Source organism: Kitasatospora sp. NPDC048239, assembly GCF_043202015.1.
In the GTDB taxonomy this organism is placed as follows: domain Bacteria; phylum Actinomycetota; class Actinomycetes; order Streptomycetales; family Streptomycetaceae; genus Kitasatospora.
This window is the reverse complement of the sequence record NZ_JBICZP010000003.1, coordinates 612824-668247: the sequence shown is the minus strand read 5'-3', so window position 1 is coordinate 668247 and position 55424 is coordinate 612824. Positions and strand designations below refer to the sequence as shown.

At 72.6% G+C, this 55424-nt stretch carries 57 protein-coding genes, 2 tRNA genes and 1 other RNA gene (2 of these 60 running past the window's edge); 18 read left to right on the top strand and 42 right to left on the bottom strand.

Annotated elements, in window-relative coordinates; all coding sequences use genetic code 11:
• On the top strand, positions 1 to 436 hold the 3' end of the coding sequence (locus tag ACGFZP_RS10915) for an alpha/beta fold hydrolase (protein ID WP_392930846.1). It extends 668 nt beyond the left edge of the window; only the last 436 of its 1104 coding nucleotides appear in the window; the start codon falls outside the window, past its left edge; its stop codon occupies positions 434 to 436.
• A 144-nt stretch (positions 437 to 580) separates the two neighbouring features.
• On the top strand, positions 581 to 790 hold the full coding sequence (locus tag ACGFZP_RS10910) for a hypothetical protein (RefSeq protein ID WP_392930844.1): 210 nt from the start codon (positions 581 to 583) through the stop codon (positions 788 to 790).
• 67 nt (positions 791 to 857) lie between these two features.
• Here the strand turns inward: ACGFZP_RS10910 and ACGFZP_RS10905 are convergent, their stop codons facing one another.
• From ACGFZP_RS10905 to ACGFZP_RS10890, 4 genes are all read right to left on the bottom strand, one after another.
• A complete protein-coding gene (locus tag ACGFZP_RS10905; protein ID WP_392930842.1) occupies positions 858 to 2042 on the bottom strand; it encodes a MarP family serine protease in 1185 nt (394 codons plus the stop codon).
• A 46-nt stretch (positions 2043 to 2088) separates the two neighbouring features.
• Entirely contained in the window at positions 2089 to 2850 is a 762-nt protein-coding gene (locus ACGFZP_RS10900) for an NUDIX hydrolase (protein ID WP_392930841.1), read from the bottom strand.
• Positions 2847 to 3719 (bottom strand): endonuclease III, encoded by an 873-nt coding sequence (nth, locus tag ACGFZP_RS10895; RefSeq protein WP_392930839.1) that lies wholly within the window; start codon positions 3717 to 3719, stop codon positions 2847 to 2849. The genes ACGFZP_RS10900 and nth overlap by 4 nt, the downstream gene beginning before the upstream one ends.
• Positions 3720 to 3976: 257 nt before the next feature.
• Positions 3977 to 4813, bottom strand: coding sequence for an isocitrate lyase/phosphoenolpyruvate mutase family protein (locus ACGFZP_RS10890; protein WP_392930837.1), 837 nt, complete (start codon positions 4811 to 4813; stop codon positions 3977 to 3979).
• A gap of 165 nt (positions 4814 to 4978) precedes the next feature.
• Between ACGFZP_RS10890 and ACGFZP_RS10885 the strand changes: the two genes are divergently transcribed.
• Positions 4979 to 5989, top strand: coding sequence for a DUF5937 family protein (locus ACGFZP_RS10885; protein ID WP_392930835.1), 1011 nt, complete (start codon positions 4979 to 4981; stop codon positions 5987 to 5989).
• Positions 5990 to 6142: 153 nt separating this feature from the next.
• Complete coding sequence (locus ACGFZP_RS10880) at positions 6143 to 6817, top strand: Crp/Fnr family transcriptional regulator (RefSeq protein ID WP_030392646.1); 675 nt, start codon at positions 6143 to 6145, stop codon at positions 6815 to 6817.
• An 85-nt stretch (positions 6818 to 6902) separates the two neighbouring features.
• On the opposite strand, the gene ACGFZP_RS10875 is transcribed toward ACGFZP_RS10880, so the two are convergent.
• The 5 genes from ACGFZP_RS10875 to ACGFZP_RS10855 form a co-directional block, all read right to left on the bottom strand.
• Complete coding sequence (locus ACGFZP_RS10875) at positions 6903 to 7724, bottom strand: MBL fold metallo-hydrolase (protein ID WP_392930833.1); 822 nt, start codon at positions 7722 to 7724, stop codon at positions 6903 to 6905.
• A complete protein-coding gene (locus ACGFZP_RS10870; protein WP_392930831.1) occupies positions 7721 to 7897 on the bottom strand; it encodes a hypothetical protein in 177 nt (58 codons plus the stop codon). Before ACGFZP_RS10870 ends, ACGFZP_RS10875 begins: the two co-directional genes overlap by 4 nt.
• Positions 7898 to 7987: 90 nt before the next feature.
• Positions 7988 to 8854 (bottom strand): NUDIX hydrolase, encoded by an 867-nt coding sequence (locus tag ACGFZP_RS10865; RefSeq protein ID WP_392930830.1) that lies wholly within the window; start codon positions 8852 to 8854, stop codon positions 7988 to 7990.
• A gap of 101 nt (positions 8855 to 8955) precedes the next feature.
• A complete protein-coding gene (locus tag ACGFZP_RS10860) occupies positions 8956 to 9426 on the bottom strand; it encodes a RidA family protein (protein ID WP_392930828.1) in 471 nt (156 codons plus the stop codon).
• A complete protein-coding gene (locus ACGFZP_RS10855; protein WP_387949865.1) occupies positions 9423 to 9581 on the bottom strand; it encodes a DUF4177 domain-containing protein in 159 nt (52 codons plus the stop codon). Before ACGFZP_RS10855 ends, ACGFZP_RS10860 begins: the two co-directional genes overlap by 4 nt.
• Positions 9582 to 9803: 222 nt before the next feature.
• Here ACGFZP_RS10855 and ACGFZP_RS10850 point away from each other — a divergent pair, with 222 nt between their 5' ends.
• Together ACGFZP_RS10850 and ACGFZP_RS10845 are read left to right on the top strand one after the other, a co-directional pair.
• Entirely contained in the window at positions 9804 to 10919 is a 1116-nt protein-coding gene (locus ACGFZP_RS10850; RefSeq protein WP_392930827.1) for an ArsA-related P-loop ATPase, read from the top strand.
• A 26-nt stretch (positions 10920 to 10945) separates the two neighbouring features.
• Positions 10946 to 12100 (top strand): ArsA family ATPase, encoded by a 1155-nt coding sequence (locus ACGFZP_RS10845; RefSeq protein WP_392931035.1) that lies wholly within the window; start codon positions 10946 to 10948, stop codon positions 12098 to 12100.
• Between the two features lie 150 nt (positions 12101 to 12250).
• Here ACGFZP_RS10845 and ACGFZP_RS10840 read toward each other — a convergent pair whose 3' ends face one another.
• Entirely contained in the window at positions 12251 to 12574 is a 324-nt protein-coding gene (locus ACGFZP_RS10840; protein ID WP_033333275.1) for a WhiB family transcriptional regulator, read from the bottom strand.
• A 522-nt stretch (positions 12575 to 13096) separates the two neighbouring features.
• Here ACGFZP_RS10840 and ACGFZP_RS10835 point away from each other — a divergent pair.
• Positions 13097 to 15364 (top strand): transglycosylase domain-containing protein, encoded by a 2268-nt coding sequence (locus ACGFZP_RS10835; RefSeq protein WP_392930825.1) that lies wholly within the window; start codon positions 13097 to 13099, stop codon positions 15362 to 15364.
• A 107-nt stretch (positions 15365 to 15471) separates the two neighbouring features.
• Here the strand turns inward: ACGFZP_RS10835 and ACGFZP_RS10830 are convergent, their stop codons facing one another.
• Positions 15472 to 15924: a GatB/YqeY domain-containing protein gene (locus ACGFZP_RS10830; protein ID WP_392930824.1), complete on the bottom strand. Its 453-nt coding sequence runs from the start codon at positions 15922 to 15924 to the stop codon at positions 15472 to 15474.
• 90 nt (positions 15925 to 16014) lie between these two features.
• Between ACGFZP_RS10830 and ACGFZP_RS10825 the strand changes: the two genes are divergently transcribed.
• The 3 genes from ACGFZP_RS10825 to ACGFZP_RS10815 all read left to right on the top strand — a co-directional run bounded on the left by ACGFZP_RS10825 (position 16015) and on the right by ACGFZP_RS10815 (position 18058).
• On the top strand, positions 16015 to 16653 hold the full coding sequence (locus ACGFZP_RS10825; protein WP_392930822.1) for a CGNR zinc finger domain-containing protein: 639 nt from the start codon (positions 16015 to 16017) through the stop codon (positions 16651 to 16653).
• A gap of 289 nt (positions 16654 to 16942) precedes the next feature.
• The gene (locus tag ACGFZP_RS10820; RefSeq protein ID WP_392930820.1) at positions 16943 to 17884 is read left to right on the top strand and encodes a metallophosphoesterase; all 942 of its coding nucleotides are present in this window, start codon (positions 16943 to 16945) and stop codon (positions 17882 to 17884) included.
• Positions 17885 to 17984: 100 nt separating this feature from the next.
• A tRNA-Pro gene (locus ACGFZP_RS10815) sits at positions 17985 to 18058 on the top strand.
• A gap of 119 nt (positions 18059 to 18177) precedes the next feature.
• On the opposite strand, the gene ACGFZP_RS10810 is transcribed toward ACGFZP_RS10815, so the two are convergent.
• From ACGFZP_RS10810 to ACGFZP_RS10725, 18 genes are all read right to left on the bottom strand, one after another.
• Entirely contained in the window at positions 18178 to 19698 is a 1521-nt protein-coding gene (locus tag ACGFZP_RS10810; RefSeq protein WP_392930818.1) for a LacI family DNA-binding transcriptional regulator, read from the bottom strand.
• A 61-nt stretch (positions 19699 to 19759) separates the two neighbouring features.
• Positions 19760 to 20098, bottom strand: a complete 339-nt coding sequence (locus ACGFZP_RS10805) for a DNA-binding protein (RefSeq protein WP_392930817.1) — start codon at positions 20096 to 20098, stop codon at positions 19760 to 19762.
• 171 nt (positions 20099 to 20269) lie between these two features.
• Positions 20270 to 21517, bottom strand: coding sequence for a DUF3631 domain-containing protein (locus ACGFZP_RS10800; RefSeq protein WP_392930816.1), 1248 nt, complete (start codon positions 21515 to 21517; stop codon positions 20270 to 20272).
• Between the two features lie 81 nt (positions 21518 to 21598).
• Complete coding sequence (locus ACGFZP_RS10795; protein WP_392930814.1) at positions 21599 to 22489, bottom strand: bifunctional DNA primase/polymerase; 891 nt, start codon at positions 22487 to 22489, stop codon at positions 21599 to 21601.
• A gap of 331 nt (positions 22490 to 22820) precedes the next feature.
• Positions 22821 to 23417 carry a hypothetical protein gene (locus ACGFZP_RS10790; protein ID WP_392930812.1) on the bottom strand — a complete coding sequence of 199 codons (597 nt, stop codon included), beginning with the start codon at positions 23415 to 23417 and terminating at the stop codon, positions 22821 to 22823.
• Positions 23418 to 23560: 143 nt separating this feature from the next.
• Complete coding sequence (locus ACGFZP_RS10785; RefSeq protein WP_392930811.1) at positions 23561 to 23716, bottom strand: hypothetical protein; 156 nt, start codon at positions 23714 to 23716, stop codon at positions 23561 to 23563.
• A 1059-nt stretch (positions 23717 to 24775) separates the two neighbouring features.
• On the bottom strand, positions 24776 to 24913 hold the full coding sequence (locus ACGFZP_RS10780) for a hypothetical protein (RefSeq protein ID WP_392930809.1): 138 nt from the start codon (positions 24911 to 24913) through the stop codon (positions 24776 to 24778).
• 14 nt (positions 24914 to 24927) lie between these two features.
• Positions 24928 to 25359 (bottom strand): hypothetical protein, encoded by a 432-nt coding sequence (locus ACGFZP_RS10775; protein ID WP_392930807.1) that lies wholly within the window; start codon positions 25357 to 25359, stop codon positions 24928 to 24930.
• Positions 25360 to 25392: 33 nt separating this feature from the next.
• A complete protein-coding gene (locus ACGFZP_RS10770; RefSeq protein ID WP_392930806.1) occupies positions 25393 to 25584 on the bottom strand; it encodes a hypothetical protein in 192 nt (63 codons plus the stop codon).
• 200 nt (positions 25585 to 25784) lie between these two features.
• Positions 25785 to 27833: a plasmid transfer protein TraB gene (gene traB, locus ACGFZP_RS10765; RefSeq protein ID WP_392930805.1), complete on the bottom strand. Its 2049-nt coding sequence runs from the start codon at positions 27831 to 27833 to the stop codon at positions 25785 to 25787.
• A gap of 140 nt (positions 27834 to 27973) precedes the next feature.
• The gene (traA, locus tag ACGFZP_RS10760; RefSeq protein WP_392930803.1) at positions 27974 to 28636 is read right to left on the bottom strand and encodes a plasmid transfer protein TraA; all 663 of its coding nucleotides are present in this window, start codon (positions 28634 to 28636) and stop codon (positions 27974 to 27976) included.
• A gap of 22 nt (positions 28637 to 28658) precedes the next feature.
• A complete protein-coding gene (locus tag ACGFZP_RS10755) occupies positions 28659 to 29213 on the bottom strand; it encodes a hypothetical protein (protein WP_392930802.1) in 555 nt (184 codons plus the stop codon).
• An 18-nt stretch (positions 29214 to 29231) separates the two neighbouring features.
• Positions 29232 to 29471 (bottom strand): hypothetical protein, encoded by a 240-nt coding sequence (locus tag ACGFZP_RS10750; RefSeq protein WP_392930800.1) that lies wholly within the window; start codon positions 29469 to 29471, stop codon positions 29232 to 29234.
• A gap of 20 nt (positions 29472 to 29491) precedes the next feature.
• Positions 29492 to 29878, bottom strand: coding sequence for an ATPase (locus ACGFZP_RS10745; protein ID WP_392930798.1), 387 nt, complete (start codon positions 29876 to 29878; stop codon positions 29492 to 29494).
• Positions 29879 to 29923: 45 nt separating this feature from the next.
• Positions 29924 to 30298, bottom strand: coding sequence for an RRQRL motif-containing zinc-binding protein (locus ACGFZP_RS10740; RefSeq protein ID WP_392930796.1), 375 nt, complete (start codon positions 30296 to 30298; stop codon positions 29924 to 29926).
• Positions 30295 to 31221 carry a hypothetical protein gene (locus tag ACGFZP_RS10735; protein ID WP_392930794.1) on the bottom strand — a complete coding sequence of 309 codons (927 nt, stop codon included), beginning with the start codon at positions 31219 to 31221 and terminating at the stop codon, positions 30295 to 30297. The genes ACGFZP_RS10740 and ACGFZP_RS10735 overlap by 4 nt, the downstream gene beginning before the upstream one ends.
• Positions 31222 to 31340: 119 nt before the next feature.
• Positions 31341 to 31718 carry a WhiB family transcriptional regulator gene (locus ACGFZP_RS10730; RefSeq protein ID WP_392930792.1) on the bottom strand — a complete coding sequence of 126 codons (378 nt, stop codon included), beginning with the start codon at positions 31716 to 31718 and terminating at the stop codon, positions 31341 to 31343.
• Complete coding sequence (locus ACGFZP_RS10725) at positions 31718 to 31984, bottom strand: hypothetical protein (RefSeq protein ID WP_392930790.1); 267 nt, start codon at positions 31982 to 31984, stop codon at positions 31718 to 31720. The genes ACGFZP_RS10730 and ACGFZP_RS10725 overlap by 1 nt, the downstream gene beginning before the upstream one ends.
• 517 nt (positions 31985 to 32501) lie before the next feature.
• Here ACGFZP_RS10725 and ACGFZP_RS10720 point away from each other — a divergent pair.
• Both ACGFZP_RS10720 and ACGFZP_RS10715 read left to right on the top strand, forming a co-directional pair.
• Positions 32502 to 33347, top strand: coding sequence for a sigma-70 family RNA polymerase sigma factor (locus ACGFZP_RS10720; protein WP_392930788.1), 846 nt, complete (start codon positions 32502 to 32504; stop codon positions 33345 to 33347).
• Between the two features lies 1 nt (position 33348).
• Complete coding sequence (locus tag ACGFZP_RS10715) at positions 33349 to 34158, top strand: protein phosphatase 2C domain-containing protein (RefSeq protein ID WP_392930786.1); 810 nt, start codon at positions 33349 to 33351, stop codon at positions 34156 to 34158.
• Between the two features lie 200 nt (positions 34159 to 34358).
• On the opposite strand, the gene ACGFZP_RS10710 is transcribed toward ACGFZP_RS10715, so the two are convergent.
• Positions 34359 to 35198 carry an SLATT domain-containing protein gene (locus tag ACGFZP_RS10710; RefSeq protein WP_392930784.1) on the bottom strand — a complete coding sequence of 280 codons (840 nt, stop codon included), beginning with the start codon at positions 35196 to 35198 and terminating at the stop codon, positions 34359 to 34361.
• 791 nt (positions 35199 to 35989) lie between these two features.
• Between ACGFZP_RS10710 and ACGFZP_RS10705 the strand changes: the two genes are divergently transcribed.
• Positions 35990 to 36112, top strand: a complete 123-nt coding sequence (locus ACGFZP_RS10705) for a hypothetical protein (protein WP_392930782.1) — start codon at positions 35990 to 35992, stop codon at positions 36110 to 36112.
• 925 nt (positions 36113 to 37037) lie between these two features.
• On the opposite strand, the gene ACGFZP_RS10700 is transcribed toward ACGFZP_RS10705, so the two are convergent.
• Positions 37038 to 39812, bottom strand: coding sequence for an ATP-binding protein (locus ACGFZP_RS10700; protein WP_392930780.1), 2775 nt, complete (start codon positions 39810 to 39812; stop codon positions 37038 to 37040).
• 169 nt (positions 39813 to 39981) lie between these two features.
• On the opposite strand from ACGFZP_RS10700, the gene ACGFZP_RS10695 reads away from it, so the two are divergent.
• The 4 genes from ACGFZP_RS10695 (at position 39982) to ACGFZP_RS10680 (ending at position 44516) form a co-directional block, all read left to right on the top strand.
• The gene (locus ACGFZP_RS10695) at positions 39982 to 40359 is read left to right on the top strand and encodes a nuclear transport factor 2 family protein (RefSeq protein WP_392930778.1); all 378 of its coding nucleotides are present in this window, start codon (positions 39982 to 39984) and stop codon (positions 40357 to 40359) included.
• 106 nt (positions 40360 to 40465) lie between these two features.
• Positions 40466 to 41887: an MFS transporter gene (locus tag ACGFZP_RS10690; RefSeq protein WP_392930777.1), complete on the top strand. Its 1422-nt coding sequence runs from the start codon at positions 40466 to 40468 to the stop codon at positions 41885 to 41887.
• Positions 41888 to 41997: 110 nt separating this feature from the next.
• Complete coding sequence (locus ACGFZP_RS10685; protein ID WP_392930775.1) at positions 41998 to 43905, top strand: S9 family peptidase; 1908 nt, start codon at positions 41998 to 42000, stop codon at positions 43903 to 43905.
• A gap of 239 nt (positions 43906 to 44144) precedes the next feature.
• Positions 44145 to 44516, top strand: coding sequence for a hypothetical protein (locus tag ACGFZP_RS10680; RefSeq protein ID WP_392930773.1), 372 nt, complete (start codon positions 44145 to 44147; stop codon positions 44514 to 44516).
• Between the two features lie 49 nt (positions 44517 to 44565).
• On the opposite strand, the gene ACGFZP_RS10675 is transcribed toward ACGFZP_RS10680, so the two are convergent.
• The 10 genes from ACGFZP_RS10675 to ffs all read right to left on the bottom strand — a co-directional run bounded on the left by ACGFZP_RS10675 (position 44566) and on the right by ffs (position 54879).
• Entirely contained in the window at positions 44566 to 45372 is an 807-nt protein-coding gene (locus ACGFZP_RS10675) for an SURF1 family protein (protein WP_392930771.1), read from the bottom strand.
• A gap of 118 nt (positions 45373 to 45490) precedes the next feature.
• Positions 45491 to 46822 carry a hypothetical protein gene (locus tag ACGFZP_RS10670; protein WP_392930769.1) on the bottom strand — a complete coding sequence of 444 codons (1332 nt, stop codon included), beginning with the start codon at positions 46820 to 46822 and terminating at the stop codon, positions 45491 to 45493.
• Positions 46819 to 47361: a SigE family RNA polymerase sigma factor gene (locus ACGFZP_RS10665; RefSeq protein ID WP_392930768.1), complete on the bottom strand. Its 543-nt coding sequence runs from the start codon at positions 47359 to 47361 to the stop codon at positions 46819 to 46821. Before ACGFZP_RS10665 ends, ACGFZP_RS10670 begins: the two co-directional genes overlap by 4 nt.
• Before the next feature lie 296 nt (positions 47362 to 47657).
• Positions 47658 to 48710 (bottom strand): aspartate-semialdehyde dehydrogenase, encoded by a 1053-nt coding sequence (locus tag ACGFZP_RS10660; protein WP_392930766.1) that lies wholly within the window; start codon positions 48708 to 48710, stop codon positions 47658 to 47660.
• Positions 48707 to 49987, bottom strand: a complete 1281-nt coding sequence (locus tag ACGFZP_RS10655) for an aspartate kinase (protein WP_392930764.1) — start codon at positions 49985 to 49987, stop codon at positions 48707 to 48709. Before ACGFZP_RS10655 ends, ACGFZP_RS10660 begins: the two co-directional genes overlap by 4 nt.
• Positions 49988 to 50372: 385 nt before the next feature.
• On the bottom strand, positions 50373 to 51083 hold the full coding sequence (locus tag ACGFZP_RS10650) for a DUF5063 domain-containing protein (protein ID WP_392930762.1): 711 nt from the start codon (positions 51081 to 51083) through the stop codon (positions 50373 to 50375).
• Positions 51076 to 51675: a recombination mediator RecR gene (gene recR / locus ACGFZP_RS10645; protein WP_387949893.1), complete on the bottom strand. Its 600-nt coding sequence runs from the start codon at positions 51673 to 51675 to the stop codon at positions 51076 to 51078. Before recR ends, ACGFZP_RS10650 begins: the two co-directional genes overlap by 8 nt.
• A 289-nt stretch (positions 51676 to 51964) precedes the next feature.
• A complete protein-coding gene (locus ACGFZP_RS10640; protein ID WP_392930759.1) occupies positions 51965 to 52303 on the bottom strand; it encodes a YbaB/EbfC family nucleoid-associated protein in 339 nt (112 codons plus the stop codon).
• A 181-nt stretch (positions 52304 to 52484) separates the two neighbouring features.
• On the bottom strand, positions 52485 to 54713 hold the full coding sequence (locus tag ACGFZP_RS10635) for a DNA polymerase III subunit gamma and tau (protein WP_392930757.1): 2229 nt from the start codon (positions 54711 to 54713) through the stop codon (positions 52485 to 52487).
• Positions 54714 to 54782: 69 nt separating this feature from the next.
• An RNA gene (ffs, locus tag ACGFZP_RS10630) (signal recognition particle sRNA small type) lies at positions 54783 to 54879 on the bottom strand.
• Positions 54880 to 55009: 130 nt separating this feature from the next.
• Between ffs and ACGFZP_RS10625 the strand changes: the two genes are divergently transcribed.
• A tRNA-Ser gene (locus ACGFZP_RS10625) sits at positions 55010 to 55094 on the top strand.
• An 80-nt stretch (positions 55095 to 55174) separates the two neighbouring features.
• Here ACGFZP_RS10625 and ACGFZP_RS10620 read toward each other — a convergent pair.
• On the bottom strand, positions 55175 to 55424 hold the final stretch of the coding sequence (locus tag ACGFZP_RS10620; RefSeq protein WP_392930756.1) for a tyrosine-type recombinase/integrase. The gene runs 1010 nt beyond the window's last position; the window shows 250 of its 1260 coding nt (coding positions 1011–1260); its start codon lies beyond the right edge, outside the window; it ends in the stop codon at positions 55175 to 55177.

The following is a 55424-nucleotide window of genomic DNA, read 5'->3' as shown; positions in this document are numbered from 1 at the left end:
CTTCCAGCGGCCGTGGATACCGGAGCGCCGGCTGGTCGCCGACGACGCCGCACTGGTCGGCCGCTACCTGGACGCCTGGACCGGCCCCAACCAGCTGGACCGGACCACGGTGGCCGCGTACCGGCAGGCGATCCAGATCCCCAGCACCGCGCACTGCTCGATCGAGCCGTACCGCTGGCTGGTGCGTTCGATGGCCCGCCCGGACGGCATCCAGTTCGCCCGCCGGATGAAGAAGCCGATCACCGCGCCCACCCTGCACATCCAGGGCGCCGCGGACCCGGTGCTGCTGTCGCACACCGCGCTCGGCGGCGGCGAGTACGTGGCGGCGCCGTACCGCTGGCGGCTGCTGCCGGGGATCGGGCACTTCCCGCACGAGGAGGCGCCGGAGCAGTTCACGGCGGAGCTGCTGGACTGGGTCGGCCGCCACAAGGACTGAGCGGCGGCGCCCCGGCCGGCGGGCCCCGGAAGGCAGCCGGGAATTCCAACTCCCTTTATGTTGTGCTCATATGACAAACGCATAGGCCATTTTGGAAGCCCCTCGGGCGGTTACTCCGACCGGCCCTGGGGCATCCATTGCGGTATGACCTGGATGCCCGATCGCGGCAGCGCCCCGCGCGGCCGACGCCACAACAGCTCGCAGAGGTCCGGCCACCGTTCCGACTGGGCGGACGACCTCGGATACGACGGCGTGGACCGCCGTCAGCGATCGGCGCAGCGGCAGCTCGGCATCCCGCACATCCTCGGCCGCCGCGCCCGCTGGGTGGGCGCGCGCCTGCGGCGCGAGAGCTGAGGCCCCGCGCCGGAGCTGCTCAGAGCACGCACGCCGGAGCCTCCCAGATCGCGCACGCCACAGCTGCTCAGAGCGCGCAGCCCTGGGTGTCCACCCGGGCCGTCGCCGTACTGCCCTGCTCGGCGTCCTGGCGCACCTCGGCGGAGGTGAGCACGTACCCGGTGTCCGCGCTGTCCAGCGACTTGGCGAAGACCATGCCGAACACCTGTCCGTCCGGGGTGAGCAGCGGACCGCCGCTGTTGCCCTGGCGGACCAGCGAGCGCACCGAGTACACGTCGCGGACCACCTGGCCCCGGTGGTAGATGTCCGGGCCGTTGGCCTGGATCCGGCCGCGGATTCGGGCCGGCTGGACGTTGAAGGCGCCGTTCTCGGGGAAGCCGGCGACGATCGCGCTGTCGTTGGTCTTCGCCTCGCCCGCGAAGGTGAGCGGGGGCGCGTTCAGCTTGGGCACGTCCAGGATCGCGATGTCGCGCTGCCAGTCGTAGCGGACCACGGTCGCGTCGTACAGCGGTCCGACCCCGCCGATCTGCACGGTGGGCTCGTCGACGCCGCCGACCACGTGGGCGTTGGTCATCACCCGGTGCGGGGCGTAGACGAAGCCGCTGCCCTCCAGGGTCTTGCCGCAGGAGGTGGCGGTGCCGACCACCTTCACCAGGCTCTGCTTGGCCTTGGCGACGGCCGGGCCGCCGGCCAGCGCCGGGTCCGGCGTGTCGACCTGGGTGATCGGCTCGTGCTCGAAGGGGTTGAAGACCTGCGGGAAGCCGTTGCGGGCCAGCACCTTGGAGAAGTCGGAGAACCAGTTCGGCGCGTCGGAGGGCAGCGCGTCCTGGACGCCGCCGAGCACCGCCGAGCTTCGGACCTGCTTGGAGACGGTCGGCAGCGACGTCCCCGCCAGCGCCGACCCGATCAGCCAGGCCACCAGCAGCATCGAGAGGACGTTGACGACCGCGCCGCCGGCCGCGTCCAGCGCCTTGGCCGGGCGCTTGTCGATATGGCCGCGCAGCTTCCAGCCGAAGTGGGTGGTGACCGCCTGCCCGATCGCGGCGAACACGATCACCACCACGACCGCGATCACCGAGGCGGTGGTCCCCGGGCTGAGGTGGTCGAGCAGCAGCGGCAGCAGTTGGACGGCGAGCAGGCCGCCGCCGAGGAAGCCGAGGACCGACAGGATGCCGACCACGAAGCCCTGCCGGTAGCCGGACACGGCGAATCCCACGGCGGCGGCGATCAGCAGCAGATCCAGGACGTTCACCCGAACACCCTCCCATGGCGGGCGGCGGGGTCGCGCAGGCGGGCGCTCACGTGGTCCTGGCGTCGCCGCCCAGCAGCGCGCGGGACCGGTCGCGGTCGCCCTGCACCAGAGCGAGCGCCTCATCGGAGAGGTCGACGATCCGGGTGGTGTCCCAGGGCAGCTCCAGACCGCTGTAGTGCAGCACCCGGTCGATCACCCCCGCGGTGAAGCCCCAGACCAGCCGGCCGCCGACCGCGAACGCCGGGCCGAGGTGGCCCGAGGGGTGCCGCAGCCGGGCCCGGTTGGCCGGGTCGGTCAGCTCGGCGAGCGGCACCCGGAACACCGCCCCGGTCTCCCCGAGGTCCACCGGCCGGACGGGCGTCTCCTGCCGCCACCAGCCGAGCACCGGGGTCACCACGAAGCGGCTGACCGGGATGTAGAGGGCGGGCAGGGTCGCGAAGACCTGCACGCCGGCCGGGTCCAGCCCGGTCTCCTCCCAAGCCTCGCGCAGGGCCGCCGCGACCGGCCCGGGGCCGTCCGGGTCGCCGTCCTCCGGGTCCAGCGCACCGCCGGGGAAGGACGGCTGGCCGGCGTGCGAGCGCAGCGAGCGGGCCCGCTCGATCAGCAGCAGGTCCGGGCCGTCGGGGCCCTCGCCGAAGAGCATCAGCACGGCCGAGGCGCGCCCGCCCTCAGCGGGTGGCAGGAAGCGGCTCAGTTGCTCGGGCAGCACCTGCTCGGCGGCCGCGCGCACCGGCAGCAGCCAGGACGGCAGGCCGTCCCGCTCGATCCGCGGGGCGGCCCCGCTCGGCGCTCCCTCGCGCGCCGTCACTCGGCCACCGCCAGGTCCGCGACCACGCCCTGGTGCGCGGCGGCGTCGGCCCGCGCCGCCGCCTCGCCCGGGTAGTCGGCGGGCGGCCGCAGCCGCTGGCCCGGCTGACCGCCCATCTCGTACTTGAGCAGCTTCCTCGCCTTCTCGGCGTCGGTCTCGCCCTCCCCGTAGGACGGGCAGAGCGGCGCGATCGGGCAGGCCCCGCAGGCGGGCTTGCGGGAGTGGCAGATCCGCCGGCCGTGGAACACCACCCGGTGCGAGAGCATCGTCCACTCGGACTTCGGGAAGATCTCCGCGACGGCCGCCTCGACCTTCTCCGGCTCCTCCTCGGCCGTCCAGCCGAACCTCCGCGCGAGGCGCCCGAAGTGGGTGTCCACGGTGATCCCCGGCACCCCGAAGGCGTTGCCCAGCACCACGTTCGCGGTCTTCCGGCCGACGCCGGGCAGCGTGACCAGGTCCTCCAGCCGTCCGGGGACCTCGCCGCCGAACTCGTCGCGCAGTCTGCCGGCCAGGCCGATCAGCGATCTGGCCTTGGCCCGGAAGAAGCCGGTCGGCCGGATGATCTCCTCCAGCTCCTCGGGGACGGCCGCGGCCATGTCCTCCGGCGTCGGGTACTTCGCGAACAGCGCGGGCGTCGTCTGGTTCACCCGCAGGTCGGTGGTCTGCGCCGACAGCACGGTGGCGACCAGCAACTGGAAGGGATCCTCGAAATCCAGCTCCGGATGCGCGTACGGGTACAGCTCCGCCAGCTCCCGGTTGATCCTCCGCGCCCTCCGCACCATCGCCAGGTGCGACTCCGGCTTCCTCGGCCTCACGGTCGCCCTCGCCGCCGGTTTGGCCGCAGCCTTCCGGACCTTGCTCTCTGCCATGCCCGAAGGCTACGCCGGACGGACGGCCCTCCGCGGGCAAAGCAGGTCGGCGACGTCCGACCACCCCTTGCCAGGACGGTCGTCGCGCCGACGGCCCCGGAGCAGGGCACGGGCCCGGGCAAGCGCCAAGCCCTAGCCGGCGGGTGCACCGGCGCCTCCCCTGTCGGCGCCGGTGCACCCGTCGGCTCGATGCCGGTCCGGGGACCGGCAGGCCCGTGCGGTCACCGCCGGGCTTCGGACCGGCGGCGGCCGCCCGGTCAGTGCCGGTACAGCGCGTCCAGCTCACCGAAGCCGAGCGCGCCCTCCAACTCCGTCAGGGTGCCCGCGCCGAGCAGCTCGGCGGCGGCCCGGCGGGCGGCGGTGTAGGCGTGCTGGGCCAGGCCGGTGCCGACGCTGATCCGCCGCACGCCGGTGGCCGCGAGCTCCGTCACGCTCGGCCCGCCCGCCATCGCCATCGCGTTCACCGGCAGCGGGGACGCGGCGCACAGCCGGGTCAGCGCGTCGAGGTCCAGCAGGCCGGGGACGAAGAGGCCGTCCGCGCCGGCCTCCGCGTACGCCTGCGCCCGGACGAGCACGTCGTCGAGACCGCCCAGCCCGAACAGGAAGACGTCCGTCCGGGCGTTGACCACCAGCTCGGGCAGCCCCGCCTCGGCGGCCGCCTCCCGGGCCGCGCGCAGCCGCGCGGCCTGCTCGGCCACCGCGAAGAGCGGCCCGCCGACGGCCGTCGAGTCCTCCAGGTTCACCCCGGCCGCGCCGACGCCGACCAGCGCCCGGACGGTTTCTGCGACATCGGAGGGCTTCGGACCGTAGCCGCCCTCGGCGTCGACGGAGACCGGCAGGTCCACGGCGGCGGCGATCCGGCGGGCCGCCTCGACCATCTCCGCCCGGCCGAGCTGCTGGCCGTCGCCGTGCCCGAGCGACCAGGAGACTCCGCCGCTGGTGGTGGCGATCGCGCCCGCACCGGCCGAGGCGATCACGGCGGCGCTGCCCGCGTCCCAGGCGTTCGGCAGGACGAGCACCCCGTCGGCCACGAGCTCCCGCAGCCGCAGGGCCCGGTCGCGGAGCGGGGTGGTGGTGGGGGTGTCAGTGGACATCGGGGATCACCGTCTTTCTTGCGGTCGGGCCTGGGGCTGCTGGGGAGCAGGATTCACCTCGGCTTCCGGACGGTCTCGCCGCCGGGCTGCCGAGATGAATCCTGCTCCCGGACCGCCACCGACTCCATTGATTAAGCTGGGACCGAATCCTGAGGGAGTGCCGTGATGAGAACCGAGCTGGCGTTCTCGGCGAACGACCTGGCCCAGACCCGGTTCGCCGTCTCGCCGATGTGGGAGGTCGTGACCAGCCTCCGGGCCCTGGCCACCTCGCCCGTCCCGGCCCTGCACCGCCGCTGGGCCGAGCAGGTCCGTCCCCGGCTGAGCGCCGCCGGGCTGGACCGCGGACGGCTCGCGGCCATGGTCCCGCAAACCGGCCACCTCCCCGACTTCCTCAATCCCGCGCCGGCCGGTCCCTCCCCCACCCTCGCCGACGAGCTGGCCGCGATCACCGCCACCACCGACGAGCAGGTCAGGACCGACCTCGACTACCTGGCCGCCGAGTACGACGGCCGACTCCCCACGCGGCTTTGGCCGCTGTACCGGGAGCCGGCCGCCCAGCTCCCCAAGGTCGCCGCCGAGATCGAGGCCTACTGGCAGACGGCCCTCGCCCCCTACTGGGCCAGGATCCGCGCGGTGCTGGAGGCGGACGTCTTCCACCGGGCCCGGCAGGCCGCCGAGCAGGGCACCGCCCGGGTCCTCGACGATCTGCACGAGACCGTCCGGTGGGACGGCCGGGCGCTCCGGCTGGCCCAGCGGCACTGCGCCGTCCAGCGGATCGAGGCCGGCGCCGGGCTGCTGCTCGTCCCGTCCGCCTTCGCCTGGCCGCGCGTGCTGACCCGCTCGCTGCCGCCCGACCCGCCGCAGCTCGCCTACCCCGCCCGCGGCATCGCCACCCTGTGGGAGCCCCGGACGGGGAGCGACTCGGACGCGCTCGCCGCCGTACTCGGCCGCTCCCGGGCCCTGCTGCTGACCGAACTCGACTCGCCCGCCTCGACCACCGAGCTCGCCCGCCGGAGCGGAATGTCGGCCGCCGGGGTCTCCCAGCACCTCACCGCGCTACGGGCGGCTGGCCTGACCAGCGCCCACCGGGCGGGCCGCGCGGTCCTCTACGCCCGCACCGCCGTGGCAGACGCCCTGCTCGCGCCGTCGGACGGCCCCGGACACCCCGCCGGGTAACCCATCGGTACGAATGGCCCCTCGCAGCACCCCTCGGCGCACCCCCTCCTCATATGATCGGAGCGACATGCGCCATGCTTGGTGATGCAGAGCACTGTACGAAAACTTGCGCCGGACGGCCCCAGGGCCGAACGGCCGAGAAGGAGGAAGCACGTGGACGACGTTCTGCGGCGCGCCGCACTCTTTGCGGCACTCGACGACGAACAGGCCGGCGAGCTGCGCGCTTCCATGACCGAGGTCACCCTCGCCCGTGGCGAGTCGCTGTTCCACGAGGGCGACCCGGGCGACCGGCTGTACGTCGTCGCCGAGGGCAAGGTCAAGCTGCACCGCGCCTCGCCGGACGGGCGGGAGAACATGCTCGCCGTCCTCGGCCCCAGCGAGATGATCGGCGAGCTGTCGCTGTTCGACCCGGGCCCGCGCACGGCCACCGCCAGCGCGCTGACCGAGGTCAAGCTGCTGGGCCTCGGCCACGGGGACCTCCAGCCGTGGCTGCACGCCCGCCCCGAGGTCTCGATCGCACTGCTGCGCGCCATCGCCCGGCGCCTGCGCCGGACCAACGACGTGATGTCCGACCTGGTCTTCTCCGACGTGCCCGGTCGCGTCGCCAAGGCCCTGCTGGACCTCTCCCGTCGGTTCGGCGTGCAGTCCGACGAGGGCATCCACGTCGCCCACGACCTCACCCAGGAGGAGCTGGCCCAGCTGGTCGGCGCCTCCCGGGAGACGGTCAACAAGGCACTCGCCGACTTCGCCGGCCGCGGCTGGCTGAAGCTGGAGGCCCGCGCGGTGGTCCTGATGGACGTCGAGCGGCTGTCCCGCCGCTCGCGCTGAGCCCGGTCTGAGCAGACGTACGCGAGGGCCCGTGCACCGGTCGGTGCACGGGCCCTCGCGTGTGTCCGGGCGGTTGGAGCGGGTGTCAGATCAACCCGTGCTCCTCCAGGTACTGCAGCTGGGCGCGGACGGACAGCTCGGCGGCCGGCCAGAGCGAGGGATCGACGTCCGCGTAGACCCGAGCCACCACCTCGGGCGCCGTCCGGCAGCCGGCCTCGACCGCCGTCTCCACCTGCGCGAGGCGGTTGGCCCGGTGGGCCAGGTAGTAGTCCACGGCGCCGAGGGCGTCCGCGAGGACCGGCCCGTGGCCGGGCAGCACCGTCCGCACACCGTGCTCGGAGGCCATCGTGTGCAGGCGGCGCAGCGAGTCCAGGTAGTCGCCGAGCCGACCGTCGGGGTGGGCGACCATCGTGGTGCCGCGGCCGAGCACGGTGTCTCCGGTGAGGACCGCGCCATCGGCCGGGAGGTGGAAGGTCAGCGAGTCCGAGGTGTGCCCGGGGGTGCCGACCACCCGCAGGTCCAGGCCGCCGACGTCCAGGCGCTGGCCGTGCGTGAGGCCCTCGGAGCCGAGGCGGTGCGCCGGGTCCAGGGCCCGCACCTCGGTCCGGGTGAGCTCCGCGAAGCGGGCCGCGCCCTCGGCGTGGTCGGCGTGGCCGTGGGTGAGCAGGGTGAGCGCGATGCGCTTGCCCTGCTGTTCGGCGGCGTCGACGACCCGGCGCAGGTGACCCTCGTCGAGCGGGCCGGGGTCGACGACCACGGCCAGGTCCGAGCCGGGCTCGGAGAGCAGCCAGGTGTTGGTGCCGTCCAGCGTCATCGGTGACGGGTTCGGCGCCAGCACGCAGAGTGCCCGGGGGGTGGCCTCGCCGCCGATGGCGGCGGCGGGGTCACCCGGGAGGAGTCCGCTCACCGGCCGCCCCCACCGGGGTGGCCGAGCACGCGCGTGGGCAGTGCCCGGAGGAGGTCGCGCAGGCCGCGACCGCCCTCCTCGACGATCTCGGCCTCGAAGGCCAGGGTGCGGGGGGTCAGGCTGCGGGCGGGCATCTCGCGTGCCGTCCGGCGAGCCACGTCGTTGTGGGTCATCGGGCGTCGGTCCTTCCTCTGTCGGCGTTGCGGAAATCGGTGGGCTGCACCGGCGGGCCGAACGGCCCCGGGGTCAGCGGTCCTCGGGGGTCAGCGGTCCTCGGGAAAGTCTCCATCGATGGTCAGCTCTTCATACCCCGACCATCGAACCGTCATTCGATCACCCCTCACCTCGGCACGGCCGAGGATCGGGTCCAGCGACCGGCCCGCGGCGGCGTCCAGGGCCCCGGCGGCGTCGCGCACCGGCAGCAGCTCCCGCAGCACGGTGACGGTCGGCGGCAGCATGCCGTACCGGCCCTGCTCGTAGCCGCTGACGGCGTCGGCCGGGGAGAGCCAGGCGACCTTGTCGGCCTCGCCGACCTCCTGGGCCGCACTCTGACCGGGCGGCAGGGCCGCGACGAAGAACCAGGTGTCGTACCGGCGCTCCTCGAAGGCCGGGGTGACCCAGCGGGCCCAGCCCGCCAGCAGGTCGCTGCGGAGCAGCAGCCCGTGGCTGCGGAGGAAGTCGGCGAAGGAGAGCTCGTGCGCCTCCAGGGCGGCCCGCTCGGCGGTCCAGTCCCGGGGCTCGGCGGTGCTGTCGGCGTCCGGTCCGGCCAGCAGGACGCCGGCCTCCTCGAAGGTCTCCCGGACGGCGGCGCAGACCACCGCCTGCGCGGTCCGGGCGTCCACGCCCAGCCGCCGTGCCCATTCGGCGGGGCCCGGTCCGGCCCAGCCGAGCTCGGCCTCGGCGTCGCGCGGGTCCACCCCGCCGCCCGGGTAGGCGTACATGCCGGCGGCGAAGGCCATCGAGGTGCGTCGGCGCAGCAGGTACGCCTGCGGCCCGTCGGCTGCGTCCCGCAGCAGCACCACGGTGGCGGAGGGCTTGGGTGCCGGCGGGGTCAGCTCGCCGGACTCGACCGCCCGGATCCGGGCAGGCCAGCCGGGCGGCATCGGGAGCGTCGTTGCTCGATGGTCCATGCCCGGATGCTAAGCGCCGGGGGGCGGGCTTGGACAGAGCCGCCCGGTCCCCCGTTCGGCGGCGGCGCGCCCCACGGCTCAGGACGCGCCGCGCCGCACGATCACACGCCCGTCTTGACCCGGACCTGGAGCTCGACCTCGACCGGGGCGTCCAGCGGCAGCACGGTGACGCCGACGGCACTGCGGGCGTGCACGCCCGCCTCGCCCAGCACCTGGCCGAGCAGCTCGCTGGCACCGTTGATGACACCCGGCTGACCGGTGAAGTCGGCGGCGGAGGCGACGAAGCCGACCACCTTCACGACCCGCTCGATCAGGTCCAGGTCGCCGATCACCGACTTCACGGCGGCCAGCGCGTTGAGCGCGCAGATCTGCGCGAGCTGCTTGGCCTCCTCGGGGGTGACCTCCGCTCCGACCTTGCCGGTGTTCGGCAGCTTGCCGCCCACCATCGGCAGCTGGCCGGAGGTGAACACGAACTCGCCCGACCGCAGGGCCGGCACGTACGCGGCGACCGGGGCGGCCACCGGCGGCAGGCTCAGGCCCAGCTCGGCGAGCTTCTCCTCGACCTTGCTCATGCGCTCTTCTCCCGCTTGAAGTAGGCCACCAGCTGCTCCGGGTTCGGACCCGGCACGACCTGGACGAGCTCCCAGCCGTCGTGGCCGAAGTTGTCCAGGATCTGCTTGGTGGCGTGTACGAGCAGAGGCGCCGTCATGTATTCCCACTTGGTCATGGCCAGACTCTAGACGAGCCTTCACGGCGATCCGCGCGGGCCGCGGCCCGGCGTGTGAGGTGGCCCACAAACCGGGCATGATTCAGGTCCGGCCCCCCTGATGCTCCCGGCATCCGGCGCGGTCCCTGGTTACCCTCGCGGGAGGGCACCTGTGGAAGGGCACCGGAACGGTGTCTGCCGGCGGAGCGGCCCACGGCCCTCGAAGACGGACGGAGACGGAGCGTGGCACGCACCCCCGGCCAGGCGGCCCGGCGCGATCCCGACTGGGAGGGCGTACGGCTGCACGTGGTCAGCGGCAAGGGCGGCACCGGGAAGACCACCCTGGCCGCGGCGCTGGCACTGGCGCTCGCCGCCGACGGCAGGCGGACCCTGCTGATAGAGGTCGAGGGCCGCCAGGGCATCGCCGAGCTGTTCGGTATCGCCGCGCTGCCGTACGAGGAGCGCCGGATCGCCTCGGTCTCCCGGGCCCAGCTCGGCCTGCCCCCGGCCGCACCCGCCGGCGACGGCGGCAGCGGAGGCGGTGGTGTCAGCGGCAGCGGCAGCGGCGAGGTCTATGCGCTGGCCATCGACACCGAGCTGGCGCTGCTCGAGTACCTCGACATGTTCTACAAGCTCGGCCGGGCCGGCAAGGCGCTGCAGAAGGTCGGCTTCGTCGACTTCGCCACCACCGTCGCACCCGGCGTCCGGGACGTGCTGCTCACCGGCAAGGCCTGCGAGGCGTCCCGGCGCAAGGGTCCGGACGGCCGCCGGAAGTACGACGCGATCGTGATGGACGCGCCGCCGACCGGGCGGCTCACCCGCTTCCTCAACGTCAACTCCGAGGTGGCCGGACTGGCCCGGTTCGGGCCGATCCACACGCAGGCGCAGGCCGTGATGCGGGTGCTGAAGTCCCCGGAGACCGCGGTGCACCTGGTCACCCTGCTGGAGGAGATGCCGGTGCAGGAGACCGTCGACGGCTTCGCCGAGCTGCGCGAGGCCGGCCTCCCGGTGGGCGGGGTGATGGTGAACATGGTCCGGCCGCCGGTACTGGACGCGGCGGCGGTCGCCGCCGTGGACGGCGACCACCGCGAGGAGGTCGCGCTGGCCCTCGGCGAGGCGGGCCTCGGCGGGCGCTCCCGCAAGCCGGAGACCGTCCGGGCCGCGGTGGAGCCGCTGATCGACCCGCTGCTGGAGCAGGCCAGGGAGCATGCCGAGCGGGTGGAGCTGGAGCGCGAGCAGCGCGCGGACCTGCAGCAGCTCAAGCTGCCGACGTACGAGCTGCCGCTGCTGGGCGAGGGCGTGGACCTCGGCGGCCTCTACCGGCTGGCGGGCGAACTGAAGCGTCAGGGGGCGGCGTGAGCGGGCAGGGTGGGCGGGGCAACGCGATGCGTGGGAACGGCGGCCGTCTCGACGTGGACGGGCTGATCGACGATCCGGGGACGAGGATCATCGTCTGCTGCGGCTCGGGCGGGGTCGGCAAGACCACCACCGCCGCGGCGCTCGGGCTGCGGGCGGCCGAACGCGGCCGAAAGGTCGTCGTGCTGACGATCGACCCGGCCCGCCGGCTGGCCCAGTCGATGGGCCTGACCGAGCTGGACAACACCCCCCGGGTCGTCAAGGGCGTCACCGGCGAGGGCGAGCTCCAGGCCATGATGCTCGACATGAAGCGGACCTTCGACGAGGTCGTGCTGGCCCACGCCGAGCCCGAGCGGGCCAAGGCGATCATGGAGAACCCCTTCTACCAGTCCCTGTCGGCCGGCTTCGCCGGCACCCAGGAGTACATGGCGATGGAGAAGCTCGGCCAGCTGCGCGCGGCCGAGGAGTGGGACCTGATCGTCGTCGACACCCCGCCGTCCCGCTCCGCGCTGGACTTCCTGGACGCGCCGAACCGGCTCGGGTCCTTCCTTGACGGCAAGGTGATCCGCATCCTGACCGCGCCGGCCAAGGTCGGCGGGCGCAGTGCGATGAAGTTCCTCAACGCCGGGATGGGCCTGCTCACCGGCACCCTCGGCAAGATCTTCGGGGCCCAGCTGCTGACCGACGTACAGACCTTCGTCAGCGCGATGGACTCGATGTTCGGCGGCTTCCGGGAGCGCGCGGACCGGACGTACCAGCTGCTCAAGGCGCCGGGTACGGCGTTCCTGGTGGTGGCGGCGCCCGAGCGGGACGCGCTGCGCGAGGCGGCGTACTTCGTCGACCGGCTGGCGGCCGACCGGATGCCGCTGGCCGGCCTGGTGCTCAACCGGGTGCACGGTACGGGGGCCCCGCAGCTGACCGCCGAGCGCGCGCTGGCAGCGGCCGAGGCACTGGAGGAGAACGGTTCGGAGAACGCCTCCCCCGAGGCCGAACTGCTCGCCGCCGGACTCCTGCGCCTGCACGCCGAGCGGATGCAGATCCTCACGAGGGAGCGTCGCACCCGCGACCGCTTCGTCTCGGTGTACCCGGACGTATCGATCGTCGAGGTCGGTGCACTGCCCGGGGACGTCCACGACCTGGAGGGGCTGCGCGCCATCGGGGACCGCCTGAGCGGTGCCGTGTAGCGCGGCGGGTCCATGCGGCACGGCGGTGGCCGTGCAGCCCGACGGATCCGTACAGCTCTGCGGATCCGTGCAGGTCGGCGGGCGCTGTGTGGTGCGGCGCCTTATGGCGCGGCGCGGTGTATGCCGGACGGTCCGTCCGGACGCCGGTGCTCAGCCCGCCTGGGCGTAGTCCGTCAGTATCACGCCGGTGGCGAGGGACTCCTCGTACTCCGTGCGGGCGGTCTCCAACAGCCGCCGCCAGGACATCACCGTCGGACGGCGGCGCAGCAGCGCCCTGCGCTCGCGCTCCGTCATACCGCCCCAGACCCCGAACTCCACCCGGTTGTCCAGCGCATCCGCCAGGCACTCCGTGCGGACGGGGCACCCGCTGCACACCGCCTTGGCGCGATTCTGCGCCGCCCCCTGGACGAACAGTTCGTCCGGATCACTAGTGCGGCAGGCGGCCTGCGCACTCCAGTCGTCTACCCAGCCCATGCCGGCGCCGTCCTCTCCCGAATCGAGGCTCCCCCACGGCGGCAACGGCATATTCACCGTTGCCAGTTGAGGACGTTACGGAAGAACGACAGCTTGCAACAGCCCCTTCGGGCTCAATCTCGAATGACCCGATTGGACTATGGGTATCACTCAGCTCACTCGTTGGAGTGATCGCAGGTCGCAAGCCTTGCCAGGAACACGGGCGCCACTCTAGCCACGCGCGTCGTCACGGAGCGCCACCAAAAACAGGGGCACAGCAGGTGACAGCTACCTCAAAAGCAGCCCATTGGGGGGCAATTCGGGCAAACCTCATCACTCACAAGAGTGAGCGATGTTGACGCACCGAAGCTGTCGCAAGCTTGTGACAAGCCTAGGCGAACACCTGCGCCTCTGTGCGGTATTCGGCGACGTAGGGTTCTCCCCATGGCACCGAAGCGCCCCCAGGCATCCCAGAGCCCAGGCAACAACGGAGCTCCGCGCGGCCGGCGCCGCGGGTCACCGCTCGAGTTCGCGGGACACGGAGTGAAGTTCCTGGGTGTCAGCGTGCTCTCCGGAGTCCTTCTCGCCGGCATGGCCCTGCCCGCCGTCGGCGCGCTCGGGCTCACCGCGAAGAACACCGCGGAGAGCTTCGACAACATCCCCGACGACTTCAAGACCCCGCCGCTCACCCAGGCCACCCAGATCTTCGACGCCAAGGGCGGCCTGATCGCCAAGGTGTACGAGCGCGACCGCACGGTGTTGACCGCCGACCAGATGTCCCCCTATATGCGCCAGGCGCAGGTGGACATCGAGGACGCGCGCTTCTACGAGCACGGCGCCGTCGACCTCAAGGGCGTGCTCCGCGCGGCCAGCAAGAACGCCGAGAGCGGCACCGCCTCGCAGGGCGCCTCGACGCTGACCCAGCAGTACGTGAAGAACGTCAACGTCGAGAAGGCCGGTGACGACCAGGCCGCCGTGCTGGAGGCGCAGCGCAAGACCCTGGGCCGCAAGATCCAGGAGCTGAAGGTCGCGATCAAGCTGGAGGAGGATCTGACCAAGGACCAGATCCTCACCAACTATCTGAACATCACCTTCTACGGTCACCAGGCCTACGGCGTGGAGTCGGCGGCCCAGCGGTACTTCAGCAAGAACAACAAGGACCTGACCGTCGCCGAGGCCGCCACCCTGGCCGGCGTGGTGCAGAACCCCTCCCAGTACGACCCGGTGCGCTACCCCGAGAACACGGTGAAGCGGCGCAACGTGGTGATCGACAAGATGCTGGAGAACAAGCACATCACCGCCGACCAGGCGAAGGAGGCGAAGGCCGCCCCGCTGGGTCTGAAGTACAAGGACCCGCAGAACGGCTGCATCACCGCCAACGCCGGGATGGGCTTCTTCTGCGACTACGTCCGGCACGTGGTCAAGCAGGACCCGGTGTTCGGCAAGACCGCCGCCGAGCGCAAGAAGTTCTGGGACCAGGGCGGCCTGAACATCTACACCACCCTCGACCCGGACAAGCAGGCCGCCGCCCAGAACGCGGTGACCAGCAAGGTCAAGGTCACCGACTCGGTGTCGGCCGCCGCGACCATGATGGAGCCGGGCAGCGGCAAGATCCTGGCGATGGCCCAGACCCGCCCGTACGGCCTGGACCCGAACAAGAACCAGACCGTCGTCAACCTCAACGTCGACGCGGCGATGGGCGGCGGCAACGGCTTCCAGCCGGGCTCGACCTTCAAGCCGATCATCGCGGCCGCGGCGCTGGAGTCCGGGATCTCCCCCACCCAGGCGTACCCGTCGGAGAACCGCATCGAGTGGCCGACGATGAAGACCTGCGAAGGCACCTGGAAGAACACCGAGAAGGGCGACAAGCGGTTCGTCCCTAACGAGAGCAAGAGCGAGATCGGCCCCTACGAGCTGAAGGAGGCGATGGCCCGCTCGGTCAACACCTACTTCGTGCAGATGGAGGCCGAGATGGGTCTCTGCCCGGTCAAGCAGATGGCCAACAAGCTCGGCATCACCACCCGGGCCAGCGGTGACAAGCTGGACGTCGTCCCGGCCATCACCCTGGGCACCCAGGAGATGTCCCCGCTGACCATGGCGAACGTCTACGCGACCTTCGCCGCCCGGGGCAAGTACTGCACCCCGATCGCGGTCAACAAGATCACCACGGTGGACGGCAAGGACATCAAGGTCCCGGCCTCCAGCTGCAGCCAGGCGATGTCGGAGAGCACCGCCGACGCGCTCAACACCGTGCTGCTCAACGTGACGGAGAAGGGCACCGGCGCCTCGCTCGGCCTGGAGGACGGCCGCCAGATCGCGGGCAAGACCGGTACCACCGACAAGAAGAAGGCCGCCTGGTTCAACGGCTACACGCCGCAGCTCGCCACCGCCGTCTGGATCGGCGGCCCGGCCGGCGGTGTGGAGATGAAGAACATCAAGATCGGCGACACCTACTACGGCGGCGACGGCGTCTTCGGCGCCACCGGCCCCGGCCCGATCTGGAAGCTGGCGATGGACCAGGCGCTGAAGGGCTCCGCCAAGGAGAGCTTCCAGACCGTCAACATCCCGGACCCGGCACCCAAGCCCGACCCCAACGCCACCCCGACTGCCGGCGCCACCCCGCCGAGCGGCGACGCGGCGGGCGGCAACCCGGCCGGCGGCAACCCTGCGGGCGGCAACCCCGGCGGTGGCAACCCCGGCGGCGCGACGAACGCCGGCGGGATGATCGGCGGCGGGTTCACCCTCCCGCCCGGGATCATCGGCGGGAACGGAAACGGCAACGGGAACGGCAACGGCGGCGGCCACCACTGACCCGCTGACGCAGCGAATGGAAAGGGGCGCCCCCCGAGTGATCACTCGGGGGGCGCCCCTTCGCCGTGGGCACCGGCCACGTCAGCGGGCCGGGCGTCGGCGCCTGCTCAGGAAAGCGCGGCCTTCACCACGGCGGCCACCCGGCCGCCCTCGGCCAGACCGTCCACCTTCGGCTTCACCAGCTTCATCACGGCGCCCATGCCCTGCGGCCCGGTCGCACCGCTCTCGGCGACGGCGGCGGCCACGATCGCCGCCAGCTCCTCGTCGGACAGCTGCTTGGGCAGGTACCCGTCGAGCACCACGCCCTCGGCCCGCTCCCGGTCGGCCTGCGCGGCCCGACCGGCGTTGTCGAACGCCTCGGCGGCCTCCCGGCGCTTCTTCGCCTCGCGGGCGAGCACCTTCAGCACCTCACCGTCCGAGAGCTCCCGCTTCTCCTTGCCCGCCACCTCCTCGCTGGTGACAGCGGCGAGCGTGAGCCGGATGGTGGACGAGCGGAGCTCGTCCCGTTCCCTGATGGCAGCCGTGAGGTCCTCCTGCAGCTGCGCCTTGAGCGTCGTCATGGGCCCGAGTCTCCCACCTGCGCCGTTCGATCGCCCGGCATTAACCCCGGAGCCTCCCCCCGAGCAGCTGTAACTCCTCATAATGGTTACATGACTGCTTCCGACGAACCGGCCTCCGGACTGGTGCTGACCACCCCCGGAGGCGCGCGGTTCCGCTTCGATCCGGGGGCGCTCTGCCTGGAACTGCTGGTGACCGGTGGGCCGGGTGCCTACGCGCGGTACGAGGTGCTGCACCGGCCGGAGGACCTCGCCGCGTGGCTGCCCCAGTCGCGGCTGCGGCAGCCGGCCGACCGGATCGCCATCAGCGCGGAGCAGCTCGCCGCCGCGCGGACCCTGCGCGACGCGCTCTGGCGGCTCGCCGAGGCGTGCGCACACGGGGAGGCCGGGGCGGCAGCGGACTACGCCGTACTCAACCGGGCCGCCGCACACCCCCCGCTGGTCCCGCAGATCGGCCCCGACGGCTCCGCCGCCGCGCCGCTGCCGGCCGACGGCGACCAGCTCGTGTCCACCCTCGCCCGCGACGCGATCGCCCTGCTCACCGGGCCGCACGCGGACCGGGTCCGCGAGTGCGGCGGCGACAACTGCCGACTGCTCTTCGTCGACACCTCCCGGCCCGGCCGACGGCGCTGGTGCTCCATGGAGCGCTGCGGCAACCGGCACAAGGTCCGGGCGCTGCGGGCCCGGCGCGACCACGCCGACGGGCATCCGGGGGGCCGGGAGGAGAGCTGACCCCCGCGACCACCCGGGCGGGCCGGCCCCGGGGAGGGGCCGCCCGGCGGCCGACTCGCCCAACGGGTCGGCGGGATCGTCCAGGCTTGCGAAGGCTCCGCGGGCGGGCTGCGCAGCCGCCCCGACGGCCCCGGGGAACGGTCCCGGCCGCGCACGCACCGGCGGGCGGCGCCGGCCCCGGAGGCCGCCGGGCCCCGCACCGCACCGAGGGCGCATGGAGTACGCCCGCGTGTCCCCCCGCGCCCACCGGACGTTCACCAGCTGATCCGCCGTCTGAGAGCATGGAGCGATGCGACCGCTGTACTCCGTCCCCCTCGGAATCGCCGCCACCGGCGCCGCCTGCCTCGCCTACTCGGTTGGGTACGAGGTGCGTTCCTTCCGGCTGCGCCGGATCGAGGTCCCCGTCCTACCCCGGGGCGCCCGTCCCGTCCGGGTACTGCAGGTCTCCGACATCCACATGGTGAACGGCCAGGACAAGAAGCAGCGCTGGCTGCAGAGCCTCGCCGGGCTCCGTCCCGACCTGGTGGTGAACACCGGCGACAACCTCTCCGACCCGCTCGGCGTCCCCGCCGCCCTGGACGCGCTCGGGCCCCTGATGGAGTTCCCCGGCGTGTACGTCTTCGGGTCGAACGACTACTACGGCCCCGCCCGAAAGAACCCGGCCCGCTACCTCAAGGCCATGCGCAGCGGCGTCCACGGCATGAACAACCCCGACGGCACGGCCGGCCGCGGGATCAGCGGCGCCGTGCACAACCCGTGGGAGAAGCTGCGCGACGGCTTCGACGCCGCCGGCTGGCTCGACCTCACCAACACCCGGGGTCGGCTGACCATCAACGGGCTCGACCTGGAGTTCACCGGCCTGGACGACCCGCACATCCGGCGCGACCGCTACAACGAGGTCACCGGCGGCCCGTCCGCCGACGCGGACCTCTCGCTCGCCGTCGTCCACGCCCCGTACCTCCGGGTCCTGGACGCCTTCACCGCCGACCGCTACCCGCTGATCCTGGCCGGCCACACCCACGGCGGCCAGCTCTGCATCCCCTTCTACGGCGCCCTGGTCACCAACTGCGACCTCGACGCGAAGCGGGTCAAGGGCCTCTCCACCCACCAGGCCGGCGGCCGCCGCTCCTACCTGCACGTCTCCGCCGGCTGCGGCACCAACCGCTACACCCCGGTCCGCTTCGCCTGCCCCCCCGAGGCCACCCTGCTCACCCTCACTCCACCCCGCTGACCTGCGGCGGACGCTCTCCGGGAATCGGATTTCGTCTCTCGGCGAGCGTCCGGTAGAGTTCTACTCGTCGCGAAGGAGACGGAGCGACAAACAGCAGGACCGGGGTGTGGCGCAGCTTGGTAGCGCGCTTCGTTCGGGACGAAGAGGCCGTGGGTTCAAATCCCGCCACCCCGACCCAGTAAGACCAGCTCAGGGCCGGTCTCCCGCAAGGGAGACCGGCCCTGACTGGCTTTCCGGAGCCTCTCGGGAGAATTCTGGGAGAAAACCGCTCCGGGCGATCTCCCGGCGGGCTCCTACTGACCGGCCCTCAGCAAGGTGTCGAGCACCCCCACAGGCGACCCCGGCGACATCCGCCGGCGGGCTTCGAGTGACACGTCCCATACGGCGGTGAGGTCGTCCATGAGCCGGCTCCGCATCTCGGCCGTGATGTGCGAGTAGCGGGCCTGGACCGATCCGTCCTCGTGCCCCATCCGCTCGTCCTTGAGCTTCGGCGGCGTGCCGAACCCGTCCATCATCGTCTTGTGCGTGTGCCGCAGGCCGTGGGGTGTAAGACCGCGCTGGATCGGCGGCCAGCACGCCTCCGCCCGGCCGGCGGCTCCCCGTCCGCGCGCCGGGATGCCCGGCCACGGCTCGGCCAGCAGCGGCACCGGCCGGGCCTCCTCCGGCGCCTTCTTCGGGTACCAGCCGGTGGTCGCCGGATGGAACAGCCACGTGGCGAACCCGTTCCGGCGCCAGTGCGCGGCGTTCTCACCGGACGGCCAGTACCGGATGTAGTCGAGGTCGGCGATAGCCTTCTCCACCCGGGACCGGGTGTCGGGGGCGACGGCGTGCGGGCGGTTGAGCACGTTGGAGACCGTGCCGGTGGAGACACCGGCGACGCGGGCAACGTCCACCAGCTTCGTGCCGGGCCGGCGGGCGGCCCCGTTAGCGGCGCCGTGTCCGCTGAAGAGGTACCGCCGACCGTGGCACTCGCACGGCTTCGTACCGGCGCGGACCACCTGCCCGGCGAGCAGGCCGGACAGGAAGGACGGGGTATCGATCGTCCGGTAGGAGTCGTCCTTGGGCGGGCAGCGGTGCATCTCGCCGGAGTCCAGCTCGTACAGCTGCCATTCGACACGCACGGCCGCCGGGCGAATGAACTCAGCTTCGAGCCCGACGATCTCGCCCCAGCGCATGCCCGTGTAGCCCTTGAGCACGACGCCGACGAACTCGTCGTCCCGGCCCGACAGCAGCGCGGTTCGCTCGGCGATGAGCAGGATGCCAAGCCCGGTGGTGATCACCTTCTCGCGGCTGCGGTTGCGCGAGCGCCCTGCCCGCTTGCCCCGGCCGCGCCGCCGGCTCGCCGGGTTGGAGTCGCGCAGGCCGGCATCGACGGCGTCGGCGAGGATCAGGTGCAGCGTGCCGCGCCACGTCTTGATGCTGCTCGGCGCGTAGTCGCGCTCACGTTCCCGACGCTCCCATGCGTCGACCGCGCCCTTGGTGATCTCGTCGAGGAAGACGTCCTCGAACTCCGGGAGCAGGTGTTCTTCGATGTGCCTCTTGTAGTTCTGCATGGTCGACGCGGCGAGGTCCTGGTCCTCGTACCAGGCACTGGCGTACTCGCCGAACGTCATCCGCTCAGGGCCCGAAGCGGCGGGTGGTTGAGCAGCTTCCTTGGCTGCCTCCTCCTCCGCGACCGATGCGGCCTTCTCGGCCGCGCGCTTGGTCTTGTAGCGGACCGCCTTCCCGTTGGTGTCGAGGACGGTCCCGTACTTGCCGGGTGCGATCTTGTAGCGGGCGCGCCAGTAGTCGCCACGGTTCTCGCCGTATCCCAATGTGATCTCTCGGAAGTAGGGGCCCGCCCGGTGAGACCACCGGGCGGGCACTTGGGTGTGGTCAGGCAGCGTCCTGTTGGTGCAGCGCCGCCCTGCGCGGCGGCCGCGCGCGAAGTCGAACCACGGGCCGCGCCTGCTGCGGGTCACGGTCCGGCGCCTTCGGGGCGGCGACGGCGGTGATCTTGGCCTGCGGCGTGGCCCCCAGCGCCGGCCGCACCTCGTACATGCGGACGATCTCGGCAAACTGGTCGGCCGTGAAGCGGTAGGCGCGTCCGGGCTTGGTGAAGGGGATCCGCCCACGACGGGCCTGCTCCTTCACCCACCACTCGGACATCCCGATGGCCGCAGCGATGTCGGCCGGGTAGTACAGCGACGGCAGTTGACCCCTGCCCTTGGACATGAGGGCCCTCCAGATCGACGGTGACGGGGCTTCGCCCCCTCCTTCTCAGGGATCCGCTACTGCCGCTACTGCCGCTACCTCCCTGGTCAGGGGCGTGTTTTTGGTAGCGGATTTGGTAGCGGTAGCGGATTGGTGCCGCTCCCGCCAGTGCTGGCGGGAGCGGCGGACGGTCTACGGTGCGGCGGCGGCCGGGGTGGCGGGTAGCGGATCGGTATCCGCTACCTCGGGCGTATCCGCTACCGGGAACAGGGCCCTGACCTGCGCGGTAGCGGCAGTAGCGGCGGTAGCGGATCCCTCGGAGGGGAGGGGGCGGCAGTACCGCAGCCACGCGTCGGCGAGGTCGGAGGCGTAGTAGCCCTTCGCCGAACTCTTCGAGCCGGTCTTGATGTTGCGGGGCTTGATGGGGTCGTTGTCGGCGGTGACGTAGTCGCCGAGCATGCGGGCGAGGGCGCGAGCGGTGATGGGCTTGCCGTCGAGGTCGGCCCACGGGGCGTCGTCCAGTTCGGCGAGCCTGCTCAGCAGTTCGGCGCTGAGCATGCGTTCGGCGCCGTCGAAGATGTCCCGCAGGTCGGACAGGAGGCGGATGCCGACGCTGCCCTTGTCGTTGGCCTTGGCGGCGGTGACGAGCTGGACGCAGGCGGCGCGGGCGCGCTCGGGCCAGTGGCCGCCGGCGGCGTCGGCGACGGCGAGCAGGGGTTCCCACACGTCGGCGGGCCGGTCGGTGACGCCGTCGGGCATCTCGGGCACGGTGTCCTGGAGGGTGGTGCGGACGGAGTCCGCCCAGGTGGCGAGCCGCTTGCGCAGGGCGTGCCCCTCGGGTGCGGTGGTCCGCTCGCGGAAGGGCTCGACCTGCTCGTTGGGGGCCCGGCGGCGCATCCGGATGATGATCGAGCGGCTCATGATGGTGTCGGGCAGGTCGCCGAGGCCGCCCATGGCGAGGGCAGCGTAGACGGGGAACGCCTGGACCGTCTGGGTGCTGCCGTCGCCGACGCAGCGGTGGACGACGCCGGAGCGGCGGTGGCCGGAGTTGATGAGGCCGCGCAGGTCTTCGTTGCCGCCGGCTTTCGGCCCGAAGGTGGTGTCGACCTCGTCGAACAGCACGGTGGGCCGGGCGTCGGGGTCGGACACGGAGCGGAACAGGGCGGCCGGGGAGACGTCGGTGGTGAACATCGACCGGGGGGTGAGCGTGTCGATGATCTCCAGGGCGCGGGTCTTGCCGGATCCGGGTTCCGGGGAGAGGAAGGCGATGCGCGGGGTGGACTCGAAGGTGTCGAGCAGGTGGGTGTGCGCGTCCCACAGAACGACAGCGGTGTAGGCGGCCTCGCTGGGGAAGACGTTGAAGCGGCGGTGGAACGCTTCGACGGCGTCGAGCACGGCGGCGCCGTCCTCGGTGGTGACGGGCGGGGTGGGATCGGTCATGCTGGCCTCTCCGGTTCGGTTGGGCTGGAGTGGAGCGGGCCGCCGGTCTTTGGACGGATGCGGCGGCCCGCTTCGAGCAGGTCAGGCAGCGTGGGCACCTGCGGCGGCGAAGCCCCGGTCGACCGCGCGGGTGGCGTAGTCGTGCGGGACACCGACGCCGACGGCGGCGCTGATGATGTGCTGGGCGATGGTGTCGAGACCGCAGGGGCCGGGGCACCGGGTGTGCTGGGCGGCGAGGAAGCGGGCGACGCCGAAGGCTTGCGACCCGGCGCCGCTCTCCGGGCAGTCCGCGATCTTGGCGAGGCCGCGTTGCAGGCCGGTGTGGATGTAGCGCTCGGTGTGGCGGCACCCGGCGGCCACGGTGCGGCTCCAGGGTGGCGTGGGTGAAGAGGCCAACCGCGCGCCGTTCGTCGGCGGCCGGTTGGCCTCTTCCCCGACCACCAGGGCGCGGACGGCATCGGGCAGCGGGGCCATGATGCCGGTTCCGTACCCGAGCCAACGGGCGTACTGCATAAGCGACTTGACGTCGATGTCGGGGCGGACCCCGTTGGCGGAGGCCATGGTGCCCCGGTAGACCCAGTGTTCGCCCCGGGTGGTGGCCACGGTGAGCGTGGGAGGCAGATTGGTGCGGGCCCAGGCGACGGCGTCGGCGTGGTCGAGATCGACCACGGTCAGTCCGGCGCCGCCCGGGTGGTAGGCCACCGCTTCGGCCTCCCGCCACGCCCGCACCCACGGCGGGCTGGTCAGGACGGTGGGGTCGGTGGTGGCGGCGGCCCACGCGTGGCAGGGCGCCGGGCAGGCACACGGCCCCGGGACCTTCATGTTCGGCCGGCCACCGCATACGACGCCGGGCCGAGCGACGTTCTTCCTACAGGCCGGGCAGTTCCCGAGCGGGCTCTTGCCCGCTCGCAGAGGCAGCACCGGCAGGCCGAGCCGGGCCAGTTCGAGCGCGAGTTGCAGGAGGGGGTTCACGCCGCTCTCCAGAGGTCGGCGGGAGCTGCGCGGTGTGCTGCTCGGCGCAGACCTTGTGTGCGGGCCTGCGCTGCTCGTCGCGCAGCGGGGTGGGACGACGGCACCACCGGCACGGCAGGGTGCGGGTGCGGTCGAAGTGGGAGGCGTCGCGCCAGTCAAGGGCGGCGGCCACGGCCGGGGCCGTTAGGCGGCAAGGGCGCCGCCGCGCCCGGACTGGCTGGTCCGGGCGGCGACCTGTCGGCCGATCAGTTCGGTGTAGGCCGGCGGGCAGGCAGCCACGCGGCGGGCGGGCGGGCCGCCCGGAACAGCGCGGCCAGGGCGGCGGGGGCGCTCACCGGGCACCGCCGAGCAGGTCGTCCACCAGCGGGGCCAGCGCGCTGTTGGCGTGGGCGGCAAGCGCCGCGACCACCTGCTTGGCCTCGTGGGTGAGGGTGCGGCCGGGCCGGGCGGCGGTCGGTCGGAGCAGGATCCCGTCGGGAACGGGGACGAGCAGGGTCGCGGCGACCAGCACGGCCGGGCGGTCGGTCAGTTCCGGACCGACGAGCACCGGCCACGGGTCGTCGTGGCGTCCCCACGGGTCGCGCTCCCAGTCCAGGGGGCGGAAGCGGCTGTCGGGTCGGCGGGTGAGGTCCCGGTGCCGCAGGCCGACCTTGGCGCTGAGCACGGCCCGGCCCTCGTAGTCGCGGTGAACGGTGAGCGGGTAGACGTCGGGGCGTACAGCGACATAACCGGGGACCATGACGGGGGCGGTGGCCACCGACCACGCGACGGCGGCGAAGTCCACCGGGCCGAGCGGCTCGCCACCATCGTGGAAGTCGTCGGCGTGCTGGGCGAGGTAGGCGCCGTAGCGGGAGTGGCCGTCGCTGGCCTGCTCCCGGTCGTAGATGTCGTCCACGATCGCGAGCGTGAAGCGGTCGAACTCGGGCATGCTGGAGTCCTGGTCTCTGTGAAGGGACTGGTCGGGCCCCACACCGGCCGCCGATTCTTGGCAGAGAGACGGCCGGTGCGGGGCATCGTGCTGTGTGGAGGGGTCCGTCACAACTTGTGCCGGAGATAGGGCAGTTCGGTCGGTTAGGCGTACCGGGCGAGCCTGCTGGCGGTGTCCTGGTCGAGGTCTCCGTTGGCGTCGGCGCGGCTCAGCGCCTCCAGTGCCGCCGGGGAGGCGAGCGGGGTTTCCTTGCCCTGGAGCGGGAGGCCGTGGGCGCGTCCCGTCAGGAGGGCGTGCACGGCGGAGGCGACACTGTCCGGCGTGGCGACAAGGCCGAGGACGAGCGGCTCCGGGTCGGAGCGGCGGTTGTCGGAGGTGCCGTGCGCCCAACCATCCTCTATCGAAAGGCATGCGGAGGTTGGTGATGGGTTGGTATTTTCTAGGCGCACCCGAGCACGCAGGGAGTTGGCGGAAAACTGAAGGGCCATCCGGGAATTACAGCGACGCCAGCCGGCATGCAGAATTCGATTCCGGTGCCGGGAATTGCGATCCTTGACTCGCTACTAACGGGATCGCAGTCGAGCATCGTCCACTTGGCCCCACCGTCTCCGCAGCAAAACACAACTGAAACTGCCCGCGCGGCACGGCCGAAGGTCCCCTGCCATCCATGCAGGTGAAACTCCCCTGTCCTGCGAGGAGATGCGGCAAGGTAGGTCGGGTGCCAAGGGATCACGTCGCCCTGCGGCCAGCTCCCGCCCTGTCCAGTAGGGCCAGGCCACCCTCGCCTCCAGTACGGATATCGGGCCACCGCCAGGTCCGGAACATCCGCATACTCGGGCTTCCCTTCCTCTGGCGGGGAAGCAATCCAGGCATACGTGCGATGGTAGGCCAAGTCATGGGTCGCCAGTGTGAATCGGGCACGGCGCCCCTTCGCGTTAAGGAATGTCCCGTGCAGGAGTCCAAGACCTCCGGGTACTGGCGCAAATCCCGCCGAGAAGCACAGCTGTCGGTAGTTGACATCCATTGCGCGAGCTTCGGAAGGGGATATCTCGGCCCATTCCTTGATCTTCGGGTCACGAAGGTGGCCGCTTATCCCGCGAATGCGCTTTTCGTTCTCCAGCTCTTCCGGGAGGCGGTACTTCCTCTTTTTCTTCGTTGCCATGCCGAAAATACTGCCCGGAGTCGCGGCGCCTCCGCCAGCGGCTCGAGTCCAGCGCTCCAGGTCGGCTCAGTGTGGCCGTGACCTGCGCGAATCCTGGTTGGCGCACCTGCGGGTTGTGCCGATGGCACCCACACCGTGACCTACCTGCAACCCGGAACCTGCCTGAGCGGTCGCCGGCCACCCCACCCTGGCTCCGTCAGCGGAGATGGCCTGGATCGCCATCGAGGGGCCAGACGCCGTGGCTGTCGCAGACCAGACACTTGGGGTCCGGGGTGTCGGTCAGCTCGATGGCGGGGCGGGGCCAGCCGTTGAAGCGCAGTCGCATGCGGGACATGGCGTTTCTCCTGGTCAGCGGTTGCGGTTGGTGACGTTGACGTGCACGTTCACGCCGCCCTGGCCGCCCCGGGCGCCCCCGCCGCTGCTGTTCTTGAGCAGGTAGACGACGCCGAGGGCGGCGACGAGCAGGCCGAGGCCGGTGGTGGCGGCGGCGAGGGTCTGGAGCAGGAAGCCGACGCCGAGTCCGGCGCCGCCGATGCCGATGCCGCCGGCGAGCAGGCGGGCGGGCCACGGGTCGCGCGCCGGGGCGGCGGGCAGGTACTGCGCCAGCGGGGCGGGGGTGTGGAGTACGGGGTACTGGGCGGGCGCGGTCAGCGGGGTGGTGGGGTGGTAGAGCGCGGGCGGGGCGGTGAGCGGCGCGGGGTGGGCGTAGTAGGGGGTGCCGTCCTGGGTGTAGAGCACCGGGGCGGCGAACTGCGGCTGCGGGGTGGTGGTGTGGTCCACGGTGCTTCTCCTGTCGGCGGTACTGGCGGGTGGTCAGTGGATGGTGGAGACGTAGTGGGCGAGGGCGGTCAGGGCGCCGTTCACGGGGGCGGCGAGGCCGGTGCCGGCGGCGGTGAAGCCGGACATCCACACGAGGACGGCGCTGCCGGCGCTGACGCGCTGGGCGCGGACGAGCACGACGGTGATGACGCCGAACAGCAGGGCGGCGGAGATCGAGACGATCACGGTGCGGGGTCCTTCCGGGTGCCCCGGGTGCGGTTCCCGGGGCGCGGTCGATCGGGTGGCGGGTGGGGTGTCAGAAGCGTCAGAAGGGGTGTCAGACGTGTCTGACACCCCCTCGCGCGCACGCGTTACCTGGGGAAATGGGGTCTGTCGCCGTCAGGGGTGTCTGACGCGTCTGACACGTCAGGGCCGGGCCGGGGTGGTCAGGCGGCGGCGTGGTGGAGCGGGACGATCCGGTAGCGGCCGGCGTCGCCGGTCTCGGCGAGGCGGCCGCTCGCGACCATGTCGGAGACCTGTCCGGACACCCAGCTGCGGGTGCGGTGGAAGCGGTCGCAGTGCTCCATGAAGTCGGCCGGGCCGACTTCGGTGAGTCCGGCGGCCTCGAACTCGGCGAGGATCTCGGCCATGATGCGCTGGGCCTCGCTCTTGCCCACCTTGGTGCGCGGCGGGATCTCGGGCGGGGCGATCTGCACCACTCGTTCGACCGGGGGGAGTTCGGCCTCGGGGTCGATCCACCCGTCTGCGTCGTCGTCGCTGTCGGCGGTGAGGTCGTAGTCGTAGTCCACGGCGCCGGTCTCCTGCTCGTAGATGCTGTCGTCCTCGCCGTCCACGGCGGGCAGGGCGGGGAGCGGGTGGCGGGTGCGCTGGGTGAAGGCGGGGCCGACCGCGTTGGCGGCGGCCTTGGCGGTGACCGGGTCGCAGGTGGCACGGATGCCGGCGAACTCGGCGACGGCCCACGTCATGGCGTCGACCGGGGTGAGGTAGGCGCGGCCCGGGGTCGCCCACACGCCCTCGGGGATGCCGTTGGCGACCAGGTAGGAGTAGCCGGGCTTCTTGTCCCGCCACGCCTGCGGTGCGGCGCCGGCGTCCAGTGCTTCGTCCGGCAGGGCGAAGGTGGCGTCGCGGTCGTCGCGCAGGCCGAACACCCACGACGAGCCGAGGGAGGCGCGGGTGTCGGTGCTGATCTGGGAGCCGGAGGCGCGCTGGAGCGAGACGACCAGGGTGATGCCGGCGGAGCGTGCCTCCTGGGCGATGCCGGTGAACACGTCGTCGTCGGTCTCGCGGATGGTCTTGGCGGCTTCCTCGAACCAGGCGAGCAGGTACGGCATGCCCGGGGAGCCGTCGGCCTGCGTCTCGGCGCAGGCCGGTTCCCACTGCTTGTAGCCGTACTTCGCCAGCCAGGACGTGCGGGCGGGGATGACGGCGCGCAGGGCGGTGATCATGGCCTTGGTGTCGTCCACCGTCAGCGCGGCCCAGTCGATCGCGGGCAGCAGCGGGCCGAGGGTCTGTTCGGCCTTGGCCGGGTCAGACGCCCACACGATGACGTCCCGGCGGGTGACGGTCTCGGTCAGGGCGGTCAGGCCGCCCTCGGACTTCCCGGACCCGGTCATCCCCATGATCAGCAGGTGCATGGCGTTGCGCCCGGCCTGCGGGTCGCCGGGGAAGAACATGGCCATCCAGCCGCCGTCTTCGTAGATCCCGAGGTGGACGGGGTCGGCGATCGACCCGCCGGGGTGCGAGGGCCCGGGGTAGGCGACACCGGCCTTGAGCAGGTCGTGCGGCACGACGGTGAGCGTCGCCCGGCTGGAGTCGTCCGCGTCCGGGTTGAGGCGCACGGCGTTCTTCGCGACCTTCAGCGCCCCGGCGAGGCGGGGCAGGGCCTTGGACACGTCGTCGGGCGTCAGCTCCCCGCCGGGCAACTGGAGCCCGAAGACCGCCTTGTTGGGCTGCACCTCGGCCGAGGTGACCATGGTCTTGGCCAGTCCGACCTTCTCCAGCAGGCCGCCGTCGGCGCCGGCCGGGGTGCCGTCGGCGTTGACCCGCAGCAGCTGCCGCACGTTCCAGCTTCCTGCGAGGGCGGCGCCCCCTATGAAGTACAGGCCCGGCAGGGGACCGGTGAGCGGCCCGGCGAGGGAAGCCGCGGTGAACCACGACGTGCCGGCCGCCACCGTGATCGCGGAGTGCAGACGGCGCTGCGGGCTGGTGTTCTTGCCCGCCCACCAGGTCGCCGAGGTGAGACCGAGGGAGGCGAGCGTCAGGCCGACCGCGCCGGCCGCCGACGACCCCCACGCCATGGTGGCGGGGACGGAGAGGACGCCGGCGCCGGCGGTGACGAGCCACGGCGGCAGGTAGGGCTTGACCCGGTGGAGCAGGTACTCGCCGACGCCGCCGGAGTGCTGGTTGGGGTCGAGCTGGAGATAGCCGATCTGGCCGCCGTCGAGCTGGACGGCGGGCTGCTGCTGGCGTGGCACGGACTGCCTCCCTGAAGGCCAAGGGGTGAAAGAAGGGGGAGGGGCCCGGTGCCGGGGCGGGGACGCGCGCACAGCTCACCCGGCCAGGAAGCGGGCGAGGGGAACGCGCCCCTCGCCCCGGACAGCCGGGTCGGGAGGGGTCAGCCGCCGAAGTCGAACTTGCGGCGCGGGGCGTGGCGGGGGCGGGCGACGCGGGAGATCTCCGGGTCGAACTCCTTCTGGAACGCGGCGTAGGTGCGGGCGATCTCGGCGGCGCAGTCCTTCGCGTCGTCGGCGGCCTTCTTGAAGTGCTTCGACACCCGGCGGGCACGCGCGTGGGCGCCGAACGGGATGCCGTCCGAGTCGGGCACCTCCTTGAGCACCGCGTTCAGGATCTCGTGCGCCATCGACAGCTCGAAGCAGATCTGCATCAGCGCCGAGCGCCCGCGCTCGCAGAACGCGCGCACGTCCGCGTTGGTGAAGAACTCCGGGTCACCGAGCGGCGAGTAGCCGCGAGCGGCCCCGGAGCCGGCACCGCCAGGGCCCTGCTGCTGGCCGCCGCGCGGCGCGGCTCCGAGGCCGCCGCCCGTGCCGGGACCGGGGCCGGTGCCGCCGGGCGCGGCCTGCCCGCCCCAACCGCTGGTGCGGGTGCGGTTGTAGGTGAAGTGGTAGGAGTTGCCACCGGCCGCCCCGCTGCCGCCGGCACCGCCCACGCCGGGGTTTCCGCCGGGCGGAGCGGGACGCGTCGGGCCGCCCGCCGAGCTGGCGGGGCCGGAGCGGCGCGGGGGCGGGAACGGACTGCCGATGTTGGGAGGAGTGCTCATCTGTGCTTCTCCTTAAGAGAGTTCAGTCCACCGGGGCGGTGTCGGCGGGCGCGATCGGGATGGTGGCGAGGGCCTTGCGGCGCCGCGACCAGAGCGCCTGGGCGGTCGCGGTGCCGACGAGCCAGGCGGCGGCGAGCGGGCCGTTCAGCGGGCCGAACCAGACGGCCAGCGCGGACCAGGCAAGGCCGGCCGACAAGGCGGTGACGGAGCGGGTGCGGGCACGGTTCTTTCGACGGACAGCCGCACGCGGGTGGCGACGCGCCATGAACACCCGCCCGGCGGGCAGCAGCACGGCCGGGACGGCGAAGGCGAGGGCGGCGGCCGGGACGGCGGACAGTGCACCGGCCGCCCCGAAGACGCCGATCCCGGCCCAGACGGGCGCCCACGCGACCCGGCGGCGCCACAGCGCCCTGCCGGTCGCGCCGGCCACCCGGCCGGCCAGGGACGGCCGATGGGGAACGATCAGGACGACCGGGGCGGTACCCCGGCCGAGGTCGACGACGTGGGCGGCGGGCCCTGACCGCCGCCGGCCGCGCTGGGCGGGTATCTGGACCTTGGTGGTACGGATGCGGGCCATGACGGGCCTCCGGGGCGTTCAGAGCCGGTACGGCTCCAGCGAGAAGAACAGGACGGTGCCGTGGGCCAGCTCGGGCCGCTGCTGCGTCAGCCAGTCCCGGATGTCCAGGTAGACGTGCTGGCGGATGCTGCCGGGGGCGGCGGTGATGGTGCCGTTGTGGGTCGCGATGGCGAACCCGGCAGGCACCGGGTACTGGAGCGTGATCAGCCACGCGTGGGTGGGCTCGGCGACCGTGGTGGTGCTGGTGGTGTCGGACACGGTTCCTCCGGTCTGTCGGGTCAGCGGTCGACGACGGGCTTGGCGAGGTCGCGGTGGATGAGGTGCACGGCGGTGCCGGTCTTGGCGAGTCGGCGGGCGAGGGCCATGGCGACGGTGGCGGCGCGGTGCCGACCGCCCGCGCAGCCGACCGCGACGGTCAGCGGCGCCACGCTCGGCCCGGCGTCGTAGGCGTCGGCCAGCAGGGCGGCGGCGGTGATGGCCTCCCGGATGCCCGGGGTGCCCAGGACGGCCCGGCGGACCGGGAGGTCGTGGGCGCTTTGGTGGCGCAGGGACGGGTCGACGTGCGGGTCGCGGAAGTGGCGGCGCAGGTCGACAGTCACGGTCGCCTCGGGCGGGGCGCCGTGCAGGTACCCGAAGCTGATCACGTTGATCTCGGTCACGGACATGGCGGCGTTCCCCTTGCGGAGTCGGCGGTGCAGGTCGGGGGAGGTTCAGGCGGCGAGCGCGGAGGCGCCGGCGCAGGGCAGGCAGGTGCCGAGGTGCGCGGGGAGCACGTAGCCGGCGTCGTGCCCGCAGGCGGGGCAGGTGCGGCGCGCCCGGTTGGCCTTTTCGAGGGCGGCGGCCCGCGCGGGGGTCATCGGTCGCACCGGCAGGGCCAGCGCGATCCGGTAGAGGCAGGCGAGCCGGGCACTCCCGTAGCGCGAGCGCCACATGACCTGCGCGGCGACGTCCTGGCCTCCGGGGCGAAGACCCTTCGCCCGCAGCTGGCGGCGGGTGAAGAGGCCACGCGGCGCCATGCGCCACGGGTAGGTGGGCATGCCGCCGTGCCGGTCGCCGGACGGGTCCCAGTGCCGGGGGCGGCTCATGCGGCCACCGCCCCGGCGTCACCAGTGCCCTGCTCGCCGAGCCGCTTGTAGACGGCACTCACGTAGGCCGGGGAGCGGGTGGCACGGCGGGCGGCCTCCCGCTGCGGGACGCGCTCACGCCAGCACTCCTCGATCACACGGGCGGCCTCCACCCCGTCCAGCCGCTCCGGCTCCGGCGGGTCGGTGTCCACTCGGTCGTCGTCGGCGTTCACCTCCTGCTCGGGAGTGAACGGCTCGGGCTCCGGGGTGTTCACCGGGTCCGGCTCGTCGGTGTACACCGGTCCGTCGACCACGTCGTCGACGGCCGGCGCAACCGGGTCGGCGGTCGGCCCGGCGGGGTCGGCGGTCGGCCCGGCGGGGTCGGCCAGGGCGGGGTGAACGGGCGCGGGCACCGGGTGAACAAGCCCGGTGTTCACCGCGTTCACCGGCCCCACCGGGAGCGTTTCCCAGGCACCCGGAACGGGGCCGGAGGACAGCGCCCCGGCAGGCGGCGAGGGCGGGGTGAACGGCACGGCCGAGAGGGTGAACAGCGGCGCGTTCACCACCTGCCGGGCCGCCTTCGGGACCGGTGCCGGGCGGGCGGTGAGCCGCGGTTGGGGCCGCTTCGCGAGCCGGGCCAGGGCCCTCCGGTAGGCCGGTCCGGCCTCCGCGACGAGCAACAGCAGAAGCGGCGGGATCAGGTGGATCACGACGCCCACCAGGTCCTTTTCCAGCGCGGCGGCCCCGATGTTGAGCCACACCGTGGCGAGCCCGGTCACCCATCGGAAGACGGCCGGCCAGCGCCCGGCGCTCACGCCGAAGCGGGACAGGGTGCTGTCCGCCTGAAGACTCAGGATGAAGCACCCGTCCCCGGCAACCGCCATGACCGGACCGGTCCCGTAGCCGGGCGAGTGGGCGTCGATGAACGGAGCGGCGGTGGACATGCTCACCGCGACCACCGCCCCCGTCAGCACCCACGTACCGGCACTGATCACCCGCGACGTTCGGCGGATCTGGGCCTCGGTGGGCACCTCGGTGAGCACCGGGTGAACACCGTGCCCGTTCACCCGGCGACCCCGGCGTTCACTCGGGCCCGCGAGCGGGCCGCCTGCCGCAGCAGGGTGTTGCGCTCACGCTCGGTGAGGCCGCCGAAGATCCCGGCGGGCTCCTTGCGCTCCAGCGCGTCGGCCAGGCACATCGTGCGAACCGGGCACCCGGCGCAGATCATCTTCGCGCGGCGTTCGGCCCACTCAGCGGCGTCCGGCCCGATCTCCTCGGGGTCCGGGTAGAACAGGTCGGTGGCGAGGGCCTTGCAGGCGGCACCGCGCAGGTCACCGTCCGCGTCCGGGCGGATCTCGGCGAGCACGGTGGCCGCCGGGCGGGCCGTCAGGTGCGGGGTGCGGGTTGCCGGACCGCCGAGGAGGCTGTGCGGCTTGGTCATCACGCCGCCGCCTTCCACGTCTGGGCCCGGCGGCGCTCGGCGGTGTGCATCAGCGCGGAGGCGAAGCGGGCGGCCGGCGGGTCGAGGTCCCGCAGGACCGCCCTTGCGACGTCGAGCCGAATCATCCGGTCCTCGACAGTCAGGTCGGTGCTGCCGTCGAACAGCTCCGTGTCGACGCCGAACCCAAAGTCCGCGCCGGTCCCGAAGGCCAGCTCCGCGAACTCCTCGGGGGTCGCGGCCTCTTTGCCTGCAACAATCAGTTTCATGGGTTCACCTCGTCCAATCAGGGGGTGAGCCCGCAGGACCGCCGCGCGCCCAGCCAAGGAATGCGCGGCGGTCCGACTCATGCGGGCACAGCTTCTCGTGGTGCACGAGCAGCCATGGCCACGGCCCGACCGCGATCGGAGGGGCCGGGCCAAAGTCACTCGTTCACAGCTCAGACCCCGCACGCCGAAGCGATGCAGGGCCCGTGATGCCGTCCTCTTGGGGAGCGCGCTCCCATTCAGGCGCGGACGGCTTGACCTTTCGGTCTTGCCCTCCGGACTGACCAGGCGCCGGGTACCTCGGCCCGATCTGTCCCGGGCCCCTTCGCCCTGGATGCGGCGGAAGCCGGCCATTCGTGGGCGCGTTTGTGCAGGTCAGAGAAGCGAGAAGCTCCCCCATCGAGCTGCTTAGGGGGGCTTTCGCGCTTGCCTGATACCCAAGGTAGGCAGTGCCCGCCTGGGCGTCAAGTCCCCCTCGCGGTATCCTTGCCTCGCCCCCCTAGGCAGCGAAGGGATGACCATGCACGAGGAACTGGAGCGGGTGGCCAACGTCGCCGTCCCGATCGAACGGGCCAAGGCGGCAATCTCGCTGATGGCGGACTATCAGAACCGGGTAGTCGAGCTGTCCCGCGTCCGCCGCGAGGCCATCGAAGAGGCGTCTGCATCGGGCCTGTCGCAGACGGAGATCGCCGCCCTGCTCGGTGTCAGCCGTGGGCGTGTCGGTCAACTCGCGTCCGCCGGCCCCGCCCCGGAGCGCGCGTTCTTCGGCTTGGGCCCGATGACGGTGGCCCTCGGCGGCAAGTACGAGGCCGGGAAGTCGCAAGACGAGAACCCCAGCGAGGTCGTGACCAGGGAAGACCTCAGCAACTACGAGCACCTGCGCAAGCTGTTCGCAAGCCTGAAGCTCGACTCTGACTCAGAGGTGATCGCGCCGTCCGGCATCGTGAACCTGAACCGCGACCACCTGGTGGTCATCTGCGGGCCAAGGCTGTCGCCGATCGTGGCTCAGGTGCTCGAAGGGGACGACAACCTGCGCTTCCGCAAGGATCGTGCCTGGCATCTCGTGGACCAGCGCACCGAGACCGAGTACCGCTCGCCGCTGGACGAGGACGGAACGGCCGGCGATGTCGGCTACCTGGCCCGGCTACCCCGACTCGACGGCAAGGGCACGTTCCTGTACATCGCCGGCATCCACGCGATCGGCGCGAACGGCGTCGTCCACTACCTGGAGAACCACCTGGGCGAGCTGTACCGCGAGGTGAGGACGAAGCGCTTCTCCACACTCATCTCATGCCGCTACGACCCGAAGACCCTTGAGGTTCTGGAGAGCAGCAGGGTTACCCCGATCTACCGACACGAGGCCTAACATGCGCGTCTCTCTTGCCACCGCGCCCGGCGGCCCGGGTGCCAACGAGGACTGGGTGGGCGCCACCTCGTCGCTGGCCGTCGTTCTGGACGGGCTCAGCACGGTCGGACTCGACACCGGCTGTGAGCACGGCGTTCCCTGGTACGTCGCCCAACTCGGTGGCCACCTGATGGCCGCGCTGGCCGACACCCAGCGTCCGCTGACCGACGGGCTTGCCCAAGCCCTGGAGCAGGTGGCGGCGCTACACTCCACCTGCGACCTGGCCAACCCGGGGACGCCGTCGGCGACGGTCTCGATCCTCCGGGCCGGCGGCGAGCAGTTCGACTACCTGGTGCTCGCCGACTCGCCCATCGTCTTCGAGCGCAGCGGCGAGTACCTGCTGAAGACGGATCTGCGGGTGGACGCCGTCGTGCCGGAGCTCCGGGCCGAGACCGAGCGCTTCGCCACCGGAACGCCGGAGCACACGGAGAGCGTGCGCCGCATGGTCACGGCACAGAGGCTCACGCGCAACACGGCGGAGGGCTACTGGGTAGCAGCGTCCAACGGAGAGGCGGCCAGGCACGCGGTCACCGGGGTGGTGCCGGCCGCTGGCGTCAGCGCGGTCGCGGTCATGTCGGACGGCGCTTCCACCCTGGTGACCAACTACGGCGCGGCTTCCTGGCCGGAAGTCTTCGCGACCATGAGAACGGGCGGCGCCGATGGGCTGATCTCCGCTGTGCGTGATGTCGAGGCCACGGACCCGGATGGTGCTCGCTGGCCGCGCTACAAGCGAGGCGACGACGCAGCGGTCGCGTTCTGCCAGATTCCGTGAGCGCGGCCAGCCTCCTTCGCGGGGCGAGGCGGGAACCCTGAAGCAGGTTGAGATGGCAGTTAAACGCTACGTGAGGGGAAACTCCCACGGCGGGTTCGAATCCCTTTGTCGCCCGATCGAAGTCCGGAAATCCTATCTGGACGGGTCTTCGAGCGAGCGACAAAGGGATGCCTGCCTGAGCCGGACTCTGACGGGAGGCTCTAGATTACCTCTTGCTGTCCCTGGAAAGGCTGGTCCAGCTGCTGTTCTCGCATTCTCTGGTCGGCGCGCAGGCCTTCTACTGTGGCGGCGAAACTCGCCAGATTTGTTGCCTCGTCATGCGCATATGGCGCAATTCCCAGATCAAGTGCCGTTGAGTGTTGCTCGATACTGTCGGCAGTCTGTTGAAGATTGAAGGCCCGCTCGCGGGGCTTAAAGTAACCAGTGGCTCCAGTGACGACCGTAACAATGAAGCCCAGGGCGATCAGGACCCCTTTCCCAGGCTGCGGAGGGTCATACCACGCGGTGACTGCAGTAATGGATGCCGAACTGGCGAAGACTAGCCACTGTGTCAGCAGATGAACACGCCGATAGTGGCGGGACTCCTTGCGCAGGCGGGCCACTTCGCCAGGGAGTCGCTCCTTGTATGAGGCCTGGCGATTTAGCGTTTCTGGAGTTGCGCTTCTAGCCTCAAGGACTCGTCGTTCCTCTGCAAGCTCCAGATCAAGCTTAAGTTTCCGTACCGATGTCCCACGGTCTGGCCAAATCGCATAAACATCATGGAACTCGGCTGCCACCTGAAGGGCTGTTCCGCCAGCTAGCAATGCCGAGATGATGAAGAATGTGAGATGGACTGCCCCGGGGGTGTGGGAATTGAGCCAGAAGAGATTGCTGATGAGTACCCAGGAGCAAAATGTGGCCACAAGCAGGATTGCGGTTCCGTAGAGGCCTGCGACCTGGAGCCGCCGATTCTTGATTCGCTGCTTGAGGTCTTCGACCTCTCGGCGATATTGAATCAGCATCTCGGTAGTGCTCGTAGTGCTAGCCATGAACTTTGCCACCCCTGGCTCATGAACGACGTACCTGCGCCGCCAAAGACGGCGCCATCCCCTCATCTTGTCCATGAAGTTACACCAGTAAAGTGGGTCCCGTAGTGCGTCCAGTGCAAAAGTGCTGCGGTGCGGCCTGTTGGAACCGGGTGGGCGCCGCCTTGTGGCGTCACCTCGGGATTCCGCGCACTGAATGACCCGCCGACACCAGTGGCTGGCGGGTTGTGGCCGTGGCGGACCTGCACGGACACGGTTGGGTTGGCTAACCTGGGCCAGTCGTGGGCCGTAGTGTCCTGTCAGCGGCGTTGACCTGGTGTTCCGCCTGGTCCGGGGTGATGTCAGCGTTCCATCGGGCTTGATCTTGAAAACTGCTGTGCGGTGACCCCATGCCATGGGTTCGAATCCCACGCTCTCCTCTGGTGGCGGGAAGCCCAGATCAGGGCTGGTGTCGGCAACTTGCCGACACCAGCCCCTTCCGATTCGGCCCCGGAGCGGCCCACCCGCTTACCAGGTCAGGTCACCGTGCGCGGGCCAGTTGTGGGCCAGATTCGCGGCCTACTCCACCCCGTACTCCTGATCCAGGAATCGATCGATGCAGGTATCCCATCCCGCCAGGCAGCCCTATGCTTCGGCGCATGCCTGTTGCCCTACGCCGCGTCATAACCAGGTTGACCCCCGCCCAACGAATAGCCGCTTCCACGGCCGCAGCTCTTCTCATCGCCGGTGGGATCACCGCCGGGGTCTTCGCCACCAGCGATCACCCGCCTGCGTGTGCACAGGCTGCTCTGCAAGACACGCTCGGCATGACAGCCCAGGTTGAGTGCCTCGGCCAGGTCGCCAAGTGGTGCGAGGACAACTACCCAGAGGACGGGGCCTGCAAGAACAAGGTCTACGGGTACGACCCGCGGCCGCTCGGCCGGGACTAGCGGGGCGGCGAGATGGCAAGGCGAGGAAGCGGCGGTAGCGGCGGGTGTCTGGTACTCCTCGCCTTGTGGCTCGTCCCTCTTGCATTCAACATTCACCTCGGCTGTGCGCCAGACCCGCCGAAGCCTGCTAGCCCACCACGGCCGACGAAGCCTTTCGTCTTGGAGTGGAGCGCAGTTGGGTCGAGCTGCGCCGACGGGTGGGCCTCTACCTCGATCGGCAAGCGCGGTGCATGCTCGCACCATGGAGGTGTGGTCACGGTATGGAGCAACACGCATGGGGTCACTGTGCGGTGCAGGGCCTACCCGATGACATCGACCAGCTGCTAGCCCAGCCCCAAGATCTCAAAAGGACGGGAGCAACCCTTTCTCTACCCGCCTCTGGGAGAAGCCTGGGAGAAGATCTTGAGACCAGGGCCGTCTGAAGCTGGGTGGGACCAACCCGCCCCAAGGCTCTGGCCTGCATCTTCATACATGCACGCAGGTCGAATCCCAGCCCGAACCTCATTCGGGACGAAGAGGCCGTGGGTTCAAATCCCGCCACCCCGACCCAGTAACACCAGCTCAGGGCCGGTGTCCTTCACAGGACACCGGCCCTGACTGCTTTTCAGGGGCCTCTGGAGAGATCCGGGAGAAGATCCTGAAGTCCACCTCCAGGGCGGCCCCTGCTCGGGAGCCTCCGGCGGGGCGCCCAGGGCCGCCGCCTGCGAGTCGGCCCTCATCGCCCGGCGCCGGCCGGCTCGACGCCGGCGCGCGCCCGCGACCGGTCCGATCGCCAGCGCGGGAAGTCGGAGTCGTCGACTTCCCGCGCCGCCGACCCCGGCCACCCGCCTCCAGCTCGGCCAGTGCGGCCCCGCACCAGCGCAGAGGGCCCGTCGGAGAGGTCCGACGGCCCCCTGGCGTGCTCGGCTACTCAGGGGCGAGCGGGTCAGAAGAGAGCGGGGAGGTCGGTGCGGGAGGTGACGGCCAGTTTGGGGTAGGCCTTGTAGAGGTGGTGGCCGACCGTCCGGGGGCTGAGGAAGAGCTGGGCGGCGATGTCGCGGTTGGTGAGGCCCTGGGCGGCGAGGCGGACGATCTGGAGCTCCTGCGGGGTGAGGGCGGCGAGTGAGCCCTCGGGGGCGTCGGCGGGTGTGGTCGCGGGGGCGGTGGTGCCGGTGGCGGTGAGTTCGGTGCGGGCGCGCTCGGCCCAGGGGTGGGCGGCGAGGCGTTCGAAGGTCTCCAGGGCGGCGCGCAGGTGGGGGCGGGCGTCGGTGCGGCGGCGTTCGCGGCGCAGCCACTCGCCGTAGAGCAGCGCGGTGCGGGCCTGCTCGAACGGGCGGTCGGTGCCGTCGTGGAGTTCCAGGGCGGACCGGTAGGCGGACTCGGCGAGTTCGTCCGGGCCGAGCAGGGCCTGGCAGCGCAGCCGCAGGGCCTCGGCCCAGGGCCGGTCGGCGGCGCGGGCCCAGCGGGCCAGGCGCTCGTACGGTTCGGCGGCGCGGTCGGGGGCGCCGAGGCGGACGGCGGCCTCGACCAGGTCGGGGATCGCGCGGGTGGCGCAGACGTGGTGCCGGTAGCGGCCGGTGGTGAGGGCCTGGAGCCGGTCGGCGGCGTCGGCGGCCCGGCCCTGGCCGAGGTCGAGCAGGCCCAGCGCCCACTGCGCCCAGGGCTCGCCGGGGGCGGGGGCGGCGGACCGCGGCGCGTCGGCGGCCTGGGCCGGGCCGGCCAGGGCGGTGGCGGTCAGCGCCACGCACTCCTCGGCGGCGCCGCCGAGCGCGGCCAGGCAGGCCAGCAAGGCGCTGAGTTGGCTGACCCACTGGTGCTGGCCGCTGTCCCGGGCGAGGGCCAGCGCCTCGCCCGCGGTGGCCTCGGCGTCGCGGTGGCGGCCGTGGAAGAGCTCGGCCTCGGCGAGGAAGAACTGCAGGGTGGGCAGGACGCCGAGGGTGCCCTTGGACCGGGCCTCGGCGATGAGTTCACCCGCGAGGTCGATGGTCTCGGCGTCGCGGCCGAGGATCAGGGTCGCGCCGCAGAGCTGGACCAGGTCGCTCGGGGTCTCGGCGCCGTCCCGGCGGGCGGCCGCCGCGGTGTCGCGGGCGGTGGGCAGCGGCTGGGCCGGGCGGCCCAGGGCCGGGAGGACGGCGGCCGGCAGGTGGCGGGCCAGCGCGGTGTGGGGGTCGCCCTCGGGCAGCGGGAGCCGGGCCAGCCGGTCGAGCACGGTGACGACCGGCTCCTCGCCGGCGTACCAGGCGGCGTGGAAGGCCTGGAAGAGCATCCGCGCGGCGTGCGGCGCCTCGATGTCGGTGTCGGCGGCGTCCAACAGCAGCCGGTAGGCGGCCTGGTAGGAGCCGCGCCAGAAGTGCGCGGTGGCCCGGACCTGGTCGAGCAGGGCGTGCGCGAAGACGCTGTCGGTACGGGCGGCGGCGCGGTCTGCGAGCGCCTCGGCCTGCGCCAACTTGCCCTCCTCGGTGGCGGCTTCGGCGGCCAGCACCAGGCGTCGGGTGGCGCCGTCGCGGTCGGGCGTGAGGCGGGCGGCGCGCTCGTACGCGGCGGCCGCGCCGCCGTGGCCGCCGCGGGCCTCGGCGCGGAGGGCGGTGCGCTCCAGCGCGTCCGCGAGGTCGGCGTCCGGCGCGGTGGCGGCGAGGGCGAGGTGCCAGGTGCGGCGGTCGCCCTCGCCCAGCGCCTCACCGATGGCCCGATGGACGGTCAGTTTCTGCTGGAGCGGCGCGCGTTGGATGATGGCGGCGCGCAACAGGGGGTGCCGGAAGGCGAGTCGGTGGTCGGCGGTGGTGGAGACCAGGCCCGACTCCTCGGCGGGGGCGAGGTGCTCCGCGGACACGCCGAGCGCGGCGGCGGCCGGGAGGATGACGTCCAGGTCGCCGTTCTCCTCGGCGGCGGCGACCAGCAGCAGCGTCTGGGTGGCCGACGGCAGGCCGGTGACCTGGCCGTGGAAGGCGATCTGCAGTCGGCTGGTGAGCGGGAGCGCGCCCGGATCGGCGGGCGGGGCCGGGGTGGTGGGCAGTTCGGTGAGGGCGAGCGGGTTTCCGGCCGCCTCGGCGAGAAGTCGGCGGCGCACCTCGCCCGGGAGGCCCGCTCCGGCGCGGGAGGTGAGCAGCCGGTCGGCGTCCGGCTCGTCGAGCCCGGCCAGCCGGAGCTCCGGCAGTCCGGCCAGCGGAAGCGCCTCGGCCGGGCCGCCCGGGCCGGCTCCGGGGCCGCCGTCGCGCGCGGCGAGCAGCAGGGCGACCCCCTCCGCCTGAAGCCGGCGGGCGGCCAGCAGTACCGCGTCCAGGGAGGCCCGGTCGAGCCACTGGACGTCGTCCAGTACGCACAACAGGGGCTGGTCGGCGGCGAGTTCGGCGAGCAGTCCGAGGGTGGCGAGGCCGGTGAGCAGCCGGTCGGCGGGCGCTCCCCCGGGTGCGGTGACGGCCTCGCCGAGTCCGAACGCGGCCTCCAGCGACCGCCGTTGCGGGCCCGGCAGGGCGGCGAGCCGGTCGAGGCCCGGGGCGAGCAGCAGACTGAGCCCGGCGAAGGGCAGTTCGGCCTCGTACTCGACACCGGCCGCGCGGACCACCCGGAACGCGTCACCCGCCGCCGCGACCGCGTGCTCCAGCAGCGCGGTCTTGCCGATGCCCGGCTCCCCGCGCAGCACCAGCACCCCGCTGCGGCCGCCCCTTGCCCCGTCGAGCAGACCGTCGACCAGCGCCTGCTCCCGTTCCCTCCCGTACAGCATCCCCCGACCCTACCGGCGCGGCCTACGTACACCCCTACCTATGCGTGACGGATTCGCCCGCCGCGCGCCATCCGTACCTTCATGACCAGCAGGAACAAGCAGCCGGAACAAGCGGCGGGACGGGAGCCGGAGAACCGGCCAACCGCCCGCCAGGACAAGGGAGAAGACCATGAACGCCATCCAGAGCAGCGACCTCCAGCAGCTCGCCGAGCGCTACCTCGCCACCTGGAACGAGACCGACCCGACGGCCCGCCGCAAGCTGATCGACGAGCTGTGGAGCGAGGACGGCGGCTACACCGACCCGCTGGCGGCCGTCACCGGCCGGGACGGCATCGACGCCGTGATCGCCGCGGCCCAGGGCCAGTTCACCGGGCTGGAGTTCACCCTCGGTCCGGTCGACGCCCACCACGACATCGCCCGGTTCACCTGGAACCTCGGGCCGGCCGGGGCCGAGCCGCTGGTGGTCGGCTTCGACGTGCTGGTGGCCGGCCCGGACGGACGGATCGCCTCCGTGTACGGCTTCCTGGACCGCGTCCCGGGCGCCTGAGCCCTGCGGCCACCGGGCGGGGGCGGCACCCGGCCGCCCCCGCCCACCTGGTCCCGCACCCCTCCCACCCCTTCACCGCGCCAAACCCCCTTGAGGAGCATCCGAGATGAGCACCGCCCTGCGGACCAGGCCGACCACGGCGAAGAGCCCGGACCCCTCCACCAGGGGGCTGCTGCCGGTCGTGCTGACCACCACCTTCATGACCGCGCTCGACTTCTTCATCGTCAATGTGGCCGTACCGTCCGTCCAAGCCGATCTACGAGCCGGACCATCCGCCGTCCAATGGGTGATCGCCGGGTTCGGTCTGGCGCTGGCCGCCGGACTGGTCACCGCCGGCCGGCTCGGCGACCGCTACGGTCGGCGCCGGGTGTTCGCCCTCGGCCTGGCCCTGTTCACCCTCGCCTCGGCGGGCTGCGGCCTCGCCCCGACGGCGTCCGCACTGGTCGGGGCCCGGGTCGTGCAGGGCCTGGCGGCGGCGCTGATGGGCCCGCAGGTGCTGGCCATCCTGCGGACGGCGTTCAGCGGCGCGGCCCAGGCCAGGGCGTTCGCGATGTACGGGCTGACGATGGGCGTCGGCGCGGTGTTCGGCCAGTTGATCGGCGGCGTGCTGATCCGGGCTGACGTGTTCGGCCTGGACTGGCGCAGCTGCTTCCTGATCAACCTGCCGATCGGGCTCGCCGCGCTCGCCCTGGTCCGCCGCTGCCTGCCGGAGTCCCGCGCCCCGCAGCGCCCCGGCCTGGACCCGGTGGGCGTGCTGCTGGCCACCCTCGGGCTGACCGGCCTGGTGCTGCCGCTGATCCAGGGCCGCGAGCAGGGCTGGCCGCTGTGGACCTGGCTCTGCCTGGGCGGCGCGGTCGCGCTGCTCGCCGTCTTCGCCGTCCACCAGCACCGGCACACCGGTACCCCGCTGGTCGACACCGGGCTCTTCCGCAGCCGGGCCTTCACCGCAGGTCTGCTCGCCCAGCTCGCCTTCTGGCTCGGCCAGGCGTCCTTCTTCCTGGTGCTCGCCCTGCACCTGCAGCTGGGCCGCGGCCTGGACGCGCTCGGCGCCGGCCTGGTGTTCACCGCGATCGGCCTCGGCTATCTGCTCACCTCCACCCGGGCGCACCTGGTCGCCGCCCGCCTCGGCCGCCAGGCGGTCGCGCTCGGCGGGCTGCTGATGGCGGCCGGGCTGGTCCTGCTGGACCTGGCCGTGTACGGCGGCGGGACGACCGGCAGCGTCTGGTGGCTGGTGCCGGGCCTGTTCGTGGACGGCCTGGGGATGGGCCTGGTGATCGCCCCGGTGACCGGCGTGGTGCTGGCCGGGGTCGAGCCGCGGCTGGCCGGTTCGGCGGCCGGGGTGCTGGCCACCGTCCAGCAGGTCGCCGGGGCGCTCGGGATCGCGCTGATCGGCCTGGTCTACTACGGCGCCGGCGACCCGGTCGCGGCCTTCGGCCGGAGCCTCGCGGCCCTGACGGTGCTGGAACTGCTGCTGGCGGGCCTGGTCCAGCTGCTGCCGGGGCGGCGGGCGGGAGCGGACCGGAGCTGAGGCGGCCACCGCCGTAGCGGCGGCCGGAAGCGGACCGGAGCGGGGCGGGTGGGCCGATCGGGCCCGCCCGCCCGTTCCGTTCACTCCCGCGGATCGGGTTGGATGGGCGGATGAGCGAGGAGAAGAGCGCCGTACCGGCGTGGGAGCAGCGGTTCAGGGCGGCCAGGGTTTCACTGCCGGACTGGGCGGAGGACGCCCCCGCCCGGGCGCTGTACGTGTCCAACGCGACCGGCACCTACGAGGTCTACGCCTGGGACCGCGCCGACGACACCCACCGCCGGGTCACCGACCGGCCGAACGGCACCACGGACGCCGAGCTGTCCCCCGACGGCGCCTGGGTGTGGTGGTTCGACGACCACGACGGCGACGAGTTCGGAATCTGGCGCCGCCAGCCCTTCGCCGGTCGGCCGGACGGCGCGGACGGCCCCGACGAGGAGGCCGTGCCCGGTCTGGCGGCCTCCTACTCGGCGGGCCTGGCGCTCGGCCGGGACGGCACGGTGGTGGTCGGCCGCTCCACCGACGAGGACGGCACCACCCTGCACCTGCGCCGCCCGGGGGCCGCCGAGGCCGTCGAGATCTACCGGCACGAGGAGTACGGCGGCATCGGGGACCTCAGCTACGACAGCGCCCTGCTGGCCATCGACCACACCGAGCACGGCGACGCCATGCACTCCGCGCTGCGGGTGGTCCGGCTGGCCGACGGCTCGACCGTCGCCGAGCTGGACGAGGTCACCGGCCGGGCGGAGCCGCGCGGCGTCGCCTGCCTCGGCTTCGCCCCGGTCGAGGGCGACACCCGGCTGCTGGTCGCCCACCAGCGCAGCGGCCGCTGGGAGCCGATGCTCTGGGATGTCGCGACCGGTGCCGAGACGGCGCTGGAGCTGCGCGACGAGCAGGGGCGCGAGCTGCCCGGCGACGTCTCGGCGCAGTGGCGCCCGGGGGCCCGTGCGCTGCTGGTCGAGCACGAGTACGAGGCGCGCAGCGAGCTGTTCTCCTACTCCCTGGACTCCGGGACGCTGACCCGGCTGGAGACCCCGCGCGGCACGGTCGGCGGGGCGACCGCCCGTCCGGACGGCACGGTGGAGTTCCTCTGGTCCTCCGCCGCCGAGCCGTCCGCCGTCCGCTCCACCGCCGGGACGGTGGTGCTGCGGGCACCCGGCCCGGTGCCGCCGGGCTCGGTGCCGGTCGAGGACGTCTGGGTGGAGGGGCCGGGCGGACGGGTGCACGCACTCGTCCAGCGGCCGGCCGGCCAGGGCCCGTTCCCGACCGTCTTCGAGATCCACGGCGGTCCGACCCACCACGACAGCGACTCCTTCGCCGCCGGGCCGGCCGCCTGGCTGGACCACGGCTTCGCGGTGGTCCGGGTCAACTACCGCGGCTCCACCGGCTACGGGCAGGCCTGGACGGACGCGCTGCGCGAGCGGGTCGGCCTGATCGAGCTGGAGGACATCGCGGCGGTGCGCGCGTGGGCGGTGGAGAGCGGGCTCGCCGACCCGGAGCGGCTGGTGCTCTCCGGCGGCTCCTGGGGCGGCTACCTGACCCTGCTCGGGCTCGGTGTCCAGCCGGAGCTCTGGACGCTCGGCGTCGCCGCCGTCCCGGTGGCGGACTACCTCACCGCGTACGACGACGAGATGGAGGCATTGAAGTCCCTGGACCGCACGCTCTTCGGCGGCACGCCCACCGAGGTCCCCGAGCGGTGGACGGCCTCGTCGCCGCTGACGTACGTGGAGCAGGTGCGGGTGCCGGTCTACATCAGCGCCGGGGTGAACGACCCGCGCTGCCCGATCCGCCAGATCGAGAACTACGTCGAGCGGCTGGAGGGGCTCGGCACGCCGCACGAGGTCTACCGCTACGACGCCGGACACGGCTCGCTGGTGGTGGAGGAGCGGATCAAGCAGCTGCGGCTGGAGATCGACTTCGTTCGGCGGCACCTCGCGGAGGCGGGGGTCGGGCAGAATCCGACGGAGGAGGCTCCCGTCGGGGACGGCCCGGCCGGGAGATTCGACAGGGGGACCGTGTGAGACGTGCGTTGACGATCATGGGGGTGGGGGTGGCCGCAGCACTCGTGCTCACCGGCTGCTCGGGGCAGGACGACACCGAGGCGGCCTGCCCGCCGCCGGCCGGGCCTACGGCCACCGCCACGGCCACGGCCACGGCTGCTGCTTCGGCACCGGCCCCGGCCACCGCTTCGGCCGTTGCTTCGGCTACTGCTTCGGCTGCTGCTTCGGCTGCTGCTTCGGCTTCGGCGAGTGCGCGGGCCATGGGCGCGGTGGGAAGCGGCGTCGTGCAGGCGGCCTTCCACACCGGGGAGGACGGCGGCACCGTCCTGCTGGCCAAGTCCAAGTCCTCCGGGTCGAAGGGGTCCAAGGGCTCGAAGGGGTCGTCCAAGGGGCGCACCACGCGCCACCACGCCAACTCCTACGACTCGGACGACGACAGCAGCGGTAGCGGGAACAGCAGCCGCTGCGGCAACCAGCCGCCGCCTTCGCAGTCGCCCACGGCCTCCCCGTCACCCACGGCCTCCCCGTCGGCGACGCCCGCCAAGCCGGCCACCCCGACCGTGCCCACGGCGGCGCCGGTCCCGTCCAGACCGGCGGTGCCGGCCGTACCGCCTGCGAAGCCGAGCCGCTGAGCCGACGGGCCGCTGAAGCGCTGAGCCGCCGAGGCGCCGAGCGGACGCGCTACTCCAGGACCGGGTCCAGCCCGAGGGCCCGGTCCTGCTCGGCCTCCGCCTCGCGGCGGACCAGGCGGAACCACATGAAGACCACGAACCCGCCGAAGACGAACCACTCCAGGGTGTAGCCCAGGTTCTGGAACGCGCGCAGGGTGAGCCCGTTGCCCCCCTGCGGCTGCACGGTCGGTACCGGGCTCAGCCCGGCCGGCACCGAGTCCGCGGACACCCAGCCGTCGTACCAGCCGTCGTCCGAGAGCTTGTTGACGAGCGCGGCCCGGTTGATCGTGCCGAGCTGGCCCGCCGGGAGCCCGCCGGCCACCGCGCCGCCACTGCCGCTGGTCTCGCCGGCCTGCAGGCGGCCGGTCACACTCACCTCGCCCGTGGGCGCCGGGGCCACCGCGGACCCGCCCTCGGCGGACGTCTCCCCGGCCGGCGCGCCCGGGGCCCAGCCGCGGACGACGGCGACGGTGCGGCCGTCGCCGGTGCGCAGCGGGGTGAGGACGTAGTAGCCCTGCTTTCCGTCCACCACCCGGTTGGGGACGAGCAGCTGGTGCGCCTGGTCGAAGGTCCCGGTCACCGTCACCGGCCGGCCGACGGTGTCGGTGGTGACCTGCGGCTGGGCGGCGCTCAGCAGCTCGCCGAGCGGCCTGGCCGGACCGGCCGCGCTCGCCGCCTGCTCGACGTCCCGGTGCGAGGAGACCTTGTCCTCGAAGCGGCCGAGCTGCCAGGTGCCGAGCCAGACGCACACCGCGACGGCGGCCACGGCCAGCGCGGTGCCGCTCAGCCAGCGCGGAGTGAGGAGGAACCGGTACACACCCCCACGGTAACGACTCTTCACACCCCTCCCGACCACAGGGTCCCCCGCCGCACCGGCCGGGCCCTGCGGGGGCCGGGGCCGCCCGGCAGCGCCGAGCGGACCGGCGCCGGTCGGTTCAGCCCGCCGTCGGGGAGCCGGTCGGGCCCGGGGTCGGGGCGGGGGCGGGCTCGGCCTGGGTGCGGTAGACGGTGCCGGAGCAGGCGCCGAGCAGCACGGCGGTGGCGGCGGTCGGACTGCCCGGCGCCGGGGTGTGGGAGAGGGTGACGGTGGGCGGCGGGGCGCTCGGGCCCGTGGTGACGGTGGCCGTCGGGCTCGGGGCTCCGGTCGGGCCGGCCGTCGGAGAGGCGGAGGCCGGGGGCGCCGCACTCGGCGGCACGGAGGCCCGCATGGCGGGGGCCACGCCGCCGGAGCCGCCCGAGCCGCCGGGCTGGGCCGCCGGGGAGGAGCCCGAAGCGGCGGCCTGTCCGACCGCAGCGGTGGGCGAGGCGCCGGTCGGCGCCGGGCAGCCGCTGTCCGGCACCCAGCCGAACTCCACCCGGTACCCGGCCTGCGGGGCGAGCACCAGTGCCGGGCTGTTCCCATCCGCGATCGGCGCTCCGACGGGTGCGGGCAGCCCGGTCGCCGGGTCGCCCGCCGTGTGGTCGACCACCCGGATCCGCGCCGGGTCCGTACCGCTCGCGCCGCTGACCGCGACCGCGCCCGGGCCGCCGAGCAGACAGCTGTGCCCGGAGGTGTTGACCACGGTGAAGGAGCCGTAGATCCGCCCCTCGCCGTCGGGTGCGCCGACCTGTGAGGCGGCCTGTCCGAGGTCGGCGCGGGTACAGAGCGGTACGGGCGGGCCCTCGGTGCCGCCCGCGGTGGCCGCGGCGGAGGAGGCCACCGGGCCGCTGCCCGGGCCGGCCGTGCTGGCCCAGGCGCTGGGCGAGGCGGTGGTGGAGCCGGACGGGCTCGCCGTCCCGCCGGGGCCGCTGGTGGCGGGGTGGGGCGGCCAGACCGGTCCGGCGGAGCCGCCGCCGGTCGTCCCGGGGCCTCCGGTGACCGCCGGGGCGGCGCTGCTCTGCTCGGAGGGCGAGCCGGGGCCGCCGGAGAGGCCGAGGTGCTCGTCGTCGTGCAGGGCGGGAAGGGCGACGGCCAGCGCGACCGCGAGCGCGGCGGCCCCGGTCCAGGCGCCGCGCCGGGCGGCCCGCCGACGGGGTACCGCGCGGCGGATCCGGGGCAGGGCGGCGGGATCGGGGTGGACGTCGGACACCGCCCGCTGCATCAGCACCCGGACCAGGCGCTCCTCGGGGTCCAGACCGTCCGCGCCGGCCGGGGATGCGCTGCCGGGGGACGCACCGCCGGAGGATGCACCGCCGGGGGACGCACCGCCGGGGGACGCACCGCCGGTTCGCCGTTCCGGGCCGACCGCGTCGGCGGAGCCCCCCGCGCCCTGCCGATCGTCACTCATGCCCCGGCCTCCATCCGGACCCGCAACGCGGCCAGCCCCCGTGAGCCGTACGCCTTCACCGAGCCGAGCGAGATGCCCAGGGCCTCCGCGACCTGCGCCTCCGTCATGTCCACGAAGTAACGCAGCACCAGAACCTCCCGCTGACGGCGTTGCAGACCCCGCAGCGCGGCCTTCAACTGATCGCGCTCCAGCGCATCGTAGGCGCCTTCTTCTGCACTGGCCATGTCAGGCATGGGCTTCGGCAGCAGCCGCAGGCCGAGGATCCGGCGACGCAGGGTGGAGCGGGACAGGTTGACCACGGTCTGCCGCAGATAGGCGAGGGTCTTCTCCGGCTCGCGCACCCGCCGCCGGGCCGCGTGCACCCGGATGAACGCCTCCTGCACCACGTCCTCGCAGGTGGAGAGGTCGTCGAGGAGCAGCGCGGCCAGCCGCAGCAGGGAGCGGTAGTGGGCTTGGTAGGTCTCGGTGAGCAGGTCCTCGCTGGTGCCCGCGCCGAGGCCGGCCCCGGAGTCCGCCGGGCCGGGTGCGACCGCCGTCATCTGGCTATCTTCCGGCCTATCCGCGGGCCGCGGGGCGCGCGTCTCCGCGGGCCGCCGGCCGCCCCTGTCCACCGGTCGCGGGGCACGCAGCGGGAGCGTCACCGCGGCCGTCGCCGAGATGCCCGCCCGTACCCCCACCATCACGTTCGCCACGCCCGTTGGACACTCGATCCCCTGTCATGGTTGCCCAGCCCGCAGGACATTCTTCCGTATGCGTGGAAGACCCCTCCAGGGGATCCGCGGGGGGATTCCGGACAGGAATGTGCAGACGTGGTTCGCACCGGGCCGACGAAGGGTCAGCCGGACAGCTCGCCCGCCACCAGTTCGGCGAGCTGAAGGGCGTTCAGCGCCGCGCCCTTGCGCAGGTTGTCGCCGCAGAGGAAGAGGTCCAGCGCGGCCGGGTCGTCCAGCGCCCGCCGCACCCGGCCGACCCAGACCGGGTCGGTCCCGACCACGTCGTTGGGGGTGGGGAACTCCCCCGCCGCCGGGTCGTCGTACAGCACCACGCCCGGGGCGTCCCGGAGGATCTGCTGGGCGTGCTCCTGGGTGACCTCGCGCTCGAAGACCGCGTGCACGGCCAGCGCATGGGTGCGGATCACGGGGATGCGCACACAGGTCGCGGACACCTTGAGGCCGGGCAGGCCGAGGATCTTGCGTGACTCGTTGCGGAGCTTCAGCTCCTCGGACGACCAGCCGCCGTCCATCAGCGAGCCCGCCCACGGCACCGCGTTGAACGCCAGCGGCGCCGCGAACGGCCCGTGGTCGGCGATCACCGCGCGCAGGTCACCGGTCTGTTCGCCGACCTCGGTGCCGGCGACCAGCGCGACCTGGTCGCGCAGCGCGTCCACCCCGGCGCGGCCCTCGCCGGAGGCCGCCTGGTAGGTGGCGACGACGAGCTCGGCGAGCCCGTACTCGGCGTGCAGTGCGCCGATCGCCGCGATCATCGCGAGGGTTCCGCAGTTCGGTCCGGCGACGATGCCGCGCGGCCGGATCCGCAGCGCGGCCGCGTTGACCTCGGGGACGACCAGCGGGACGTCCCCGGCCATCCGGAACGCGCCGGAGTTGTCCACCACCACGACGCCCTTGGCCGCCGCGATCGGCGCCCACTGCGCGGAGACCTCGTCGGGCACGTCGAACAACGCGACGTCGATCCCGTCGAAGGCCTCCTCCGCGAGCGGCACCACCTCGACGGGCTCCCCGCGCACGGTCAGCTTGCGGCCGGCCGAGCGCGGGGAGGCGACGAGACGGATCTCGCCCCAGATGTCCTGGCGGAGGGAGAGGAGGCCGAGGAGCACCTCGCCGACCGCGCCGGTGGCGCCGACGACGGCGAGGTTCGGCCGCCGGGTCATCGCCCGGTGCCTCCGTAGACGACCGCCTCGTCCGAGTCGCTGTCCAGGCCGAAGGCGGTGTGGACGGCGCGCACGGCCTCGTTGACGTCGTCGGCACGGGTGACGACCGAGATGCGGATCTCCGAGGTGGAGATGAGCTCGATGTTGACGCCGGCCTCGGAGAGCGCCTCGAAGAAGGTCGCGGTGACGCCCGGGTTGGAGCGCATGCCTGCCCCGACCAGGGAGATCTTGCCGATCGCGTCGTCGTAGCGCAGCGACTCGTAGCCGATGCCCTCCTTGACCCGGCCGAGGGCGTCGATGGCCTTCTGGCCCTCGGTCTTCGGCAGGGTGAAGGAGATGTCCGTCAGGCCGGTCGACGCGGCGGAGACGTTCTGCACCACCATGTCGATGTTGACCTCGGCGTCCGCGATCGCGCGGAAGATCCGCGCCGCCTCGCCCGGCTTGTCCGGCACGCCGACGACGGTGACCTTGGCCTCCGAAGTGTCGTGGGCGACTCCGGAGATGATGGCCTGCTCCATCTCGCCCCCTTCGGGCTGGTTCGGGTTGTCGTTGCTGACGATCGTGCCGGGAAGGCCCGAGAAGGACGAGCGTACGTGAATCGGGATGTTGTAGCGCCGCGCGTACTCGACACACCGGTCGAGCAGCACCTTGGAACCGGACGAGGCCAGCTCCAGCATGTCCTCGTACGCGATCCAGTCGATCTTGCGGGCCTTCTTCACCACGCGCGGGTCGGCGGTGAACACGCCGTCCACGTCGGTGTAGATCTCGCAGACCTCGGCCCTGAGGGCCGCGGCGAGGGCGACGGCGGTGGTGTCCGAGCCGCCGCGGCCGAGCGTGGTGATGTCCTTGCTGCTCTGCGAGACACCCTGGAAGCCGGCCACGATCGCGATGTTGCCCTCGTCCAGGGCGGTGCGGATGCGGCCCGGCGTCACGTCGATGATGCGCGCCTTGTTGTGGACGGAGTCGGTGATGACACCGGCCTGGCTGCCCGTGAAGGACTGGGCCTCGTGACCCAGGGATTTGATCGCCATGGCCAGCAGGGCCATGGAGATGCGCTCTCCAGCGGTCAGCAGCATGTCGAACTCGCGGCCGGCAGGAATGGGTGACACCTGCTCCGCCAGTTCGATGAGCTCGTCCGTCGTGTCGCCCATCGCGGACACCACGACGACGACCTCATGGCCGGCCTTCTTGGCGTCAACGATTCGACGGGCCACGCGCTTGATGCCCTCGGCATCCGCAACGGATGAGCCGCCGTACTTCTGCACGACAAGGCCCACGTGCGCTCCTCGACTTGTGTCGTTTCCGGGGGCTCCAGGCCCCCGCACCCCCGGGTGGCGGGGGCTGTGCGGTCGGCGTCAGTCTACCGAGCAGGGGTGCCCCGACCGTCGCTTTCCATATGATGAGACACCGGTTTCAGCAGGTGGGCGGCGGTGCGGGGAGGCGACCGGCAGGTCTGCGGGGCATCCGGTACGGCCCCGCAGAATCGGCGGGTGAACGGACGGTGCCCGGGGGTTTTCCCTTTCACCGGAAAACCCTGAGGTTTACGTCACAATCCGTTCCCGCTGATCCGGTTCTGCCGATCCGCTCCCGCTGGTCCTTCGCGCGGAGCCGTTCCCGCCCTTTGCGCGGCCGTTTTTCCGGACCGTTTCCGTCGGACCGGTTCTAACGCCCGAGGCCGAGCTCGGCCGCCATCAGGTCGCCGGCCTGCTGCTCCAGCTGCTCGTCGGTCAGCCCGTCGTCGTCGGTGTCCGCGCCGTCCGGCACCGCGCCGATCGGGCTGTCCAGCCGCACGTGCGCGATGAGCGACTGCAGCGCCCGCAGCACCGCCGAGCAGGTCGTGCCCCAGTTGGACAGGTACGAGAACTGCCACCACCAGAGCGCCTCGCTGACCCGCCCCTCGCGGTAGTGGGTCAGACCGTGCTGGAGCTCGCTGACCACGCCGGCCAGGTCGTCCGAGATCCGGAACGCGTTCGGCTTCTCCGGCGGCCCGTACGGGTCGAAGACCTCGTGGTAGACGTCGATCGGCGCCAGCAGCACGGCCAGCCGCTCGCGCAGCTGCTCACCGTCCGGCTCCGGTCCGGTGTCGGGCTCGAAGCGGTCCTCCGGGACGACGTCCTCGATCGCGCCGAGCCGTCCGCCGGCCAGCAGGAGCTGCGAGACCTCCAGGAGCAGCAGGGAGACCGCGCTGCCGGGCTCGTCGCCCTTGGCAACCTCGGTGACGGCGAGCACGAAGCTCTCCACCGAGTCCGCGATCTGCACCGCGAAGTCGTCCGGCTCCGAGCCGTGCGCATGGGTGTGCGGGGCGTGCCGGTCCGCCTGCGGGCCGGCCTGGTGGGGCGTGTGGGGCTGCTGGTTGATCGTCCGGTCAGACATCGAGCAGTCGTCTCCCTTCGAAGGCGCGACCGAGGGTGACCTCGTCCGCGTACTCCAGATCCCCGCCGACGGGCAGTCCGCTCGCCAGCCGGGTCACCTTCAGGCCCATCGGCTTGCAGAGCCGGGCCAGGTAGGTGGCGGTCGCCTCCCCCTCCAGGTTGGGGTCGGTGGCCAGGATCAGCTCGGTGACCGTGCCGTCCGCGAGGCGCGACAGCAGCTCGCGGATCCGCAGGTCGTCCGGGCCTACGCCCTCGATCGGGCTGATCGCGCCGCCCAGGACGTGGTACCGGCCGCGGAACTCACGGGTGCGCTCGATCGCGACGACGTCCTTGGACTCCTCGACCACGCAGATCACCGCGAGGTCGCGGCGCGGATCCAGGCAGACCCGGCACTGCTCGGCCTCGGCGACATTGCCGCAGACCGCGCAGAAGCGGACCTTGTCCTTGACCTCCAGCAGCGCGTGCGCCAGCCGGCGGACGTCGGTCGGGTCGGCCTGCAGGATGTGGAAGGCGATCCGCTGTGCGCTCTTGGGCCCGACGCCGGGCAGCCTGCCCAGTTCGTCGATCAGGTCCTGAACCACGCCCTCGTACAACGTCGCGCCTTCCCTCGTGCGGCTGCAGGTGCTCCGGTGGTGCTCCGGTGCCATCATCCAACGAATCGGGCGTCGGACACACCGTCCGACGCCCGACTCCCACATAAATCACATGGGTCTGTTGCCCGAACTTCAGACCTTCACAGGCACCGGGGGCTGCGGTTGCGGGCCTCCGGGCCCGCCGGAGTGCCCCTGTGCCGGAGCTCGGACTGGCCCACGCGCGCCCCTGTGCCGGGGTCACCGGGGTTCCGTGCGCCCCTGTGCCCGGGGTTGCCCGGGTTGCCCGGGTTCAGAACGGCAGGCCGGGGATGCCGCCGCCCAGGCCCTGGGTCAGCGGGCCCATCCGCTCGGCCTGCATCTTCTGCGCCGCCTGGTTCGCGTCCCGGACGGCCGCCAGGACCAGGTCGGCCAGCGTCTCGGTGTCCTCCGGGTCGACCGCGGCCGGGGCGATGGTCAGCGCCACCAGCTCGCCGGCTCCGGTCACCGTGGCCTCGACCAGGCCGCCGCCCGCCGTACCGTTCACCTTCGTCTCGGCCAGCTCCTGCTGGGCCCGGGCGAGATCCTCCTGCATCTTCTGCGCCTGCTTGAGCAGCTGCTGCATGTTGGGCTGACCACCACCGGGGAACACGGCTCACTCCTTGCGTCTGTGTTCGTTCTGCGTACTGCGTCGCCGCGTACTGCGGTCCGCGTCCGCTGGGTCGCTCGCGCGTCGCAACGAGCCTACGTGCTGCCGGACGTACCCGTGCAGGGTCGGCGGGACCGTCCGAACGGGACCGGGTCGTGTCCGTCCGGTCCCGCTTCCGGACCGCCTATGCGCCGCCGTGCTGGATCTCCTCCAGCACCGTCGCGCCCAGCTCGCGGATGATCAGGTCCTGACCGGAGAACGCCTGCTCGTTGAGATCCGGATCGTCCTCCTCCGGGATGTCGTCCTCCGGCGCCACCATCGGCCCCGGCGGCGGGGCCACCGGCTGCTGCGGCCGGGCGGCGGCCTGGGCCGGCGGCTGCGCCTGGACGGGCGCGGGCGGCGCGGCCATCGGGGGCGCGGCGACGGGCGCGGCGGCCGGTACGGGCGCCGGCGCGGACTGCATCGCGGGCGCCGGCGCGGCCGGGCGGGCCGCCGGCGGGGCTCCCCAGCCACCGCCGCCACCGCCGGGGGCACCGCCGCCGAAGCCGCCGGTGCTGCCGCCGCCTCCACCGCCTCCACCGGGGCCGCCGACTCCCCCGGAGGGGTCGACGATGCACTCGATCCGCCAGTCCACGCCGAGCGCGTCGGTCAGCGCCTGGCGCAGCACGTCGTCGCTGTTGCTGCTGACGAAGCTGTCACGGGCGCCCGCGTTGATGAAGGACACCTGGAGCACGCTGCCGTCGAACCCGGCCACCTGGCCGTTCTGGCTGAGCAGGATCCAGGTGAAGCGGCGGCGGTTCTTCACCGCCTCCAGGATCTGCGGCCACAGCTGCCGGACCTGCCCGGCGCCCTGCTGCGCGGCCGCGGACGGCTGCCCGCCGGGGGCCGCGGCGGGGGCGGGCGCCTGAGCTGCGGGGGCCGGCGGGGGTACCGGGGCCGCCGGCTGCACGGGTGCGGCCGCGGGTGCGGCCGCCGCAGCAGCCGGTGCGCCGCCGCCCGCCGAGAAGCTGCGCGGGATCGGCCACGCGCCCGGCGCGGGGGCGGCCGGAGCAGGGGCGGGAGGGGCCGGGGCGGGCGCCGGGGCAGCCTGTACCGGCTGTGGCACGGGAGCGGCCTCCGCCGCCATCGGCGCCCCCGGGGCCGCCGCATCCTGCACGGGAGCGGCCTGCATCGGAGCGGCGTACACCGGTGCAGCCTGCATCGGGGCGACCTGCATCGGGGCAGCCTGCATCTGGGCGCCCGAGAAGCCGCCGGCCGAGGCCTGCCGCTCCAACTTGTCCAGCCGCGCCTGCAACGACAGCTCGTCGCTGTACGCGCCCGGCAGCATCACGCGGGCGCAGATCAGCTCCAGCTGCAACCGGGGCGCCGCGTTCCCGCGCATCTCGGTCAGCCCGGTGTTGACGAGGTCGGCGGCCCGGCTCAGCTCGGCCGCCCCGAAGGCGTCCGCCTGCGCCTGCATGATCGCGACCCGGTCCGCCGGGGCGTCGAGCAGCCCCTTCTCCCCCGCGTCCGGCACCGTCGCCAGGATCACCAGGTCGCGCAGCCGCTCCAGCAGGTCCGTCACGAACCGGCGCGGGTCGTGTCCGCCCTCGACCACCCGGTCGATCACCTGGAACACCGTCGCCCCGTCCTGCGCGGCGAAGGCGTCCACCACCTCGTCCAGCAGCGCCGAGTCGGTGTACCCGAGCAGTGAGGTGGCCATCTGGTACGTCACGCCGCCCTCGGTGGCGCCCGCGAGCAGCTGGTCCATCACCGACATCGAGTCACGCACGGAGCCGGCCCCGGACCGGACCACCAGCGGGAAGACGGAGTCCTCGACCTGGATCTGCTCCCGGCCGCACACCTCCGCCAGGTAGTCCCGCAGCGTGCCGGGCGGCACCAGCCGGAACGGGTAGTGGTGCGTCCGGGAGCGGATCGTCCCGATCACCTTCTCCGGCTCCGTGGTCGCGAAGATGAACTTCAGGTGCTCCGGAGGCTCCTCCACCACCTTCAGCAGCGCGTTGAAGCCGGCCGAGGTCACCATGTGCGCCTCGTCCAGGATGAAGATCTTGTACCTGCTGTGCACCGGCGCGAAGAACGCCCGCTCCCGCAGGTCACGCGCGTCGTCCACACCACCGTGCGAGGCGGCGTCGATCTCGATCACGTCGATCGACCCCGGCCCGCCCGTCGCCAGGTCCCGGCAGGACTGGCACTCACCGCACGGCGTTGGGGTCGGCCCCTGCTCGCAGTTCAGGCAGCGGGCCAGGATCCGCGCGCTCGTCGTCTTACCGCAGCCGCGCGGGCCGCTGAACAGGTAGGCGTGGTTGACCCTGTTGTTGCGCAGGGCCTGCTGGAGCGGAGCGGTCACGTGCTCCTGCCCGATGACCTCGGCGAAAGTCTCGGGGCGATAGCGGCGGTACAGGGCTAGGGACACACCCCCGACGATATCGGGACGGACCGACAAACGCGGCGCCCCTCGACCCGGCCGACCCGGCCCCGGGAACGCAAAGACCCCTCGTGCACCCGCCAGAGCCCTCTTACCCTTGCTGCCTTCCGGCCCTGGGGGGGTTCAGAGAGATAACGCCACACGAGGGGCTGACCACCACAGTACCGGATCCGCGGCCCCGACCTCCACCACCCACCCCCTCGACGATCCGCAGGCCCCACCCCTCACCCACCCCCGGGATACGTGGTCGCAAGCACCCCGGAACATGTACTAAGCTCTCCCACGGAGGATTCGCCTAGAGGCCTAGGGCGCACGCTTGGAAAGCGTGTTGGGAGCAATCCCTCACGAGTTCGAATCTCGTATCCTCCGCACCCGCCCGCCAGGGCAAACGAAAGGCCCCGACCGGGTTCCGGTCGGGGCCTTCGTCGTTCACAGTCTCATCTGCAGTCTCAACGCCCCGGTTCGGTAGCCTCCGGGCCGCCACCCTCCGGGCCCTCGGCCACCTGCCAGATGAGGCCGCCCACACGCTTGGCGACGTCCTTGAGGATGCCGCTCGTCACGTGCTGATAGCGCGCGGCCATTGCCGTGGACGACCACCCCATGATCTGCATGACCGCCCGCTCCGGGACGCCGAGGATCAGCAACACCGTGGCGGCGGTGTGCCGAGCATCGTGCAACCGGCCGTCCCGAACCTTGGCG

Coding starts and splice junctions, on each gene's coding strand:
- ACGFZP_RS10910 (WP_392930844.1), top strand. CDS start 581: ATGACCTGGATGCCCGATCGCGGCAGCGCCCCGCGCGGCCGACGCCAC.
- nth (WP_392930839.1), bottom strand. CDS start 3,719: ATGGCAGAGAGCAAGGTCCGGAAGGCTGCGGCCAAACCGGCGGCGAGG.
- ACGFZP_RS10890 (WP_392930837.1), bottom strand. CDS start 4,813: ATGTCCACTGACACCCCCACCACCACCCCGCTCCGCGACCGGGCCCTG.
- ACGFZP_RS10885 (WP_392930835.1), top strand. CDS start 4,979: ATGAGAACCGAGCTGGCGTTCTCGGCGAACGACCTGGCCCAGACCCGG.
- ACGFZP_RS10870 (WP_392930831.1), bottom strand. CDS start 7,897: ATGACCCACAACGACGTGGCTCGCCGGACGGCACGCGAGATGCCCGCC.
- ACGFZP_RS10865 (WP_392930830.1), bottom strand. CDS start 8,854: ATGGACCATCGAGCAACGACGCTCCCGATGCCGCCCGGCTGGCCTGCC.
- ACGFZP_RS10860 (WP_392930828.1), bottom strand. CDS start 9,426: ATGAGCAAGGTCGAGGAGAAGCTCGCCGAGCTGGGCCTGAGCCTGCCG.
- ACGFZP_RS10855 (WP_387949865.1), bottom strand. CDS start 9,581: ATGACCAAGTGGGAATACATGACGGCGCCTCTGCTCGTACACGCCACC.
- ACGFZP_RS10845 (WP_392931035.1), top strand. CDS start 10,946: ATGCGTGGGAACGGCGGCCGTCTCGACGTGGACGGGCTGATCGACGAT.
- ACGFZP_RS10840 (WP_033333275.1), bottom strand. CDS start 12,574: ATGGGCTGGGTAGACGACTGGAGTGCGCAGGCCGCCTGCCGCACTAGT.
- ACGFZP_RS10830 (WP_392930824.1), bottom strand. CDS start 15,924: ATGACGACGCTCAAGGCGCAGCTGCAGGAGGACCTCACGGCTGCCATC.
- ACGFZP_RS10825 (WP_392930822.1), top strand. CDS start 16,015: ATGACTGCTTCCGACGAACCGGCCTCCGGACTGGTGCTGACCACCCCC.
- ACGFZP_RS10820 (WP_392930820.1), top strand. CDS start 16,943: ATGCGACCGCTGTACTCCGTCCCCCTCGGAATCGCCGCCACCGGCGCC.
- ACGFZP_RS10805 (WP_392930817.1), bottom strand. CDS start 20,098: ATGTCCAAGGGCAGGGGTCAACTGCCGTCGCTGTACTACCCGGCCGAC.
- ACGFZP_RS10800 (WP_392930816.1), bottom strand. CDS start 21,517: ATGACCGATCCCACCCCGCCCGTCACCACCGAGGACGGCGCCGCCGTG.
- ACGFZP_RS10790 (WP_392930812.1), bottom strand. CDS start 23,417: ATGCCCGAGTTCGACCGCTTCACGCTCGCGATCGTGGACGACATCTAC.
- ACGFZP_RS10780 (WP_392930809.1), bottom strand. CDS start 24,913: ATGTCCCGCATGCGACTGCGCTTCAACGGCTGGCCCCGCCCCGCCATC.
- traA (WP_392930803.1), bottom strand. CDS start 28,636: ATGAGCACTCCTCCCAACATCGGCAGTCCGTTCCCGCCCCCGCGCCGC.
- ACGFZP_RS10755 (WP_392930802.1), bottom strand. CDS start 29,213: ATGGCCCGCATCCGTACCACCAAGGTCCAGATACCCGCCCAGCGCGGC.
- ACGFZP_RS10745 (WP_392930798.1), bottom strand. CDS start 29,878: ATGTCCGTGACCGAGATCAACGTGATCAGCTTCGGGTACCTGCACGGC.
- ACGFZP_RS10740 (WP_392930796.1), bottom strand. CDS start 30,298: ATGAGCCGCCCCCGGCACTGGGACCCGTCCGGCGACCGGCACGGCGGC.
- ACGFZP_RS10735 (WP_392930794.1), bottom strand. CDS start 31,221: ATGTCCACCGCCGCTCCGTTCATCGACGCCCACTCGCCCGGCTACGGG.
- ACGFZP_RS10730 (WP_392930792.1), bottom strand. CDS start 31,718: ATGACCAAGCCGCACAGCCTCCTCGGCGGTCCGGCAACCCGCACCCCG.
- ACGFZP_RS10725 (WP_392930790.1), bottom strand. CDS start 31,984: ATGAAACTGATTGTTGCAGGCAAAGAGGCCGCGACCCCCGAGGAGTTC.
- ACGFZP_RS10720 (WP_392930788.1), top strand. CDS start 32,502: ATGCACGAGGAACTGGAGCGGGTGGCCAACGTCGCCGTCCCGATCGAA.
- ACGFZP_RS10715 (WP_392930786.1), top strand. CDS start 33,349: ATGCGCGTCTCTCTTGCCACCGCGCCCGGCGGCCCGGGTGCCAACGAG.
- ACGFZP_RS10705 (WP_392930782.1), top strand. CDS start 35,990: ATGACAGCCCAGGTTGAGTGCCTCGGCCAGGTCGCCAAGTGGTGCGAG.
- ACGFZP_RS10700 (WP_392930780.1), bottom strand. CDS start 39,812: ATGCTGTACGGGAGGGAACGGGAGCAGGCGCTGGTCGACGGTCTGCTC.
- ACGFZP_RS10695 (WP_392930778.1), top strand. CDS start 39,982: ATGAACGCCATCCAGAGCAGCGACCTCCAGCAGCTCGCCGAGCGCTAC.
- ACGFZP_RS10690 (WP_392930777.1), top strand. CDS start 40,466: ATGAGCACCGCCCTGCGGACCAGGCCGACCACGGCGAAGAGCCCGGAC.
- ACGFZP_RS10685 (WP_392930775.1), top strand. CDS start 41,998: ATGAGCGAGGAGAAGAGCGCCGTACCGGCGTGGGAGCAGCGGTTCAGG.
- ACGFZP_RS10680 (WP_392930773.1), top strand. CDS start 44,145: ATGGGCGCGGTGGGAAGCGGCGTCGTGCAGGCGGCCTTCCACACCGGG.
- ACGFZP_RS10670 (WP_392930769.1), bottom strand. CDS start 46,822: ATGAGTGACGATCGGCAGGGCGCGGGGGGCTCCGCCGACGCGGTCGGC.
- ACGFZP_RS10665 (WP_392930768.1), bottom strand. CDS start 47,361: ATGACGGCGGTCGCACCCGGCCCGGCGGACTCCGGGGCCGGCCTCGGC.
- ACGFZP_RS10660 (WP_392930766.1), bottom strand. CDS start 48,710: ATGACCCGGCGGCCGAACCTCGCCGTCGTCGGCGCCACCGGCGCGGTC.
- ACGFZP_RS10650 (WP_392930762.1), bottom strand. CDS start 51,083: ATGTCTGACCGGACGATCAACCAGCAGCCCCACACGCCCCACCAGGCC.